Origin of the sequence: Streptomyces sp. NRRL F-5122 (assembly GCF_001507435.1) — a bacterium.
Lineage (GTDB): Bacteria > Actinomycetota > Actinomycetes > Streptomycetales > Streptomycetaceae > Streptomyces > Streptomyces lannensis.
Map to the genome: position 1 here is coordinate 114,444 of NZ_LMWH01000266.1, position 57,071 is coordinate 171,514.

Sequence of the window (57,071 nt, forward strand, 5' to 3'; positions counted from 1 at the left end):
CTCTTCTGCCGGTGCTTCCTGGGCGGGGACGCGGTGCCGGGGGTCCTCGGCGGGCGGCTCCGGTGTCCGGCCGGGCGCTTCGAGGGCGTCGGGCAGCACCACGGTGAATTCCGCGCCCCCGCCGTGAGCTTCACTCACCCGAGCGCTGCCTCCATGGCGTTCGGCGAGACGGCGCACCAGGGAGAGGCCGATACCGCGTTTGCCGTGGGACGGCGGCTGTTTGGTGGACCATCCGTCCGTGAAGATCAACTCCCGGCGTTCGGCGGGGATTCCGGGTCCCGTGTCCCGGACCCGGAGGACCGCCGTTCGCTCCTCCGCGCGCAGTTCGACCTCCACGCGCGCGTGCCGGGTGCCGGCCACGGCGTCAAGAGCGTTGTCGACCAGGTTGCCGACGATCGTGACCAGTCCTCTCGGATCGATCAGCCGGTCCGGCAGCAGCGTCCGGTCCGCGATCCACAGTGCCACGCCGCGCTCCGCGGCGACCGTGGCCTTGCCCACCAGCAAGGCGGCGAGCAGCGGATCGTGGATCTTCTCGGTGACCTGTTCCGCGGTGGTCCTGTGGTCGCCCACCACCTCGTCGACGAACTCCACCGCGTCGTCGTACATCTCCAGTTCGAGCAGCCCCAGGAGCGTGTGCATCCGATTGGCGTGCTCGTGGTCCTGCGCACGAAGGGCGTCGATCAGACCGCGGGTGGAGTCCAGCTCCCGGCCCAGCTGTTCGAGCTCGGTGCGGTCGCGCAGGGTGGCGACGGCACCCCCGTCGTCGGTGGGCATACGGTTGGCGACGAGGACGCGGTGACCGCGCACGGTGAGCAGATCGGTGCCGGCGACACGACCGGCGAGGACGTCCGTCGTACGGCCCTCGCCGAGCGCCTCGTCGAGGGACTGCCCGACGACCTCGTCACCGATGCCCAGCAGCCGTTGCGCCTCGTCGTTCACGAGCCGTACCCGGCCGGTCCGGTCCAGGGCGACCACGCCCTCCCTGATGCCGTGCAGCATCGCCTCGCGCTCCGCGAGCAGCGCCGAGATGTCGGAGAAGGCGAGGTCGCGGGTCTGCCGCTGAACCCTGCGCGCGATCAGATACGCGGCGAGGGCGCCGATGGCGAGGGCCGCACCCGCGTAGGCGAACAGTCCGGGGATGGCGTGGAGCAGCCTGGCCCGCACGCTGTTGTACTCGATGCCCACGGAGACCGCGCCGATGATCCTGCCCTGTGCGTCGCGCAGCGGCACCTTGCCGCGGGCCGAGCGCCCCAGGGTGCCGCTGTCGATCTGCATGACCTCCTCGCCGGCCAGGGCCTGTCTCGGGTCGGTGGACACGACCCGGCCGATCTGCGTGATGTCCGGGTGCGACCAGCGCACCCCCCTCATGTTCATCACCACGACGTACTCGGCCCTGCTCGCCTTGCGGATGTGCTCCGCCTCCGCCTGCACAGGTCCTTGCGGGGACGGCAGCGTCGACTGCAGGTCACGGGCGATCTGCGGCTGGACCGCGGTGGTCTGCGCGATCGCCAGGGCCTGGTGCATCGCCTGGTCGTCGAGCAACTGGCCGAGCGGGGCCAGGAACAGTCCGGTGGCGAGCACGGCGACGCCCGCGGCGATCGCGACCTGCGTCAGCAGGAGCTGCGAGAACATACGCCGCGGAAGGCCGAGGCGCAGTCGTCGTGCAGGGGGAGAGGGGGTCATGCGTAGACGGTACGGGTGCGCAGGCGCGTTGCCTCCGCAGATGTGGCACGGATCTCCCGAGGCGCGTGCGTGAGGGCTGTGAGAGCCGACCGTTGCCGTGGAGGGCGGGAGTTCAGCAGTGCGCGGGGTCGCCGACCACCGTGGTGAGCACCTCGCGTACCGACACGACGTCCATCCGAGCCGGTGAGCCGAGCGGGCTGCCGCAGCTGTCGGGGCGTGGGGGCAGCGACGCCCCCTGCGCGACCAGGACGCGCCACAGCCGGCCGTCGGTGTGGGCGACGGTGACCTCCCAGCGGGGCGCGGTCCCGTCCGTTCGGACGACGGTCAGCGCGTCCGCCGCGTACTCGTGGGCCGCAGTGCGGACGGCGAGTTCCGCCGCCTGCGCGGGTCGTCCCCAGGCGGAGCTGCCACGGCATCCCTCCACCACGACCCGTCCGTCACGCACTCCTTGGAGGATCTCCTTGACGTGCGGGGCCTGGGCACGTCCGTACGCGTATCCGAACGGAAGTACGAGCAGCGTGGGTGAGAAGCGATGGCCACCCAGATGAGTGACCTCCCAGACCCCCTCGACTCCGGAGCTGGTCAGCTCGGTCGCCAATGGGCGGCCGAGGAGGGCGCAGCAACGGTCCCGCTTGCCGTTGGTGCAGACGAACGCGAGCGGATCGCCTGTATGGGGTTCGGCCCGGAAGACCGAGTCGAAGGTGCTGGAGTCCCCGCGGCCCAGCGCGGCGAAGTCCAGGTCGAGCAGCCGCTCCGGCTCGGAGGTCGTGGCGGTCTGCAGCCACACGTTGCCCGGAAGGGTGTGGGCGGCATAGATCTGTCGTGCGGCGGGCGTGCCGCAGTCGGCGTGCCGGCCGGGGCGGCGGATGAGTGCGATCCGCACACCTGTGCCATCCGCGGCCGCCTCGAGGGCGCGGCCGAGCTCGGGATCCAGGTGGCTCGATGTGAGCGCTTTGGGACCCCAGGGGCCGGGCTGTTCCAGGAGCAGCCATGTCCTCGCGGTCGCCGCGGTCCCTGCGAGAGGCTCGTCGAGGTCCCGTGATGCGGTCGTGCACGTACTCACAGAGGTGAGCCTAACCTGACTTCGACGGCGACGACTTCCAGCCCCGCGAACAGGGGCGCATTCGGGGCGCATCGGGGGTGCGCCGCAGGCGCGCGAAGCGCACAGGGGGGCGGGCCGGATGCGACCGCGCACCGGCTCCCCGGTGCGCGGTCGCGGTCGTGGGCGCGCTCCGTTCACCGGGGGAGCGGCTGTGGCGGTCGCGCCCCCGCATAGCGCCCGCTCGGGCGCATGCGCAGCGGTCGTTCTTCGTACTCCTCCAGAGTGTGGGCGATCCAGCCCGCCGTGCGGGCCACGGCGAAGACCGTCTCCGCCGCCGTGGCCTCCATGCCGGAGGCGACCGTGAGGACGGCCAGGGCCAGGTCGACATTGGCGTGCAGAGGAGCGTGGCGGGCCGTGGTGGAGACGATGTCACGCGCGGCCGCCAGGGCCGGTGCCGCGGCAGGCAGCTCCTCCAGGACGCAGAACAGCGCACGCGCGCGGGGGTCCTCGCCCGGATACAGCCGATGCCCGAGCCCGGGGATCCTGCGCCCCGCACGGAGTTCGTCGGCGACCACGGGGGCCGCGGTGCCCCGGTCCAGGACGTCGAGGAGCATCCGGTGCGCCAGGCCGCCGGCCGCACCGTGCAGGGGGCCCTCCAGGACACCGAGGCCCGCGGAGACGGCGGCGTACGCGTGCGCCCGGGCGGACGCGGCGACGCGGACCGCGAGGGTGGAGGCGGCCAGGTCGTGGTCGGCGAGGAGCCCGAGTGCGGTGTCCAGCGCGCCTACTGACGTCTCGTCGGGGTCGCGTCCGGTGAGCCGTCCCCACAGGCGCCGCGCCAGCGGGCCCTCGTCGCGGTGGTCGGGCCGCAGTGGCGGGAGGGCGGCGACCAGCGTGGGGATGAGGGCGCGGGCGGCGCCGAGGACTGCCTGCGGTGACAGATCGAAGCGCAGCGGGTCCGCGGTGGCCGCGGCGATCGCCGCCACCCTCAGCCGGTCGGTGGGGCCGGTGTGCTCGGGCAGCGCGGCCACCGCTCGGCGTGCGACGGTGACGGCGGCCTCCGGGGCGGTGAAGGTGATTCCGGGCCGCAGCCGCCCGGTCCACAGCCACTCGGCGATCTCCTCGTAGGAGTGCCGGTCGGCCAGCTCGGTGGCGTCGACGCCGCGGTAGAAGTACCGGTCCTTCTCGATGAGGGTGATGGACGTGCGGACCGAGAGTTCGCCGGCGGCGGGTGAACCTCCGGCCGGCTCACGCCTGTTGCGCCGCGCGAGCGCCGCCACCTCCTCGGTGTCGAAGGTGCTGCCCCGGCCGCCGGGCTCCCGCCTGCTGCTGAGCTGGCCACGGCTCACATAGGCGTACACGGTCTCCGGTTTCACCCCGAGGAGTTCGGCCGCCTCCCTGGTGGTGATCCGAGTTCCGTCGTGCCCGCGAGCCGTGTCCTGATCCCTCATGACTGTCACCGTACCCATGGATCGCACATTGATTCAATCAATATTGACAGAGATGAATCAAGTATGGACAGTCGAGTCAATTCCAAGGGAGGACACATGTCGATCAGCAGGGCCGCATCCACCCCCGTAGAGGTGCCGCGCGGGCTCGCGGGTGTCGTGGTCACGGACACCGAACTGGGTGACGTCCGAGGGCTCGAGGGCTTCTATCACTACCGGGAGTACTCGGCCGTCGAACTCGCGCTGACCCGCGGCTTCGAGGACGTCTGGCACCTGATGGTCCACGGCGCGCTGCCGGACCCGGCGCAGCGGTCCGCGTTCGCCGCCAGGACCGCCGCCCTGCGCCGCCTTCCCGACGACGTCCGGGCTGCGCTTCCCGCGGTGGCGGCCGCGAGCGGCCGGTCCGGCCCGCTGTCGGGTCTGCGCACGGCGCTCTCCCTGCTCGGCGCCTCCAAGGGGTTCCGGCCGGTGTACGACATCGATGCGGACCGGCGCCGCGAGGACACTCTGGCGGCGGCGGCAGTCGTGCCCACGCTGCTGACGGCGCTGTACCGGCTGGGCCGGGGGCTGCGGCCGGTCGAACCGCGGGAGGACCTGCCGTACGCGGCCAACTACCTCTACATGCTCACCGGTTCGGAGCCCGACGAGGCGCATGCGCGTGCGATCGAGCAGTACTTGATCTCAACCATTGACCATGGATTCAATGCGTCAACATTTACGGCGAGGGTGATCACCTCGACGGGCGCGGATGTCGCGGCAGCCCTGGTCGGGGCAGTCGGCGCGCTGTCCGGACCGCTCCACGGTGGAGCGCCGAGCCGGGCCCTCGACACCCTCGATGCGATCGGCACGCCCGATCGCATCGACGCCTGGATCCGTGCGCGTGTCCTTGCCGGCGAGCGCATCATGGGCTTCGGCCACCCGGTCTACCGCACGGAGGACCCGCGCTCGAGGATGCTGCGGGGTATCGCGCAGCGGTTCGGCGGTGGGCTGGTGGACTTCGCGATCGAGGTCGAGCGCCGTGTGGAGGCGATCCTGGCCGAACTGAAGCCCGGCCGCCAACTGCACACGAACGTGGAGTTCTACGCCGGGGTCGTCATGGAACTCTGCGGTGTCCCGCGTGAGATGTTCACACCGACCTTCGCGACGGCCCGAGTGGTCGGCTGGAGCGCCAACATCCTGGAACAGGCGCAGGACCCGAAAATCATCCGCCCGGCGGCCCGGTATGTGGGCCCGGTGCCACCGGTCGCCGTGCCGGCGGTGGCGTGAGACATACGGAAGGTCCGGCACCGATCTGGTGTCGGACCCCGTCGATACTGTGCGAGCGGTGTCCGGGGTGGCGGGGTTCGGCTCGTCGTCCGGAGGTGGTCCTCAACCGGGGTTGCCAAGAGGGTGTACCTCGACGGGGGGCTCGGCAGCGGGTAGCCGACCCCGTGGTGTCGCTAGTGGTCGGGAATGTCCGCCTTCGCCCTGACGAGCGTTTCTCTGCTGACGATCACGATGCGCTCGTAGTCGGCACGGGCGGCGTCGGGGGGCAATTCGCCTTCGAGCGTCGCGGTGGCCTCGGTTCCGATTACGGCAAAGCTTCCATCGCTGAGTTCGAAGATATCTGGACAAGTTTCACCGGTCATGCTCCCGCGCTCGCGTGGAGAAGCGCCGATGCGACGCACAATTCTCAAGGCTGTCCCCGCTGAAGGGTAGGCGATATGGCGGGGAAAGGCTAGTTGGATGTTGCCAATGATGCGTACGCGACTGAAAGACGTGTCGACTTATGATAGACCGTAAGATATGTCAGGAGTGACCTCGGTTTGTGGAAGTGCCCTCATTCGGGCGGGAGTTCACCTACGACCCACCACTGGTCGCTGTCGGCTTCGTCGAGGTCGCGTATGAGAGCGTCAACCATTTGGCCGATACGCCCTTCTTCGGAGTCGCCCTTCAGGCTTGCCCGGTGATGGCGGGTCGCCTCCCAGTATTCGCGGAATATGGTGTTCCTGACGAGTACGCGGAGATGGCCGTGCAGTTCCTCCAAATTTGCGACACCTGTGCGGTAACCGAACAGGGCGTTGGAGTAGAGCGCATTGGCGTAGAGATATTGTCGCCGCTGTGTGGGTGAGTCGACTTCAACGGTGCTCAGTACCGCTGCCAGGTCAGGGTCCTCCAACGCTTTGCCCAGAAGGCGCAACTGGAGGCGCTGATAGTCGGCCAGTCGTGCTCGGAGGCTCTCGACCTCCCTCTCCGCGGCGTGTCGACGGAGCCAATCCCGTCGCTGGCGCTGCATGGCCAGTGTCGTGAGTACCGCCGCCCCGAACGCGAGTCCCGCCGCGGTGGCGGCGGCAGGCCCCCATGTCCCGTGCCTCTGTGTGGTCATGCCAACCCCCGAATCAGGCGACCGTCCGCCGGTCGTCGGATGCGGGTCTGCTGGAGGGGACCGGCGAGCGATGGGCGGCGCGCTTGCCGTCTCCCAGGGTGCCGAGCGGCTCTGATCGGCGGGGAGGCGGAGAGGAGGCGCACGGAGGGAAGTGCGGGTCGCGTTTCCCGGCGCCATGCCAAACGTGTGCCCCGCGAGCGCCGCTAACAATCGTTCACTTCGCAGGGTTTCCCCTCGCTCGTATCCTGATTCGGCATTCAGTCCGCGTACGAGTGCGGCCCCCCTTCCGGTGCGAGCCGGTCCATGAGCCGTCCTCGTGCACCGCCGGTACGCGATCCGGCGCACCTGTCGGTGGAAGAAGGGGCGTACGTTGAGCCAGCCGTCGAGTCCGCAGCAGATCCCGGTCGTCGTCCTCGCCGGATTCCTGGGTTCGGGCAAGACCACGCTGCTCAACCACCTCCTCCACCACAGCGGAGGCAGCCGCATCGGCGCCGTCGTCAACGACTTCGGGGACATCGAGATCGATGCCATGGCCGTCGCGGGAGCGCTCGGCGACTCCACGGTCTCGCTCGGCAACGGATGCCTCTGCTGCGCCGTGGACACCGGCGAACTCGACATCTACCTCGAGCGTCTGGCCCGGCCGTCCGCCGGCATCGACGTCATCGTCATCGAGGCGAGCGGCCTCGCCGAACCGCAGGAGCTGGTCCGCATGGTGCTGGCCGGCGAGCATCCGCGGGTGGTCTATGGCGGACTCGTGGAGGTCGTCGACGCGGTGGAGTTCGCCGTCACCCGCCAGAAGCATCCCGAGCTGGACCGCCATCTCGCCCTCGCCGATCTTGTCGTCGTCAACAAGACGGATCGTGCCGAGGACAGCGACCAGGTCCTGGGGACCGTGCGGTCCCTCACCGACCGCGCCGCCGTCGTCCCGGCCGCGTACGGGCGCATCGACCCGGAGCTCCTCTTCGACTGCCGGCCGGCCGAGGAGCGGATCGGGCAGCTGTCGTTCGACGACCTCCCCCGGCACGACCACGAGCACGGTGCGGAGAGCCCTCACCACGCCCATCTGCACGCCGGATACGACAGCCTCTCCTTCCGCTCCGACGTGCCCATGCATCCGCGGCGGCTGCTGGAGTTCCTCGACAGCAGGCCGGAGGGCCTCTACAGGATCAAGGGATACGTCGACTTCGGCGCCGCCGACCCGCGCAACCGGTACGCGGTGCATGCCGTGGGGCGGTTCCTGCGATTCCGCCCGGAGGCGTGGGAGGCCGGTGCCGAGCGGCTCACCCAGCTCGTGCTCATCGGTTCCGGCATCAACACCACGGCTCTGCGCAAGGAGCTTCAGGGCTGCACGGACGACGCCCCACACACCGATGAGCACGGCATGTGGGGCGTCCTGCGCTATGTGCGGGACGAGGAGACCGAGGCTCTCGTGGGCCCCGGTGACCTCGAGGGCTGAATCACATCGGTCCCGCCACCGCCGCGATCGTCTTCGCCAGGGACACACCCGAGCCGTCGCGTCGCGGGTCGAGCTCGGGCAGTTCGGCCGGTGTGCCGTTCTTCTGCGCGGCCCGGGCCGGCGTCGGGCCGGCCCAGGCGAAGGACAGGCAGTCCTCGCCCTTCAGGAAGCGCTGGCAGCGCACACCACCCGTGGCGCGGCCCTTGCGCGGGTACTGATCGAACGCCGTCATCTTGGCGGTGGTCTGGACCGAGTCGTCCAGCGTGCCACGCGAACCGGCGACCGTGAAGACGACCGCTTCCGCGGCCGGGTCCACGGCCGTGAAGGAGATCACCTTGGCGCCGTCCGTCAGCTTGATGCCCGCCATACCGCCGGCCGGCCTGCCCTGGGCGCGTACCTGGGAGGCGGGGAAACGCAGCAACTGCGCGTCGTCCGTGATGAAGACCAGGTCCTCCTCGCCCGTGCGCAGTTCGACCGCGCCGACGATGCGATCGCCCTCCTTGAGCGTGATGACCTCCAACTCCTCCTTGTTGGACGGGTAGTCGGGGACCACGCGCTTGACGACTCCCTGTGCCGTGCCGATGGCGAGGCCCTGGGAGGATTCGTCCAGCGTCGTCAGGCAGACCACCGTCTCGTTCGCCTCCAGGGAGACGAACTCCGAGACGGGAGCGCCTCCGGACAGGCTCGGCCGCGCCGCGGTCTCCGGCAGCTGCGGAAGGTCGATCACATTCAGCCGCAGCAGCCGTCCGCCGGACGTCACCGCGCCCACCTCACCGCGGGCCGTCGCCGGGACGGCGGAGACGATCACATCGTGCTTCGCGCGCCTGTCCTCGGTGTCCTCCGCGAACGGGTCGCCGTCCGCCGTGCGGGCCAGCAGGCCCGTCGACGACATCAGCACCCGGCACGGGGCGTCCTCGACCTGGAGCGGGACCGTCGGCGCAGTGGTGCCGGAGGACTCCAGCAGCACCGTGCGCCGCTCGGTGCCGAACTTCTTGGCCACGGTGGCCAGTTCGGCGGAGACCAGCTTGCGCAGCTCGGCGTCCGAGTCCAGGATCCGCGTCAGCTCAGCGATCTCGGCGTTGAGCCGGTCCTTCTCCGCCTCCAGCTCGATGCGGTCGTACTTGGTGAGGCGGCGCAGCGGGGTGTCGAGGATGTACTGCGTCTGGACCTCGCTCAGCGAGAAGCGCCGCATCAGGCGCTCCTTGGCCTGCGCCGAGTTGTCGCTGGACCGGATCAGGCGGATGACCTCGTCGATGTCCACCAGCGCCGTGAGCAGACCCTCGACGAGGTGGAGCCGGTCGCGCCGCTTGCCGCGGCGGAACTCCGAGCGTCGGCGGACGACGTCGAAACGGTGGTCGAGGTAGACCTCGAGCAGCTCCTTGAGGCCCAGGGTGAGCGGCTGACCGTCGACCAGTGCGACGTTGTTGATGCCGAAGGACTCCTCCATCGGCGTCAGCTTGTAGAGCTGCTCCAGGACCGCCTCCGGCACAAAGCCGTTCTTGATCTCGATCACCAGGCGCAGGCCGTGCTCACGGTCGGTGAGGTCCTTGACGTCGGCGATGCCCTGGAGCTTCTTCGAGCCGACCAGGTCCTTGATCTTGGCGATCACCTTCTCCGGGCCGACCGTGAAGGGCAGCTCGGTGACGACCAGGCCCTTGCGGCGGGCGGTCACGGTCTCCACCGACACCGTGGCGCGGATCTTGAAGGTGCCCCGGCCCGTCTCGTAGGCGTCGCGGACGCCGGCGAGGCCGACGATCCGGCCGCCGGTGGGCAGGTCGGGCCCGGGGACGTGCTTCATCAGGGTGTCGAGATCCGCGTTCGGGTGGCGGATGAGGTGGCGGGCGGCCGCGATGACCTCGCCGAGGTTGTGCGGCGGCATGTTCGTGGCCATACCGACCGCGATGCCCGACGCGCCGTTCACCAGGAGGTTCGGGAAGGCGGCCGGCAGGGCCTCGGGCTCCCGCTCCTGGCCGTCGTAGTTGGGTACGAAGTCGACCGTGTCCTCGTCGATCGACTCGGTCATCAGGCCTGTCGCCTCGGCCATGCGGCATTCGGTGTACCGCATGGCGGCCGGCGGGTCGTCGTTCCCGAGCGAGCCGAAGTTGCCGTGGCCGTCGACCAGGGGCACGCGCATCGAGAAGGGCTGGGCCATGCGCACCAGGGCGTCGTAGATCGACGCGTCACCGTGCGGGTGCAGCTTACCCATGACCTCGCCGACGACACGGGCGCACTTCACATAGCCGCGGTCGGGGCGTACGCCCATCTCGTTCATCTGGTAGACGATCCGGCGGTGCACCGGCTTGAGGCCGTCGCGCGCGTCCGGCAGGGCCCGGGAGTAGATCACCGAGTACGCGTACTCCAGGAAGGAGCCCTGCATTTCGTCCACGACGTCGATGTCGAGGATCTTCTCCTCGTACGCGTCTTCGGGCGGCGGGGTCTTCGTGCTGCGGCGGGCCATTGCTGCCGGCTCCTTCACAGTCTGTGCTGGGCATGGACGTGTCTGACGCCGACCATTGTGGACTGCCGCGGTGACAACGCCGACCAGTACCCGTCCCCAAGGCCCTTCGACGCGGGCGAAGGAGGTCCCGGCGACCCCGTCGCGGGGTTCGCGCGGTGCCCGCGCCGCGTGCGTCAACCGCGCGTTCCGTCGTCCACCTCCCGTAATCACGGTCTCGCTCTGGGCGTACGCCGCCCGGGAACTTGTCCACTTGCGTGCGCGCTTGCATACAGTGACAGCACCGGCAGGAAACCGCGGTTTTCCGCGACAGCTTCCGCGAGCGAAGGGACGTACATGCCCATGGGTCACACGGCCACAGCCGAGGCAGGCTCCGGGGGCCTGACAGCGACCGAGCACCGCCTGGCCAACGGGCTGCGCGTGGTGCTCTCCGAGGACCATCTGACCCCGGTCGCGGCGGTGTGCCTCTGGTACGACGTCGGCTCGCGCCACGAGGTCGCGGGCCGGACCGGTCTCGCCCACCTCTTCGAGCACCTGATGTTCCAGGGCTCCGCCCAGGTCAAGGGGAACGGCCACTTCGAGCTGGTGCAGGGCGCCGGCGGGTCGCTGAACGGCACCACCAGCTTCGAGCGCACGAACTACTTCGAGACCATGCCGGCCCATCAGCTGGAGCTCGCCCTCTGGCTCGAGGCCGACCGCATGGGCTCGCTGCTCGCCGCGCTCGACGACGAGTCCATGGAGAACCAGCGGGACGTCGTGAAGAACGAGCGCCGCCAGCGCTACGACAACGTCCCCTACGGCACCGCCTTCGAGCGGCTGACGGCACTCGCCTATCCGGAGGGCCACCCGTACCACCACACGCCGATCGGGTCGATGGCGGACCTGGACGCGGCCACGCTGGAGGACGCGCGCGCCTTCTTCCGCACGTACTACGCGCCCAACAACGCGGTCCTGTCCGTCGTCGGCGACATCGACCCCGAGCAGACGCTCGCCTGGATCGAGAAGTACTTCGGGTCCATCGCGTCCCACGACGGCAAGCCCGAGCCGCGCGACGGGTCGCTGCCCGAGGTCATGGGCCGGGAGCTGCGCGAGGTGATCGAGGAGGAGGTTCCGGCGCGCGCCCTGATGGCCGCCTACCGGCTGCCGGAGGACGGCACGCGGACGTGCGACGCGGCGGACCTGGCCCTCACCGTCCTCGGCGGCGGGGAGTCCTCCCGCCTCTACAACCGGCTGGTACGCCGCGACCGCACCGCCGTCGCGGCCGGGTTCGGCCTGCTGCGGCTGGCCGGGGCGCCGTCCCTGGGCTGGCTGGACGTGAAGACCTCGGGCGACGTCGAGGTGCCGGTCATCGAGGCCGCGATCGACGAGGAGCTCGCCCGGTTCGCCGAGGAGGGACCCACGGCGGAGGAAATGGAGCGCGCCCAGGCCCAGTTGGAGCGCGAGTGGCTGGACCGGCTCGGCACGGTCGCGGGCCGCGCCGACGAACTGTGCCGGTACGCCGTCCTGTTCGGTGACCCGCAGCTCGCCCTGACCGCCGTCCGGCGCGTGCTCGAGATCACGCCCGAGGAGGTGCAGGAGGTCGCCAAGGCCCGGCTGCGCCCCGACAACCGCGCCGTGCTCGTGTACGAGCCGGCCGAGGCCCCGGAGACCGCCGAGACCACCGACGAGAACGAGGAGTCGGCGAAGTGACCGAGCTTGCGACCATGCAGTTCCACCCGCAGCCCCAGGCCGGTGAGGCCAAGCCCTGGGCGTTCCCGGCGCCCGAGCGTGCGACGCTCGACAACGGCCTGACCGTGCTGCGCTGCCACCGCCCCGGCCAGCAGGTGGTCGCCGTCGAGGTACTCCTCGACGCGCCGCTGGACGCCGAGCCCGCCGGTCTCGACGGCGTCGCCACGATCATGGCGCGCGCCTTCTCCGAGGGCACCGACAAGCACTCCGCCGAGGAGTTCGCCGCCGAGCTGGAGCGCTGCGGCGCCACCCTCGACGCGCACGCCGACCACCCCGGCGTCCGGCTCTCCCTCGAGGTGCCGGTCTCCCGCCTGGCCAAGGCACTCGGGCTGCTGGCCGACGCCCTGAGGGCGCCGGCGTTCGCGGACAGCGAGGTGGAGCGCCTGGTGCGCAACCGCCTCGACGAGATCCCGCACGAGATGGCGAACCCGGCCCGCCGCGCCGCCAAGGAGCTCTCCAAGGAGCTGTTCCCGGCGTCCTCGCGCATGTCGCGTCCGCGCCAGGGCACCGAGGAGACGGTCGAGGACATCGACTCCGCCGCGGTCCGCGCCTTCTACGAGCGCCATGTGCGCCCGGCGACGGCCACCGCCGTCGTGGTCGGCGATCTGACCGGCATCGACCTCGACGAGCTCCTCGGCGAGACGCTCGGCGCCTGGACGGGCTCGCCGGCCGCACCCCGCCCCGTCCCCCCGGTGACGGCCGACGACACCGGCCGCGTGATCATCGTGGACCGTCCCGGAGCCGTTCAGACGCAGCTGCTGATCGGCCGCATCGGTGCCGACCGCCACGATCGTGTGTGGCCCGCTCAGGTGCTCGGCACGTACTGCCTCGGCGGCACCCTCACCTCCCGCCTGGACCGGGTCCTGCGCGAGGAGAAGGGCTACACCTACGGAGTGCGCGCGTTCGGGCAGGTGCTGCGGTCCGCGCCGGACGGCACGGGCGCGGCGATGCTCGCCATCAGCGGCTCCGTCGACACGCCGAACACGGGACCGGCGCTGGACGACCTCTGGAAGGTGCTCCGCACGCTCGCCGCCGAGGGTCTGACCGACGCGGAGCGCGATGTCGCGGTGCAGAACCTCGTGGGAGTGGCACCGCTCAAGTTCGAGACCGCGGCCGCAGTCGCGAGCTCGCTCGCCGACCAGGTGGAGCAGCACCTTCCGGACGACTACCAGGCGACGCTGTATCAGGCGCTCGCCGCGACGGGGACGGTGGAGGCCACGGCAGCCGTCGTGAACGCGTTCCCGGTGAACCGGCTCGTGACCGTCCTGGTGGGCGACGCCGCGCAGATCGAGGAACCCGTCAAGGCGCTCGGAATCGGCGAAGTGAGCGTGGTGGCGGCCGAGTAGGCGGACGCCTCGCGCCCGCAGGACCAAAGTCCGTGCGCGCGGGAAGCCGTTGAGGTCGCCTCGCACGTCGGGCGCGGCTTCGGTGGGGGCCCCGGTGATTTCGGTCACCGGGGCCCCGCCTCTTGGGCTTTGTCCGTATTGCCACAGAGACGGACGCTCTGCCCTGTGGGATGCGCTACAAACCCTCTGATCGGTTTGCCGATCGAAACAGGGCCCTCTTAGCGTCATCCGGGCTGTCCGTCAGGCACTGCGCCGCATCCGCGGCACCGGACAGCCATCGCCGAGTCCCCGTACGGCGCGAGCCAGGGGAGCCGGGGACCCACCCTCCTGTGCCGCCTTCGTGGCCGGAGGGGCCCGCTGCCGCCGTCCTTGTGGCCGGAGCGGGCCCGATCCCTGGGGTGAATCGGGCGTGCAGCCCGTAGGAGACCTTCCTGCTCCGAACCCGTCAGCTAACCCGGTAGGCGAGAGGGAAGGAAAGGACCAGCCACACACATGGCGTTCACCTGCGCCACCGGGAAGCACCGCCGTCCGAGCCGCGTGAAGCGCACGACCACGAACGCCGTGGGCGTCGCCGCGCTCACCACCACCGGCGTCATCGGTGCCCTGGCAGCTCCGGCGTTCGCCGCCGGCACCCCTGTCGAGCAGACCGGACTGATCCGGGCCGTCAGCATGGGCGACGAGGTCGCCGCGAAGATCGACGCCCAGGCCGCCGCCCAGAAGCAGGCCGCCGAGCTGAAGAAGGCCGAGGAGGCCGCCCGCAAGCGTGCCGCGGAGAAGGCGGCACAGGAGCGCGCGGCCAAGGTGCGCGCCGCCCGTGAGGCCGAGCGCCGGCGTCTGAACGCCTTCGTGGCGCCGATCTTCCACTCCTACGTCTCCACCGGGTACAAGACCGGCGGCTCCCTGTGGTCCTCCGGTTCGCACACCGGCATCGACTTCCACGCCGCCAGCGGTACGCCCGTGCACGCGGTCGGCTCCGGCACGGTCGTCGAGACGGGCTGGGGCGGTGCATACGGCAACCAGATCGTCATCAGGATGAACGACGGCACCTACACGCAGTACGGCCATCTGTCGTCCATCGGGGTCTCCGCGGGCCAGCGGGTCACTCCCGGCCAGCCGATAGCCCTCTCCGGGGCCACCGGCAACGTCACCGGTCCGCACCTCCACTTCGAGGCCCGTACGTCCCCGGAGTACGGCTCGGACATGGACCCCGTCGCGTATCTGCGCGCTCACGGTGTGAACGTCTGACGATCCGCCTTCGGGATCCGACGGTCCGCCTCCGGGAGGCGCACATGAAACGAGGACGGCCCCGGCTCCGAGTCGGGGCCGTCCTCGTTTCGAACGACTGTCTGTCCAAAAAATATCCATGGATTCCGGCCCGCCGTCGGAAATTGCGAAGCGCTGCAATAGAGTCGGGTGAACACACGTCAGCCGACGACGTTTCGCGGTGATTAAGGCGGAGGTCGGACATGCGTATTCCGGCGCACTCGGTATGCACGGCGATCCGTGACGACATCGTCTCCGGTGTCCACGAGCGCGGCAGCCGGCTCACCGAGGAGCTTCTCGCGCGCCGGTACGGAGTCTCCCGTGTCCCCGTGCGGGAGGCGCTGCGGACGCTGGAGGCCGAGGGCTTCGTCGTCACCCGCAGGCACGCGGGCGCCTGTGTGGCGGAGCCCACCGAGCAGGAGGGCGCGGATCTGCTGGACATGCGGATGCTGCTCGAGCCGCTCGGCGCCGCGAAGGCCGCCCAGCGCCGCTCGGAGGCCCATCTCAAGGTGCTGCGCGGTCTGGTCAGGCTGGGCCAGGAGCGGGCCAGGACGGGCGGCAGCGAGGACCTGCGCTCCCTGGGCGGCTGGTTCCACGAGACGCTCGCACAGGCCTGCGGCAGCCCCGCGCTGACGTCCACGCTCGCCCAGTTGCGGCACAAGATCGCCTGGATGTACACGGTCGAGGCGCCGCTGAGCCCCGTGGAGTCCTGGGCGGAGCACGGCGGCATCGTGGACGCGGTCGCCCGCGGGGACGGCGAGCGGGCGCGGGCCGTCATGGCGGTGCACACCGAGCGTGCGACCGCGGCGCACCGGCTTCGCCTTCCCGGGTCCGTGAGCGGTGTGAGGACCTCGCAACATGCCGTAAACATGTCAGGGCTGCGGCATTAACACGGGCACCGTATACAAAGAGGGATATCGGCCTGAGACTTATTTTCCGCTGCCCTTGTTCCCGCATGCGCGGGAAAACCGGTGCGCACGATTTTCCGTGCCGTGCGGGGTTATTTTCCATGGGCTCCGGAATTCCCGCACGAGCGCGGAGCGGGTCGCCCTCGACGACCGGAAAAGCGCGGAGCCGCGTCCGCCCGCATGGCGGACGCGGCTCCGCCGCGTGGTGGTACCCGAAGGGTCAGACGGTCTCGGGAAGCTCCTCGAGACCCTCCGCGACCAGCTTGGCCAGGCGGTCGAGTGCGGCGTCGGCGCCTTCCGCGTCGGAGGCGAGCACGATCTCCTCGCCGCCCTGGGCGCCGAGGCCGAGGACGGCCAGCATGGACCTGGCGTTGACCGGGTCGCTGCCCGCCTTGGCGATGGTCACGGGGATCCCGGATGCCGTGGCTGCCCGGACGAAGATGGAGGCGGGGCGGGCGTGGAGACCCTCGGCCCAGCCGACGTTGACGCGGCGCTCAGCCATGTGATGCTGCCCTTCAGGTGTTTCAGGTTGTCTAGACCAGTGTTCCACAGGTGAAGCGTGCCCAGGAAGGGGCGGCGGTCCATCCCGCCGGCCCCGGCTCGGTTCCCTCAGCCTGCATCGCGCCCCTGTCCGATGCGAGCCTTACTCTGGGGCGCATGCAGACCGCGTCGGATCGGCACGAGTACCCCGCCCACTGGGAGGCCGACGTGGTGCTGCGCGACGGCGGCACCGCACGCATCAGGCCCATCACCGTCGATGACGCCGAGCGCCTCGTGAGCTTCTACGAGCAGGTCTCGGACGAGTCGAAGTACTACCGCTTCTTCGCGCCGTACCCTCGTCTGTCCGCCAAGGACGTCCACCGCTTCACGCACCACGACTTCGTGGACCGGGTGGGACTCGCCGCGACGATCGGCGGCGAATTCATTGCAACTGTACGTTATGACCGCATTGGCGCCGGCGGGAGGCCCGCGTCCGCGCCCGCGGACGAGGCCGAGGTCGCCTTTCTGGTGCAGGACGCCCACCAGGGGCGTGGCGTGGCGTCGGCCCTCCTGGAGCACATCGCCGCGGTGGCCCGGGAGCGCGGAATCCGCAGGTTCGCCGCCGAGGTGCTGCCGGCCAACAATAAGATGATCAAGGTGTTCACGGACGCCGGGTACCAGCAGAAGCGCAGCTTCGAGGACGGCGTCGTCCGCCTGGAATTCGATCTGGAGCCCACCGACCGGTCGCTCGCGGTGCAGCGTGCACGGGAGCAGCGGGCCGAGGCCCGGTCCGTGCAGCGGCTGCTCGCGCCCGGCTCGGTCGCCGTGATCGGCACCGGCCGCACGCCCGGGGGAGTGGGCCGCGGCGTCCTGGACAACCTCCGGGGCGGCGGGTTCACCGGCCGCCTGTACGCGGTGAACAAGGCGCTGCCCGAGGACCGCAAGGAACTCGACGGGGTGCCCGCCCACCGCTCCGTACGGGACATCGCCGAGCCGGTCGACCTCGCCGTCGTCGCGGTCCCGGCCGAGCACGTCCCGGAGGTCGTCGCCGAGTGCGGCGAGTACGGGGTCCAGGGGCTCGTGGTCATCTCCGCGGGTTACGCCGAGAGCGGCCCCGAGGGCCGCGAGCGGCAGCGGGAGCTGGTGCGGCAGGCGCGCTCGTACGGCATGCGGATCATCGGGCCGAACACCTTCGGGATCATCAACACCTCACCCGGGGTCAGGCTGAACGCCTCCCTCGCACCCGAGATGCCGCGTCCGGGGCGCATAGGCCTGTTCGCGCAGTCCGGCGCCATCGGGATCGCCCTGCTCTCACGGCTGCACCGGCGCGGAGGAGGCGTCACGGGGGTCACCGGCGTGTCGACCTTCGTCTCCTCCGGGAACCGAGCGGACGTGTCCGGCAACGACGTCCTCCAGTACTGGTACGAGGACCCCGACACCGATGTCGCCCTGATGTACCTGGAGAGCATCGGCAACCCGCGCAAGTTCAACCGGCTGGCGCGCCGCACGGCGGCGGCCAAACCACTGGTCGTGGTGCAGGGCGCGCGGCACGGAGGCGCCCCCCAGGGGCACGCCGTACGGGCCACGCGTCTGCCGCACGCCACGGTGTCCGCGCTGCTGCGGCAGGCCGGAGTCATCCGGGTGGACACCATCACGGAACTGGTGGACGCGGGGCTGCTGCTGGCCAGGCAGCCGCTGCCCGCCGGGCCGCGGGTGGCGATCGTCGGCAACTCCGAGTCGCTGGGACTGCTGACCTACGACGCGTGTCTGGCCGAGGGGCTGCGCCCGTTGCCGCCGCTCGACCTGACGACGGCCGCGTCGGCCGAGGACTTCCACCGGGCGCTGGCCGCGGCACTGGCCGACGACGCGTGCGACGCCGTCGTGGTGACCGTGATCCCGGCGGTCGGCGAGTCCTCCCCCGGTGACGCCGCCCTGGCGCAGGCGCTGCGTTCCGCGGCGGCCGCCGCCCCGGCCAAGCCGGTGCTCGTGGTGCACGTGGAGCTGGGCGGGATAGCGGAGGCGCTGTCCGCGGCGACCAGCACGTCACCCCAGGCGCAGCGCGGCGACCTCCCGCGTCCGGCGGATCCGCCCCCCGCCGCGGAACCGGCTCCGGAGGAGGCCCGCCTCATCCCCGCCTTTCCCGCCGCCGAGCGCGCCGTCCGGGCTCTGGCCGAGGCCGTCAAGTACGCGCAGTGGCGGCGCGAGGCCACCGACCCCGGCAAGGTGCCCGAGTACGACGACGTGGACGAGAAGGGCACCGCTGAGCTGATCCATGGGCTGCTCGCCCGTGGGGAGGGGCTGACGCTCGGCACCGACGAGACCTGCGACCTGCTCACGCGGTACGGCGTCCATGTGCGCAGGGCGCTGCCCGCCGCCACGCCCGAGGCCGCCGTGGAGGCCGCCCGGGAGATCGGCTACCCGGTGGCCCTCAAGGCCACCGCCCCGCACCTGCGGCACCGTGCCGATCTGGGCGGTGTTCGTCTCGACCTCGCCGACGAGGAGCAACTGCGGCGGGCCTACACCGAGTTGACCGAACTGTTCGGCCGGCCGCAGGAGCTGCGGCCGGTGGTCCAGGGCATGGCGCCACGTGGCGTCGACACCTTCGTACAGGCCGTCATCGACCCGGCGGCCGGTGCCGTGCTCTCCTTCGGGCTCGCCGGGGCCGCCTCGCAGCTCCTCGGCGACACCGCGCACCGGCTGATCCCGGTCACGGACCGCGACGCCGCCTCCCAGGTGCGCTCGATCCGGACGGCCCCGCTGCTGTTCGGCTGGCGCGGTTCCGCCCCGGTGGACACACCCGCCCTCGAGGAGCTGATGCTGCGTGTGTCGAGGCTGGTCGACGACCACCCGGAGGTCGTCGCCGTCACCCTGGAACCGGTCGTGGTCGCCCCGCACGGTCTGAGCGTGCTCGGTGCGACCGTGCGGCTCGCGCCGCCGCCCGCCCGCGACGATCTCGGCCCGAGGACGCTGCCCGTGTACTGAGCGGCGCCGAGCGTGCCTCGCAGTCAGTGCGCCCCCGTAGGATGGACATCATGGCCAAGACCAGTACGACGACCCAGGGGCTGCGGGCGGCGATCGAGCGCAGCGGCTACTACCCGGCTCTCGTTGCCGAGGCGGTGGAAGCGGCCGTGGGCGGCGAGCCCATCCGGTCGTACCTGGTCCATCAGGAGACCACGTTCGACGCGAACGAGGTGCGCCGCCATGTGACCGTGCTGGTCCTCACCGGCAACCGCTTCATCGTCAGCCACACCGACGAACAGGCCGCCGACGACACCTCCCCGACGCCGTACGCGACGACGTCCACGGAATCGGTGAAGCTCGGCCGGATCTCGTCGGTCGTCGTCAGCCGCGTGGTCGCCAATCCGGAGTCGTACGCGCCCGGTTCGCTTCCGCGCGAGGTCGTCCTGACGATCGGGTGGGGCGCCGTCTCCCGCATCGACCTGGAACCCGCGGCCTGCGGTGACCCCAACTGCGAGGCGGACCACGGCTACACCGGCAACTCGACCGCCGACGACCTCAGCCTGCGCGTCAGCGAGACCGGGGACGGCCCGGAGACGGTGCGCCAGGCGCTCGCCTTCGCGCAGTCCCTCTCCGAGGCGACCGCGGACCTCGCCGGCTGATGGCACTGACCACCTGGGACGACCACCCGGAACCGCTCGCCGCCGGCTCCGCGCCGCTCCCCGAGTACGGCACCGGCTCACTGTCCGACCTCCTGCCCACCTTGGCCGCGGGTATGGGGGTCCCGGGTCAGGCCGCCGCCATACCGGAGCTGACCGCAGCCGACCGCAACTGCGTGTTCCTGGTCGACGGTCTCGGGTGGGAGCAACTGCTGGCGCACCCCGACGACGCGCCCTTCCTCACCTCGCTCCTGGCGTCCTCGCGCGGTGGCACCGGCCGGCCGATCACGGCGGGCTACCCGGCGACCACCGCGACCTCGCTCGCCTCGGTCGGAACGGGGCTGCCGCCCGGCGCGCACGGTCTGCCCGGCTACACCGCGCGCAACCCGGACACCGGGGAGCTGATGAACCAGCTCCGCTGGCAGCCCTGGACCTCGCCGCGACTCTGGCAGCCCTACCCCACCGTCTTCCAGCTTGCCCACGAGGCGGGCGTGCACACCGCCCAGGTCTCCTCCCCGGCCTTCGAGAACACCCCGCTGACCAAGGTCGCGCTCAGCGGCGGAAAGTTCCTCGGACGGCTGACGGGTGAGGACCGCATGGACCTCGCGGCCGAACAACTCGCGGCGGGCGACCGGGCGTTGGTCTACACGTACTACGCGGAACTCGACGGCGCCGGACACCGCTTCGGCGTCGACTCGGACGCCTGGCGGGGCCAGCTCATGTACGTCGACCGGCTGGTCCAGCGGCTCGCCGAACAGCTGCCGCCGCGCACCGCTCTGTACGTCACCGCCGACCACGGCATGCTCGACATCCCCTTCGACGAGCGGCACCGCATCGACTTCGACGAGGACTGGGAACTGCGCGCCGGAGTCGCCCTGCTGGGCGGCGAGGGCCGTGCCCGCCATGTGTACGCCGTGCCGGGCGCCGAGAACGACGTGGTGACCTGCTGGCGCGAGGTGCTCGGCGAGCAGTTCTGGGTGGCCTCGCGGGACGAGGCGATCGCGGCGGGCTGGTTCGGTCCGCACATCGACGAACGGGTGTACCCGCGCATCGGCGACGTGGTCGCGGCGGCCCATGACGACGTCCTCATCATCGCGTCCGAGCGGGAGCCGAAGGAGTCGGCGATGGTCGGCAACCACGGCTCGATGACGCCCGTGGAACAGCTGGTGCCCTTGCTCCAAGTACGTACCTGAGTCGCGGCGCCCGTCCCGGCGCCCGGTACGCTCCCCAAGATCCGCACGTCCTGACCCGAAAGGTCCTCATCCCCTCATGCCCGAGCTGGTGTTCTTCTCCGGAACGATGGACTGCGGGAAGTCGACGCTGGCTCTCCAGATCGAGCACAACCGCTCGACGCGCGGGCTGCAGGGCATCATCTTCACACGCGACGACCGGGCGGGCGAGGGAAAGCTCTCCTCACGGCTCGGTCTGGTCAGGGACGCGGTGGAGGTGGCGGACGGGCAGGACCTGTACGTGTACGTCGTGGACCATCTCTCGCAGGGCGGTCGCGCCGACTATGTGATCGCGGACGAGGCGCAGTTCCTCGCGCCGGTGCAGATCGACCAACTCGCCCGTGTGGTCGACGATCTGGGGCTGGACGTCTACGCCTTCGGCATCACGACCGACTTCCGCAGCAAGCTCTTCCCCGGGTCGCAGCGCCTCGTGGAGCTGGCGGACCGGGTCGAGGTCCTCCAGGTGGAGGCCCTGTGCTGGTGCGGCGCCCGGGCCACCCACAACGCCCGTACGGTCGGCGGGGAGATGGTGGTCGAGGGCGCCCAGGTGGTCGTGGGGGATGTGAACCATTCCGCGGACGAGATCGGCTACGAGGTGCTGTGCCGTCGTCACCACCGCCGCCGAATGACGGCCGCCTCCGCCCGCGCGGCGGCGCTGTCCCCGGACGTCCTGCCCGTGGCGTCCACCTGACGCCCCACCGGTTCACCCGGTGGTTCAGCCGAGCGGGCTGACCACGGAGAACGTCGCGCCCTCGGGGTCCGCCACCGTGATCATGCGGCCCAAGGCCGTGTTGCACTGTGCCCGCACGACATGGCCGCCCAGTTCGACGACCCGGTCGGCGGTCTTGTCCGCGTCGCTGACCTGGAAATACGTCATCCAATGCGCTCCCCGGTCCCGGGGCAGATCAAGCCCGACGCCATGGATGCCGGCGACGGGACGGCCCTCGGTGTGGAGGGTGACGTAATCGAAGTCGGGCGAGACGACCGGTTCCTCGGTATAACCGAAGACCGTCCGGTAGAACGTGGCGACACTCGCCGTGTCGTAGGTGATCAGCTCGTTCCAGACCGGGGTGCCGGGTACGCCCGTCAGACCCGTGCCGAGGTGGTCGGCCGCCTGCCAGATGCCGAAGACCGCGCCCATCGGGTCGCAGGCGATCGCCAGCCGGCCGGCCTCGGCCGCGTCCAACGGGCCGACGCCCACGGTCCCCCCGCAGCTGCGCACCTGCTCGGCCGTCGCGTCCACGTCGTCCGATCCGAGATACGGGGTCCAGGCGATCGGCAGATGCCGGTCCAGGGGCAACTGGCCGATACCGGCCACCTCGTAGCCGTTCAGCAGCGCCCGGACGTAGGGGCCCAGCGGCTGGGGTCCGGGCTGGAACTCCCAGCCGAAGAGCGCGCGGTAGAACTCCTGGGTCGCGGTCATCCCGTGCACCATCAGACTCACCCAGCACGGCGTGCCGGGTGCGTGCCTCTCGTGTGTCGTGCCGGTCAGGCCCGCCGACCCCCGTGCCTCGGTCATGGTCACTCTCTCCTCGGCCCCTTGTGGCGGCCGTTCGGCCTCCGCCTGCGCGCTGTTGCGCCGCGTACCCGCATCGGCACGATCCGTGCCGATGTCCACACCGCCGGTCGCACCCCGCCCTCCGGCCGCTCGTGTCGCGGCGCCGTACGGTCGGAGGATGCCCGGAGTAAGGTTTCTCGTCCGTTTCGGCGCGATTGCCGTGTGTTGACCATCAGCTGTACAGCATGTACCCGCTCCCGTACACCGGGTGAACGGACCTGTCCGGCGGAGCAGGGTAACCGGACCTCGGCGACTCGGCCACCCCGTGCGCGAGGATGGGGCCATGAAAGCCATCATCTCCGCATCCGAACTCGCGAGCGACTTGGCGGCGTCCCGGCCGCCGACGCTCTTGGACGTCCGTTGGCAGCTGACCGCTGCGGCGGCGGCCGGTGCTTCTCCCTTCGACGGGCGTGCCGCCCACGCGGCGGGGCACATTCCGGGCGCCGTGTTCGTGGATCTGGACGCCGATCTCGCAGGCCCGCCCGGGCCCGCCGGCCGGCATCCGCTGCCCACCCTGGAGCATTTCGGAGCGGCGATGCGGGCCGCGGGCGTGGCCTCGGACGTGCCGGTCGTGGTGTACGACGGCGGTCAGGGATGGGCCGCCGCGCGCGCATGGTGGATGCTGCGCTGGACGGGGCACCCGGACGTCCGCGTGCTCGACGGCGGACTGGCCGCGTGGGAGGGGCCGCTTGCCACCGGCGCCGAGGAGCCCGTCCCCGGCGACTTCCGGCCCGTACCGGGCGGGCTCCCGCTGCTGGACGCCGACGGCGCCGCCGCGGTCGCCCGGACCGGGCTGCTCCTGGACGCCCGGGCCGGCGAACGCTACCGGGGCGAGGTGGAGCCGATCGACCGGGTGGGCGGCCACATCCCCGGCGCCGTGTCGGCGCCGACGACGGAGAACGTGACCGAGGGCGGCCGCTTCCTGCCCGCCGTCGAACTCGCCCGGCGCTTCGAGTCGCTGGGTGTCACGGAGGGCACCGAGGTCGGTGTCTACTGCGGATCGGGTGTCTCCGCCGCACACGAGGTGCTGGCGCTCACGATCGCGGGAATCGGGGCCGCGCTCTACGCGGGGTCGTGGTCGGAGTGGTCGGCGGACGACAGCCGTCCGATCGCGGTGGGCGCAGACCCCCAGTGAACACAAGGGCGGGGTCCACGCCCTCGCGTGGACCCCGCCGCTCGTCCGACTCTCTGCTACTCCTGCTTCTTGCGCCGTGTTCCGAACACGATCTCGTCCCAGCTCGGGACCGCGGCTCTGCGGCCCGGGCGGACACCGTCCGCCTCCGCCTGCCGGTCCGTCGCGCCGACCAGACGGTCACGGTGGCTGCCGACCGTGCGCGGCATGAGGACGTCCGCGTACGCCGAACCGGCCGAGGCCGCGGGAGCGGGTGGCTCCTCCGCAGCGGGCTCCTGGGCGGGTTCCTCCTGCGGTTCCACCGGACGCTCGGGCACCACCAGGTCGCCGCGGAAGCTCGGCACCGCTTCGAGGAGGCTGGTGAGCGAGTCCCGTTCCCCGGTGCTCTCCTCCGCGGGCTCCGAGGACTGCGCCGGAAGCACGGGGCGCTCCGCCTGGCGTTCGAGGGCGCGATCCATCCGGCCCTCACGCGGCAGCCGCGCGATCCTCGGTACGAAGGGATGACTCGGCTCGGACGCCGCGAGATCGTCGGACTCGCCGATCAGCGAACGTGCCTCGTCGTCGACGGCCTGGACGAGCCGCCGGGGCGGGTCGTACGTCCAACTCGCGGAGTGCGTCTCACCCGCCACGCGGTAGACGAGGAGAACCTCCCAGGTGCCGTCGTCGCGGCGCCAGGAGTCCCACTGAACGGTGTCCTTCTGGGCGCCGCGGAGCAGCAACCGCTCCTGGACCGCCTCGCCGAGTTGAGGACCGGCGTTCTCGCCGGGCCGGCGCACGGGCGTCTTGCGGGCCCGCTCGGCCATGAAGGCGCGCTCGGCGAGAACGGGTCCCTCGAAGCGGCGGACGCGGTCGACGGGGATCCCGGCGAGCTGCGCCACCTCTTCGGCGGACGCACCGGCACGTATGCGCGCCTGGATGTCTCGGGGGCGGAGATGGCTCTCCACCTCGATCTCGATCTGGCCGAGGCGGGGACGGTCGCCGCGCACGGCGGCGCGGAGCCGTTCGTCGATCGGAAGCGTGTACTCCGTACTGTCCGCAGCCTTCAGCACCAGCCGTGTGCCGTCATTGGAGACGGCCACGACACGCAGTTCGGGCATGGGGACCTCCCGGGTGGTGCCTGCCGACGTCACGTGCGTCGCTGCTTCCGCTAGTCGAGTGTGGCCTGCCCGGGTGCAGCCTGCCACAACCTTGCCGAGTTGCCCGGCGTGTCGGGCACGGGCCCTGGATCGCCGTTATGGCACGGTTACCTATTCGCAACGCTAAGTGACCAACTCCGTCACCCTGTGCAACTAGCCCCCTCCAAACGGTCCAGCTAGGCCCTGGACACCCTGGCGGGAGACCGGACCCAGGGCTCGCAACAGTACTCCATTCGGGCCACGGAAGTGGATCGGCACGCCGCCCAACTTCTGGCAAGGGGTGCGAGTTGGTCGCCCGTTGTGCCGTTTTCGTGCACATCAAACGTGGCGCACCTCACCCAATTGCCAGAATCGGAGCGAATTGTTTCGGACGCGCGTCCCTCATTTCATGCGGTCGGGTGACGGATGCAGGTGCGGATACGGGCGGAGGAGGGGGCGTGGGCGGAAGGTGAAGGAAGCGGCCGGATATGAGCGGTCCTCAGCCGGCCGCCCCGTGTCCTGCTAGGCCCCGAGCGTCCGGCGCAGGTAGTCGTTCCCGAAACGGCGGTCCGGGTCGAGGCGGTCCCGCAGAGCGGTGAACTCCCCGAAGCGCGGATAGGCCTCCGCGAAGTAGTCCGCGTCCCGGGTGTGCACCTTGCCCCAGTGCGGGCGGCCGCCGTGGGCCGTGAATATCCGCTCGGCGGCGGTGAAGTAGGCCTGATACGACGTACCCCGGAACATGTGTACGGCGATGTACGCGCTGTCCCGTCCGGAAGCGGTGGAGAGCGTGATGTCGTCGGCCGGTGCGGTGCGGACCTCGACCGGGAAGCTCACCCGAAGGGTTGAACGGTCGACCATGGCCTTGAGTTCACGCAGCGTCTCCGTCAGGGCCTCCCTGGGGACGGCGTACTCCATCTCCACGAACCGCACCCGGCGCGGCGAGGTGAACACCCTGTAGGCGATGTCGGTGTACGTACGGGCCGACAGGGCGCGACTGGAGACGCCGGCGATCGTCGGGACAGCGGCGGGAACGGCACGGCCGACCCAATTGGCCACCTGGAAGACGCCGTTGGAGAGGAACTCGTCCTCGAACCAGCCGCTCAGCTGCCCGACCGGCTTCGGGGGACCGGCGCTTCGGTTGTTGCGCTTGGTGTTGGTGCTGCCCGTGTGCGGGAACCAGTAGAACTCGAAGTGCTCGTTCTCCGTCCACAGTTCGTCGAACTCGGCGAGGACCCTGTCCAGGGGCATCGGCTCCTCGCGGGCGGTGAGCAGGAAGAGCGGCTCCACCGCGAAGGTGATCGCCGTGATGATCCCAAGCGCACCGAGGCCGACGCGTGCGGCCGCGAAGACGTCCACGTTCTCCTTCTCGGAACAGGTCAGCACCGAGCCGTCCGCGGTGACCAGTTCGAGTCCCCTGACCTGGGCGGCGATGGAGGCCGAGTCGCGACCGGTGCCGTGGGTACCGGTGCTGGTGGCGCCGGAGACGGTCTGCTCCATGATGTCGCCCATGTTCGTGAGGGACAGTCCCTCACGCGCGAGGGCGACGTTGAGCCTCTTGAGCGGGGTTCCCGCCTCGACGGTGACGGTGCCCGCCTCGCGGTCGATCCGGCGGATGCCCGTCAGCAGTTGAGGGCGGATCAGCACGCCGTCGGTCGCCGCGGTCGACGTGAAGGAGTGCCCGGTGCCGACCGCCTTCACCCTCAGGCCGTCCTCGGCCGCCTTGCGCACCGCGGCGGAGAGCTCCTCCACCGAGGCGGGGGCGACCTCTCGTACGGGGTGGGCGGTGACGTTCCCCGCCCAGTTACGCCACGTGCCGCTCTTCCCGCTCACTGTGGTGCTCATGGGACCCTCCCCGCTGCGGAGCCGGCCTGCCGAGCCGGCGGTACCCGAGGAAACCGACCGCGACCGCGACGGCCCCGGACAGCGCCGGAACCTCGTACCCGGCCTCCGCGCCGGCGGCATCGATCACCTTGCCGGCCACGGACGAGCCGATCGCGACGCCGACCGCGAGCCCGGTGGACACCCAGGTCATTCCCTCGGTCAAGTGCGCGCGTGGTACGTGCCGCTCGATGAGGGCCATCGTCGTGATCATCGTGGGTGCGATGGACAGGCCCGCAACGAACAGCGCCACGGCCAGAGACGGCAAGTTTCCGACCAGTTGGAGGGGGATCATACTCACGGCCATCGCGCATATGCCCAGTAGCCATCTGCGTTCCGGCGCACCCGTGAAGCGCAGCAGCCCGAAGACCAGGCCGGCGGCGCAGGAACCCGCCGCGTACAGCGCCAGGACGACGCTCGCGGCCGCCTTGTGACCGAGTTCGTCGGCGAAGGCGACGGTGACCACGTCGACCGCGCCGAAGATCGCCCCGGTCGCCGTGAACGTGGCCACGAGAACCTGGAGTCCGGGGGAACGCAGCGCCGTCCCGCCGGTGTTCCGCTCCCCGGGGTGGCGTGCGGGTTCGGTGGAGCGCTGCGCGGTCAGCCAGAAGACGCCGGCGGCCAGGAAGCAGGCGGCGAGCAGGGGGCCGGCCTCCGGGAACCAGCTCGTGGACAGCCCGATCGAGATGATGGGCCCGAAGATGAAGCAGACCTCGTCGACCACCGACTCGAAGGAGTAGGCGGTGTGCAACTGCGGGGTGCCCCCGTAAAGGGCCGCCCAGCGGGCCCTGATCATGGCGCCGAGGCTCGGCACCGCGCCGATGCCGGCGGCGCACACGAACAGCGTCCAGTCCGGCCAGGTGAAGTGGGCGGCCAGCAGCAGACCGGCCGCGGCCAGCAGCGCGACGAGCGTCGCCGGGCGCAGCACCCGGCGCTGCCCGTGCCGGTCCACCAGGCGCGAGATCTGCGGCCCGATCGCGGCCGCGGACAGCGCGAGGGTGGCGGAGAGGGCGCCCGCGAGCCCGTAGCGCCCGGTGAGCTGCGAGATCATCGTCACCACGCCGATGCCCATCATCGACAGCGGCATCCGGCCCAGGAAGCCGGCGGCGGAGAAGCCCTTGGAGCCTGGGGCGGCGAACAGGGCGCGGTAGGGGCTGGGCACGGGGTCTCCGAAGCGTTCGGTAAGGCGCGAAATGCGAGCATGTGCCTTACGAGTTAGGCAACCCTAACGTATGCCGGGCAGAGGGCGCGCACCAGTGTTCGGGCAGGCTCGGGTGGAGGCCGACGGCACGCGGCCGGGTGGCGGGGGTGTCGTCCGGGGCGGGTGGCAGGATCGTAGACATGCCCGATGCACTGGATGCCAGCCCGTACGACGCCCTCTTGCTCCTCTCGTTCGGAGGCCCGGAGGGGCCGGACGACGTGGTCCCGTTCCTGGAGAACGTGACGAGGGGCCGGGGCATCCCCAGGGAGCGCCTGAAGGAGGTGGGGCAGCACTACTTCCTGTTCGGCGGGGTCAGCCCCATCAACGGCCAGAACCGCGCCCTCCTCGACGCCCTGCGCAAGGACTTCGCCGAGCACGGTCTGGGTCTGCCGGTCTACTGGGGCAACCGCAACTGGGCACCCTATGTGACGGACACCCTGCGCGAGATGGTCGCGGACGGGCACCGCCGCATCCTCGTCCTCGCCACCAGTGCCTACGCCTCCTACTCGGGCTGCCGTCAGTACCGCGAGGACCTCGCGGGCGCGCTGGCCGCCCTGGAGGAGGACGGCCGCCCGCTGCCGAGGATCGACAAGCTGCGGCACTACTTCAACCACCCCGGATTCCTGGAGCCCATGATCGAGGGTGTGCTGAAGTCCCTGGCCGACCTCCCCGAGGACGTCAGGGCCGGCGCGCACATCGCCTTCACCACCCACTCCATCCCGGACTCGGCGGCGGACACCTCGGGCCCCGTCGAGGGGCACGGAGAAGGCGGCGCGTACGTGCGGCAGCACCTGGACGTGGCACGGCTGATCGCGGACGCCGTGCGCGAGCGGACCGGGATCGAGCGTCCCTGGCGGCTCGTCTACCAGTCGCGCTCGGGCGCCCCGCACATCCCGTGGCTGGAGCCGGACATCTGCGACCACCTGGAGGAACTGCACGGTTCCGGTGTCCCGGCGGTCGTGATGGCGCCTATCGGGTTCGTCTCGGACCACATGGAGGTGCTGTACGACCTCGACACGGAGGCGAAGGCCAAGGCGGAGGAACTGGGGCTGCCGGTGCGCCGCTCGGCCACCGTCGGTGCCGACCCGCGCTTCGCCGCCGCCATCCGCGACCTGATCGTCGAGCGGGCCGCGACCGAGCGGGGGCAGCAGGTGACGCCCTGCGCGCTCGGCGCCCTCGGCCCGAGCCACAACGTCTGTCCGGTGGGGTGCTGCCCCGCCCGTGCCCCGCGTCCCGCCGCCGCGGGCGCCGACAGTCCGTACGCGTGAGGAGCGCCGTGACCGAGCAGCCCCGGTCGTCCGACCGGCTGAAGAACGAACTTCTGGAGATCGCGCTGGAGGCCGCCACCCGGGCGGGCTCCTTCCTGCGCGACGCGCGGCCCGAGGACCTCGGAGTGGCCGCCACCAAGTCCAGTGCCATCGATGTGGTCACCGAGATGGACATCGCTGCCGAGAAGCTGATCACCGGGCTGATCTCCGACCGCCGGCCGGACGACGGCCTGCTCGGCGAGGAGGGGGCGAGCGTCGAGGGCAGCAGTGGTGTCGAATGGGTCATCGACCCCATCGACGGCACGGTCAACTATCTGTACGGGCTGCCCAGTTGGGCCATCTCCATCGCTGCCCGCATGGACGGGGAGACGCTCGTCGGGGTGGTCCACGCGCCGATGCGCGGGGAGATCTTCCGGGCGGTCCTGGGGGAGGGAGCATTCGTGAATGACCGCGCCGCGCGTGTGCGACCCGCCTCGGAGCTGGGTCTCGCCCTGGTCAGCACCGGCTTCGGGTATCTCGCCGAGCGCAAGGCCCAGCAGGCCGAGGTGGCCCGGCTGCTGATCCCCGAGGTGCGGGACATCCGCCGGGGCGGCTCCGCGGCGATCGACCTGTGCGATGTGGCGGCCGGCCGTCTGGACGCGTACTACGAGCGGGGGCTGAATCCCTGGGACTACGCCGCGGGCGACCTGATCGCCCGTGAGGCGGGCGCACTGACCGGCGGGCGCCCCGGAGAGCCGCTCTCCCCTGCGCTCACGGTCGCGGCGACTCCGGGCCTCTTCGCACAGCTCCAGGCCAGGCTGGACGAGCTGGGGGCCTGGCACGACTGAGGCCGCGACGCGCCGATTGGACGGGCTGCGGAAAAAACTCCGCGATGCCACCCGATCGGACGGGGCGGGCTGGGCCGTACGGGGTACGCGGCGCCGGCGCGCCGATCATGGACCGCCCGCGGCGGCAGGACGGCGGTAGGACGGCCGACCGGGTGAGCGCGGCCCGGAACGGCCCGAAGGCCTCGGCCGCACGGGTGAGGCGTGTGCGCCGTCCAGGACCGGCGGTACAGCCTTCCAGGGCCCCGGACAAGGGACGGCCGGGCGTGCCCGCCTCGCGCAGAACACGGAGCGGGCCCCGGCCTGGATCTGCCCGGGGCCCGCTCCGCGCGAGCTGATCAGACGCGTGTCGCGCCGACTTCCACACCGTGCTCGGCGGCAAGGCGGTGCAGGTCGTCGAGCTCCGACTGTTCGACCTCCGCGAGGAAGTCGTCGCCGGTTTCGCGGGCCCGCGTCAGGTCGGACTCGGTAGCCCGTATGCGCTGCAGAAGTCCTGCGGTGAATGCGTCCATGCTGCGCCCCCTCGTCGTGGGTCGTGGGTGGGTGGCACGGGGGTGTGCCCTTCGGAAGGGGCGATCACGTCTTCTGGGTGCCCAGCGCTGCCCTGGCTGGGCGGCGACGGTGCCGGACACCCACGCCCGCTCTACGGGAAGTCGAGCAGCCGACCACATGGTGGTGTGCCACATGCAGAGCGTGATCGCGGGGTGTAAAGCCGTCCTCCCCCCGCTCCCTTCCGTGGAAACCTCAACCCTCCGAGAAAATTTCTCATTCCCGGACCCCTCGGACGGGCTTCCCGCGTTCGCCCGGCCGTCTTACAGCCGGTTTACGGCCGAAAAGGGCAGGATGGAGCCCTCATCCATGACAGACCCGTCCGTGGGCTGCCCGCAGCAGGGCTACGCGGGTGGACACAGGAAGGACCAGCGACGTGCGCGTACTCGTCGTCGAGGACGAGCAGCTGCTCGCCGATGCGGTGGCCACCGGACTGCGCCGGGAGGCCATGGCCGTCGACGTCGTGTACGACGGCGCGGCGGCCCTGGAGCGCATCGGCGTGAACGACTACGACGTCGTCGTCCTCGACCGGGACCTGCCGGTCGTGCACGGCGACGACGTGTGCCGCAAGATCGTCGAACTCGGCATGCCGACCCGGGTGCTGATGCTCACCGCCTCGGGTGACGTCAGCGACCGCGTGGAGGGCCTGGAGATCGGCGCCGACGACTACCTGCCGAAGCCGTTCGCGTTCAGCGAGCTCATCGCGCGCGTGCGCGCCCTCGGCAGGCGTACGAGCGTGCCGCTGCCGCCCGTGCTGGAGCGTGCCGGGATCAAGCTCGACCCCAACCGCCGCGAGGTGTTCCGCGACGGCAAGGAGGTCCAGCTGGCGCCCAAGGAGTTCGCGGTCCTCGAGGTGCTGATGCGCAGCGAGGGCGCCGTCGTCTCGGCCGAGCAGCTCCTGGAGAAGGCCTGGGACGAGAACACCGACCCCTTCACCAACGTCGTGCGTGTGACGGTCATGACCCTGCGCCGCAAGCTCGGTGAGCCGGCGGTCATCGTCACCGTGCCCGGCTCGGGATACCGGATCTGATGACTGTGGCCACCACACCCGCGCCGCCCACGGCGCCGCCCAGGCCCACCTGGGACCCCCGCAGGCCGGAACCCCCGTTCCCCTGGCTGCGCCCGACCATCCGCATAAGGCTCACCCTGCTGTACGGCGGCATGTTCCTGATCGCCGGCATCCTGCTGCTGTCGATCATCTATCTGTTCGCCGCACACGCACTCAACGTGGGCAGCGATCTGCCGTTCAAGATCCTTTCGGGCCAGGTCGCCAGCGACACCTGCAACTTCCCGTCGTCCCCGACGGCGAACGAACTCAACAACGCGATGAACGCCTGCGTGAACGAACAGCGCCAGCACGCGCTGGACAATCTGCTCAGCCGCTCGCTGCTGGCCCTGCTCGGCCTCGCCGTGATCGCCTTCGCCTTCGGGTACGCGATGGCGGGCCGTGTCCTGTCGCCGCTCGGCCGGATCACCCGGACCGCCCGCGCGGTGGCCGGATCCGACCTGTCCCGCCGGATCGAGCTGGACGGCCCGGACGACGAGCTCAAGGAGCTGGCCGACACCTTCGACGACATGCTCGAGCGGCTGCAGCGGGCGTTCACGGCCCAGCAGCGGTTCGTCGGCAACGCCTCGCACGAGCTGCGCACCCCGCTCGCGATCAACCGCACACTCCTGGAGGTGCACCTGTCCGATCCGGGGGCCCCCGTGGAGCTCCAGCAGCTCGGCAGGACCCTGCTGGCGACCAACGAGCGCAGCGAGCAGCTCGTGGAGGGGCTGCTGCTGCTCGCCCGCAGCGACAACCAGATCGTCGAGCGCAAGCCCGTCGACCTGGCGGAGGTGGCCGCGCAGGCCGTGGACCAGGTGCATGCCGAGGCGGAGGCCAAGGGCGTCGAGCTCCGCGGTGACCGCGCCCCGGCGGTCGTCCAGGGCAACGGGGTCCTGCTGGAGCGGATCGCGCTGAACCTCGTGCAGAACGCGGTCCGTTACAACATCCCCAAGGACGGCTGGGTCGATGTGACGACCCAGCTCCAGCACGGTCAGGCGGTCCTGGTGGTCGCCAACACCGGACCGATGGTCCCGGCCTACGAGATCGACAACCTCTTCGAGCCCTTCACACGGCTGCGTACGGAGCGAACGGGCAGCGACAAGGGTGTGGGCCTCGGCCTGTCCATCGCGAGGTCCGTGGCGCGCGCCCACGGCGGTCACATCACCGCGCAGCCCCGGGAGGGGGGTGGCCTCGTGATGCGCGTCGTCCTGCCCGTCTGAGGCGCGTCGGCCACGCCCGGTCCCGTGTTCGCTTTGCGCGGAATTTTCAAGCCCAGCATGTGGGCCGACCATGTGTGATCGATCACAACGCCACCTTTCCGGCCATCTACTCTCCGTGATCCGACGGAGGCCTATAAAGCCGGAAAATCCGGGTTTTCCCGGGCCTTGATCACGGGAAGTACACGGGGAGATGCCTTTGATGTGCGGCATGCGGACCGTGTACGGTCCCGTTCGCCATCCAAGCCGATCACTCTTGAGGAGTTCGGTTGGGTGTCGATTGAGTAACAGACCTTGATGTGAGGCAAAATCTCCGCCTCGAGGCGGGCACAAGTCCGGCCTCTCACGCGTTACGTGCGCTGGAGACACCCGCAGACACCCAGAGGGGGAGAGCGAAATGGCAACCGATTACGACACCCCACGCAAGACCGACGACGATGTCGACTCCGACAGCCTTGAGGAGCTGAAGGCCAGGAGGAACGACAAGTCCGCCTCCGCGGTGGACGTCGACGAGTTCGAGGCCGCCGAAGGCCTGGAACTCCCGGGCGCCGACCTCTCGAACGAGGAGTTGGCCGTCCGTGTACTGCCGAAGCAGCAGGACGAGTTCACCTGCATGAGCTGCTTCCTGGTCCACCACCGCAGCCAGCTGGCCCGGGAGAAGAACGGTCAGCCGATCTGTCGCGACTGCGACTGAGGCGGGGTCGGCCGTGACTGGCTCGACCCCTCCCCGGAAGCGCCGCTTCCTGCACAGGGGAGCGGACCCGGAGCCTCTTGAAGGCTCCAATGGCGTGCGTGACGACGAGCGGGGCGCTTCCGATCCGGGAGCAGCCTCGCTCGAGCCGGTGAACAGCCCGGCTGTGCCCGAGGTGCCGGCCCGACCCCCGGCACCCGTCGCACGGCGGCGGGCGACGGCCGTCCGGGACGGAATCCGGGAAGGCGTCCGCAAGGGCGGCAGCCAGGCCAAGGCGGGACTGGGCTACCTCGCCGACCGGATCATCGAGATCGGCCCGCGAATCCCCGTACGGGACCTCAAGACGCTCCGCGGGCAGTTCCCCGGCCTCGGGCCCGAGGAACTCGCCGACAAGCTCGTCTCGGGCGCCGCCAGGGCGACGGCCACGGTCGGGGCCGGGATCGGAGCCGCCGCGATGCTGCCCGTCCCGCCCGCCATGCCGACCGAGCTGGCCACGGAGATCACCGGCGTCGCGGCGATCGAACTGAAACTGATCGCCGAACTGCACGAGGTGTACGGGGTGCGGCCGCCCGGGAACCTCAGCCAGCGCAGTACCTCGTATCTGAGGTCCTGGTCGGGGGAACGCGGCATCGAGGTGAGCAAGCCGTCGACCGTGGACGCCGCCCTCGGCGGGCGGATGAAGCGGGAACTGCGGCAGCAGATCATGAAGCGGATGGTGCGGAACCTGCCGAACCTGATGCCCTTCATGGTGGGTGCCGCGGTGGGCGCCGTCATGAACCGGCGGGACACCAGGCGGCTGGCGGAGCGGATCCGCAAGGATCTGCGCAAGGCGCAGGTGCCCTGGGAGGCCCTGCCGGAGCTGCCGCCGCTGGAGAAGCCGAAACACCCCCTGCAGATCGAGGACTGACGTCCCCTTCCGGCGCGGCCGGCAGACCGGGTCGCGCCGTCGCTACACCTGCGCCCGCGCCGCCGCGATCGCCGCCGCCAGCCTCTCCGGCTCCCTGGACGACAGGTACAGGTAGGGCGTCGGGTCCTCGGGGTCCACGACCTCGACCTTCAGGGCCCTCGGAATGTAAGCGCGCAGCAGCATGAAGGCACGTGTGTTCGCCTTGTACGTGCGCCACGCGCGGGCTTCCTCCGCGTCCAGGACCTCCGAGTCGCCGAGCGCCGACAGCGGGATCTTCGCCTCGCCCGCGATCAGCGAGTCGCCCACCACCCGGATACGCACGGAGCCGTACGAGCTCGCCACGACCGCCGAGGCCGCCGTGCCACCGACCAGCCCGCCGAGCAGCGGGAGCGTGCCGAACGGCACCAGGACGAGGGCCAGGGCGAAGCCGACCAGGAGGCACATCAGCCACCAGGACCGGGGCGCGGTGAGGCGTTCTTCGTACGGCGACGCGGAGAGCTGCATGGAATCAAGCTTGGCACGGTGTCGGGAACGCATTCACGCGCGGGTAAGGTCTGCGCGTGTGAGTGGTACTTCCGAAGCTCTGACACCGCCGACCGACGCCGTGGCGCCCATACGGCACCCCGACGCCCCCGCCCCCGGGGAACTGCTCGGCGCGCACTACGACCAGTGCTTCGGATGCGGGGGAGCCCAGCCCCACGGCCTGCACCTCGAGGCGCGGGCCGGTGAGGGCGTCTCCCTCACCGCCGAGTTCACCGTGCGGTCCGCCCACCAGGGTGCGCCCGGACTCGCCCACGGAGGGGTGCTCGCGACCGCCCTCGACGAGACCCTCGGCTCGCTGAACTGGCTGCTGCGCACGATCGCGGTGACCGGCCGACTGGAGACCGACTTCGTGCGGCCCGTGCCGGTGGGCACCGTGCTGCATCTGGAGGCCGAGGTGACGGCGGTGGCCGGACGGAAGATCTACTCGAGGGCGACCGGTCGGATAGGAGGGCCCGAGGGGCCCGTCGCCGTCCGTGCCGGCGCCGTGTTCATCGAGGTGAAGGTCGACCATTTCGTCGACAACGGCCGCCCGCAGGAGATCCGGGCGGCCATGGAGGACCCGGACCAGGTCCGGCGCGCGCGAGCCTTCGAGGTGAATCCGTGAGCAGCGAACCCCGTCGCGAACTCGCCGTGCTCATCCGCCGCGTCGACCCCGACGTACCGCTCCCGGCGTATGCGCATCCCGGGGACGCGGGAGCCGATCTGCGCACCACCGAGAGCCGCGAGCTGAAGCCCGGGGAGCGGGCCGTGCTGCCCACGGGCGTGTCTGTGGCGCTCCCGGAGGGGTACGCGGCCTTCGTGCATCCACGGTCCGGTCTCGCCGCCCGCTGCGGTGTCGCCCTGGTGAATGCCCCAGGGACGGTTGATGCCGGGTACCGTGGAGAGATCAAGGTGATCGTGGTGAATCTCGATCCGCGCGAGTCCGTGCGGTTCGAGCGCTTCGACCGGATTGCCCAACTGGTCGTCCAACAGGTGGAGAGGGTCCGTTTCCAGGAGGTCGCGGAGCTTCCCGACTCGGCGCGTGCCGAGGGGGGCTTCGGGTCCACCGGCGGTCATGCCGCCGTGGGCGGCACAACGGGTGGGAATCGATACGCTTCGGTCGTATCCGACCGGGAAGGACAGTGACGTGTTCGGACGTCGCAACAAGAAGGGTGCCGCCGAGGACGCGGCCGGCGAGGCCGAGCAGGTCGTCGACGGTGTCGACACTGAGGCGGACGTAGAGGTCGAGCGTGAGCGCGTGAGGCTCGAGCCGGAGCCCCGGCCCGACGGCCCCTGGGACAGGTCCGAGGTCCGTGAGCCCGGCGAGGGCCGGGTGGACCTGGGCGGGCTGTTCGTGCCCGGGGTCGAGGGCATGGAGCTGAGGGTCGAGGTCGCGGGCGACGCGATCGTCGCCGCGACCGTCGTGCTGAGGGACAGCGCCATCCAGTTGCAGGCCTTCGCCGCGCCCAAGCGCGAGGGCATCTGGGGCGAGGTCCGCGAGGAGATCGCCAGCGGCATCACCCAGCAGGGCGGCATCGTCGACGAGGTCGAGGGTTCGCTGGGCTGGGAGCTGCGGGCGCAGGTACCGGTGCAGCTGCCGGACGGCACGGGCGGGTTCCAGGTCGTGCGGTTCGTCGGCGTGGACGGCCCCCGCTGGTTCCTGCGCGGCGTGATCTCCGGCCAGGGTGCCGTTCAGCCGCAGGCGGCGGGGCTGCTCGAGCAGATCTTCCGGGACACCGTCGTGCTTCGTGGTGAAGGCCCGATGGCGCCGCGCGATCCGATCGTCCTCAAGCTGCCCAACGACGCGCAGATGGTGCCCGAGGGCGTGCAGACGGAGGAGGCGGGATCCCGCTTCTCCGGTGGTATGGGCCAGTTGCAGCGAGGACCTGAGATCACCGAGGTCCGCTGACCGGCCCGCTGACACAACCGACAAAGGCCGTGCCCGGCAGGGGCGCGGCCTTTTTGTGTGCCGCGTGCGCGGACCCTTGACGCGCAGTTGGTCTGTACCTATGTTCTCCGGCCATCGCGAGCGTTCAAAGAGGCGCTCATCGTTCATATATAAGAACGGATGGCTGTCGCATGGCTGCTGCACCCCCACGTCATCGCCGCAGATCACGGGCCTTACTGTTCATCTCGCTGGTCGCCGCACTGGTGACCGGACTTCTCCTCCAGCCCCAGGCGCGCCGCGCGGAGGCCGCCCCCACGACCTTCGCCCATCCCGGAGTCACCGTCTCCAGGGCCCAGCTGGACTTCGCCCGCAGCAAGGTCGACGCCGGCGCCCAGCCCTGGAAGGGCGCCTTCGACCAGATGATGGCGAGCAAGTACGCGGATCTGAACCGCACCCCCAAACCCCGCGCCACCGTCGAGTGCGGCTCGTACTCGAATCCGAACTACGGCTGCACCGACGAGCGCGAGGACGCGATCGCCGCGTACACCGACGCCCTCGCCTGGTACATCACGCGCGACGACCGGTACGCGAAGAAGTCCATCCAGCTGATGGACGCCTGGTCGGCCGTCATCAAGGAGCACACCAACAGCAACGCGCCCCTGCAGACCGGCTGGGCGGGCTCCTCGTGGCCCAAGGCCGCGGAGATCATCAAGTACACCTACACCGGCGGCTGGGCGAACTCCGGGCGCTTCGCCACCATGCTCCGCGACGTCTACCTGCCGAAGGTGATCGGCGGCTCCAACTCCAACGGGAACTGGGAGCTGTCCATGATGGAGGCCGCGGTCGGCATATCGGTCTTCCTCGAGGACAGGACGTCGTACGACAAGGCGATGGCGAAGTTCCGCACCCGGACGGCCGCGTACGTCTACCTCGCCTCCGACGGCGATCTGCCGAAGACCGTGCCCAGCCAGAACCTCGACACCAGAGACAAGATCGTCAACTACTGGCAGGGGCAGTCGACCTTCGTCACCGGGCTCACCCAGGAGACCTGTCGTGACCTCACGCACACCGGGTACGGCATCTCCGCCATCTCGCACGTGGCCGAGACCAGCCGCATCCAGGGGCAGGACCTGTACGGCACCGACGTCGGCGAGCGGCTGCGGCAGGCACTCGGGTTCCAGTCCAAGTACCAGCTGGGCACGGCCGTACCCGGTTGGCTGTGCGGCGGCTCGCTCACCCTCGGTCTCGGCCCGGTCACCGAGGTGGGATACAACGCCCTGCACAACCGCCTGGGCATCGCGATGACGAACACCCAGGCGCTGACCGAGCAGAACCGGCCGGCGGGCAGCAACAACCTCTTCGTCGCCTGGGAGACCCTGACGCACGGGGACAACCCCAGCTGACCTGCGTACGGCGGCCGAGGGCTCGCTGTGCCGAACCCCGGCCGCCGTACCCCGCACAGGAGCCCCGCGCCGGTGTATCAGGGTTGCGTCAAAGAGGCCCTGCGTGACGCATCATGCCCCTTTTGCCGTGATTATTGGCCGTAAGGTCGACGCAGCGTACGCAGCGTGCGTAGCTGCGACGGGAAGACAATGGGGCCATGGGACGCGGCAAACTTCGGATCTACCTCGGTGCGGCACCGGGCGTGGGCAAGACCTACGCGATGCTCTCCGAGGCACACCGGCGCGTCGAACGCGGCACCGACTGTGTCGTGGCCTTCGTCGAGCACCACGCCCGCCCGCGCACCGAGGTGATGCTGCACGGCCTGGAGCAGATCCCGCGCAAGGAACTCGTGCACCGCGGCTCGGTCTTCACCGAGATGGACGTGGACGCCGTCCTGCGCCGCGCCCCCGCCGTCGCCCTCGTGGACGAACTCGCCCACACCAATGTGCCCGGTTCCCGCAACGCCAAGCGCTGGCAGGACGTCGAGGAACTGCTGGCCGCGGGGATCGACGTCGTCTCGACCGTCAACATCCAGCACCTGGAGTCCCTCGGCGACGTCGTCGAGGCCATCACGGGCATACGCCAGCGCGAGACCGTCCCCGACGAGGTGGTCCGCCGCGCCGACCAGATCGAGCTGGTCGACATGTCGCCCCAGGCGCTGCGCAGACGGATGGCGCACGGCAACATCTACAAGTCCGACAAGGTCGACGCGGCCCTGTCCAACTACTTCCGGCCCGGAAACCTGACCGCCCTGCGGGAGCTGGCCCTGCTGTGGGTGGCGGACCGGGTCGACGAGTACCTGACCGCGTACCGCAGCGAACACCGGGTGTCCAAGATCTGGGGCTCGCGCGAGCGCATCGTCGTGGGCCTGACGGGCGGCCCCGAGGGGCGCACGCTGATCCGCCGGGCCGCGCGCCTCGCGGAGAAGGGCGCCGGCGGCGAGGTGCTGGCCGTCTACATCTCCCGCACCGACGGGCTCACCTCGGCCTCGCCGAAGGAGCTCGCCGTCCAGCGCACCCTCGTCGAGGACCTGGGCGGCACCTTCCACCACGTGGTGGGCGAGGACATACCCGCGGCGCTGCTGGACTTCGCCCGCGGCGTGAACGCGACCCAGATCGTGCTCGGCTCCTCGCGCCGAAAGACCTGGCAGTACATCTTCGGACCCGGCGTCGGTACGACGGTCGCCCGCGAGTCCGGCCCCGACCTGGACGTGCACATCGTCACGCACGAGGAGGTCGCCAAGGGGCGCGGGCTCCCGGTCGCCCGGGGCGCCCGCCTCGGCCGCTCACGCATCGTGGCGGGCTGGCTGGTCGGCGTCCTCGGCCCGGTCATCCTGGCGCTGCTGCTGAACACCGTCGATCTCGGTCTCGCCAACGACATGCTGCTGTTCCTGGCGCTGACCGTGGCCGCGGCCCTGCTCGGCGGGCTCCTTCCCGCCCTGGCCTCCGCGGCCTTCGGCTCCCTGCTGCTGAACTACTACTACACGCCACCGCTGCACCGGCTGACCGTCGCCGACCCGAGGAACATCGTCGCGATCGTGATCTTCGTCGCGGTCGCGGTGTCGGTGGCCTCGGTGGTGGATCTCGCGGCGCGGCGCACTCATCAGGCCGCCCGTCTGCGCGCCGAGTCGGAGATCCTCTCCTTCCTCTCGGGCAGCGTGCTGCGCGGCGAGACCAGCGTGGACGAGCTCCTCGAACGGGTGCGTGAGACGTTCGGCATGGACGCCGCGGCGCTGCTGGAACGGTCGAGCGAGGTCGATCCCTGGACCTGCGCGGGCAGCGTGGGCCCGGGTGCGGCGGCCGAGCGGCCCGAGGACGCTGACGTGGAGGTTCCGATCGGCGACCACATCGCGCTGGCGCTGTCCGGGCGGGTTCTGCCCGCCTCCGACCGCCGGGTGCTGGCCGCCTTCGCCGCGCAGACCGTCGTGGCCCTGGACCGCCGACGCCTGCAGCAGGAGGCCGAGCAGGCCCGGACCCTGGCCGAGGGCAACCGCATCCGCACCGCGCTGCTGGCGGCCGTCAGCCACGATCTGCGCACCCCGCTGGCCGGTATCAAGGCGTCGGTGACCTCGCTGCGCTCCGAGGACGTCGAGTGGTCCGAGGAGGACCGCGCCGAGCTGCTGGCGTCGATCGAGGAGGGGGCCGACCGGCTGGACCACCTGGTGGGCAATCTGCTGGACATGTCGCGTCTGCAGACCGGGACCGTCACCCCGCTGATCCGGGCGGTCGACCTGGACGAGGTGGTGCCCATGGCGCTCGGCGGCGTACCGGAGGACAGCGTGGAGCTGGACATCCCGGAGACGCTGCCGATGGTCGACGTGGACGCCGGGCTGCTGGAGCGCACGGTCGCCAACCTCGTCGAGAACGCCGTGAAGTACAGCCCGCTCACCACGCCGGTACTGGTCGCGGCGAGTGCCCTCGCCGACCGTGTGGAGGTCCGCATCGTCGACCGCGGGCCGGGAGTGCCCGACGAGGCGAAGGACCGGATCTTCGAGCCCTTCCAGCGCTACGGCGACGCCCCGCGCGGCGCCGGTGTGGGTCTCGGCCTGGCCGTCGCGCGTGGCTTCGCCGAAGCCATGGGTGGCACTCTGAACGCCGAGGACACCCCCGGCGGCGGGCTCACGATGGTCCTCACTCTCCGGGCCGTGGCAAGCTTCCACGGCCCCGCACGACTGGCCGAAGCAGAAAGGCAAACCACATGACCCGGGTGCTCGTGGTCGACGACGAGCCGCAGATCGTGCGCGCCCTCGTGATCAATCTGAAGGCGCGCAAGTACGAGGTCGACGCGGCTCCCGACGGCACGACCGCGCTCCAGCTCGCGGCCGCCCGTCACCCCGACGTCGTCGTCCTGGACCTCGGTCTGCCGGACATGGACGGCGTCGAGGTGATCAAGGGTCTGCGCGGCTGGACCCGGGTACCGATCCTGGTGCTCTCCGCCCGTCACTCGTCGGACGAGAAGGTGGAGGCGCTGGACGCGGGCGCCGACGACTACGTCACCAAGCCCTTCGGCATGGACGAGCTGCTGGCCCGGCTGCGCGCCGCCGTGCGCAGGGCCGAGCCGAACGGGGGCGGCGAGGACGACGTGATCGTGGAGACCGAGGGCTTCACCGTCGACCTGGCCGCGAAGAAGGTCAACCGGGCGGGCAAGGACGTACGCCTCACCCCCACGGAGTGGCATCTGCTCGAGGTGCTCGTGCGCAACACGGGCCGTCTGGTCAGCCAGAAGCAGCTCCTGCAGGAAGTGTGGGGGCCCTCGTACGGGACGGAGACGAACTACCTTCGGGTGTACATGGCCCAGCTGCGGCGGAAGCTGGAGCTGGACCCTTCGCATCCGAAGCACTTCATCACTGAGCCCGGGATGGGGTACCGGTTCGAGAAGTGAGCCGGGCGGCGGGCGGAGCCGCGAGTGGGTCGGCGTCGACGCACCCCGGTACGCTTGCGATATGAGTGCTGTTTCTCGCTCCGAAAGGCCGGTCGGCCGCCTCCGGCGCATGCTCGACCGGCTCTCCTCGTCACAGGAGGACCTGGAGTCCGAGGAGCTGCGGGAGGACTCCGAGACCGCAGGCTGTACCCGGATCGGCGACTGCCACGACCGGCAGATCGTCACGGTTACTGGTACCTTGCGCACGGTCACGTTGCGTCCGCGGGCCGGTGTCCCGGCGCTGGAGGCCGAGCTGTTCGACGGTTCGGCCGCCCTGGACGTGGTGTGGCTCGGCAGGCGCTCCATCGTCGGCATCGAACCGGGACGCAAGCTGATCGCGTCGGGCCGGATCTCCATGAGCCGGGGCCGCAGAGTGCTGTTCAATCCGAAGTACGAACTCAGACCTCTCGGACGGGAGTAGCCGGTGACGTCACTCGAGAAGCCGACCGAAGACGCCCAGCAGGATTCGCGGGCGGTGACCGAGGCCGCGCTCTTCGAGGCGTTCGGCGGGGTCCGCGGCATGGTCGAGACCGTGGTGCCCGGCCTGTTCTTCGTCACCATCTTCACGATCAACAAGGACCTGCATCTCTCGGCGCTCGCGGCGCTGGCGGTGTCCTTGGTGCTGGTCGTGGTGCGCCTCGCCATGAGGGACACCGTCAAGCACGCCTTCAGCGGTGTGTTCGGAGTGGCCTTCGGCGTGGTCTTCGCGATGATGACCGGCAACGCGAAGGACTTCTATCTGCCCGGCATGCTCTACACGCTGGGCCTGGCGCTGGCGTACATCATCACCACGCTCGCCGGGGTCCCGCTGATCGGCCTGATCCTCGGTCCGGTGTTCAAGGAGAACCTCTCCTGGCGCACCCGCAACCCGGGCCGCAAGAAGGCGTACGCGAAGGCCAGTTGGGCCTGGGGTCTGATCCTGCTCGCCAAGTGCGCGATCCTCTTCCCGCTCTACTGGTGGGCCGACACCGCGCAGCTCGGCTGGGTGCTGATCGCCCTGAAGATCCCGCCGTTCCTGCTGGCCGTCTGGCTGACCTGGGTCTTCCTGGCGAAGGCGCCCGCGCCCATCGACGTCTTCGCCGAGATGGAGGCCGAGGAGGCCGCCGCCAAGGAGCGTGAGACGGCGGGCAGGCACCGCCGCGAGTCCTAGGGCCTGTCGTTCGGATCATGTCGGCGTCGCGCGAATGGCGCGGTCTCTCCCGGCCGACCTGATCCAAACCGACGCACCCTACTCACGCTCGCGGCCGGGCGAAAAGGCCCCCGCGGCACAACAAGACGCAACGACAGGGGCGCCCCGGAAGCATCCGGGGCGCCCCTGTCGTGTGCCACGACTAGCCGGCGGCGTCCTCCTTGCGCACCGACAGCAGCTCCTCCAGCTGCTCCTCACGGGCCTGGGCCGCCACGAACAGCAGCTCGTCACCCGCTTCCAGGGAGTCCTCCTGGCTCGGGGTCAGCACCCGCGTGCCGCGGATGATCGTCACCAGGGACGTGTCCTCCGGCCACTGCACATCGCCCACCTGGGTGCCGGCCAGGGCCGACTCCGGGGGCAGGGTCAGCTCGACCAGGTTCGCGTCACCGTGACTGAAGCGGAGCAGCCGGACCAGGTCGCCGACGCTCACCGCCTCCTCGACCAGGGCCGACATAAGACGCGGGGTGGAGACGGCGACGTCCACCCCCCAGGCCTCGTTGAAGAGCCATTCGTTCTTGGGGTTGTTCACCCGGGCGACGACACGCGGAACGCCGTACTCGGTCTTCGCCAGCAGGGACACGACCAGGTTCACCTTGTCGTCGCCCGTCGCGGCGATCACCACGTTGCAGCGCTGGAGCGCCGCCTCGTCCAGGGACGTGATCTCGCAGGCGTCGGCCAGCAGCCACTCCGCCTGGGGGACGCGCTCGACCGAGATCGCGGTCGGCGCCTTGTCGATCAGCAGAACCTCGTGCCCGTTCTCCAGCAGCTCGCCCGCGATCGAGCGGCCCACGGCGCCGGCACCGGCAATGGCGACCCTCATCAGTGACCGCCCTCTCCTTCAGGCCCCTCGGCGAACGCCGTCTCGACCTTCTCGACGTCGTCCGTCCGCATCATCACGTGCACCAGGTCGCCCTCCTGCAGCACCGTCTGCGAGGTGGGCAGCATCGCCTCGCCGAGCCTGGTCAGGAACGCCACCCGGACGCCCGTCTCCTCCTGCAGTCGGCTGATCTTGTGACCGACCCACTTCGGTGAGGCGTGCACCTCGGCGAGCTGGACGCCCCCGGTTGGGTCGCGCCACAGCGGCTCGGCGCCCGAAGGCAGCAGCCGGCGCAGCATCTGGTCGGCCGTCCAGCGGACCGTGGCGACGGTCGGGATGCCGAGCCGCTGGTAGACCTCGGCACGGCGGGGGTCGTAGATACGGGCTGCGACGTTCTCGATACCGAACATCTCGCGGGCGACGCGGGCCGCGATGATGTTCGAGTTGTCACCGCTGGAGACGGCGGCGAAGGCGCCGGCCTCCTCGATGCCCGCCTCGCGCAGGGTGTCCTGATCGAAGCCGACTCCGGTGACACGACGGCCGCCGAACCCGGAGCCGAGTCGTCGGAAGGCGGTGGGGTCCTGGTCGATCACAGCGACCGTGTGCCCCTGTTGCTCCAGGGTCTGGGCGAGAGCGGAGCCCACTCTTCCGCAGCCCATGATGACGATGTGCACGACCGTCCTTCCGATGTCAATGGTCATGGCTCAGCCGAAACGCCAAGGACAGGGTCTCAGACCGCCGCCCAAGCTACACACGCACGGTCCGCGGGGGGCACCCCTGTGCAGGCGTGCCGGGCCCTTCGTGCGTCGGCGGCCGCCGATGTCGATCTTCGGACGGGACCCGGCTCCGGTTGCACTCGTGACGCCGATCCATGTCGGGGGTGGAGCGCGTCCGGTTCGAGCCTTTACGATCCTCTCTTGTGTCCAAACTGACCGACGTGCCCAAACGCATCCTCATCGGGCGCGCCCTGCGCAGTGACCGACTCGGGGAGACGCTCCTGCCCAAGCGCATCGCCCTCCCCGTCTTCGCGTCCGACCCGCTCTCCTCCGTGGCCTACGCGCCGGGCGAGGTGCTGCTGGTCCTGTCCATCGCGGGCGTGTCGGCCTACCACTTCAGCCCCTGGATCGCGGTCGCGGTCGTGGTGCTGATGTTCACGGTGGTCGCCTCCTACCGGCAGAACGTCCACGCCTACCCGAGCGGCGGCGGCGACTACGAGGTGGCGACGACCAACCTCGGGCCCAAGGCCGGTCTCACCGTCGCCAGCGCCCTGCTCGTCGACTACGTCCTCACGGTCGCCGTCTCGATCGCCTCGGGCATCGAGAACCTGGGCTCGGCGGTCCCGTTCGTGGTCGAGCACAAGGTGCTCTGCGCGGTCGCCGTCGTGGTGTTGCTCACGTTGATGAACCTGCGCGGGGTCAAGGAGTCGGGCAAGCTCTTCGCCATCCCGACGTACGTCTTCGTCGCGGGCGTCTTCATCATGATCGTCTGGGGCGCGTTCCGGGGCCTCGTCCTCGGCGACACGATGCGGGCGCCCACGGCGGCGTTCCACATCAAGGCCGAGCACCAGGGGATAGCCGGCTTCGCCCTGGTCTTCCTGCTGCTGCGCGCCTTCTCCTCCGGCTGTGCCGCGCTCACCGGCGTCGAGGCGATCTCCAACGGCGTTCCGGCCTTCCGCAGGCCCAAGTCGAGGAACGCGGCGACCACCCTCGCGATGATGGGCCTGCTCGCGGTCACGATGTTCTGCGGGATCATCGCCCTCGCCATGGCCACCAAGGTCCGGATGGCCGAGAAGCCGGCCACCGACCTGCTCCACAACGGCACAGCGGTGGGCTCCGGCTACGTTCAGAACCCGGTGATCTCACAGGTCGCCGAGGCCGTCTTCGGCAAGGGCAGCTTCCTGTTCATCGTGCTGGCGGCGGCCACCGCACTGGTGCTGTTCCTCGCCGCCAACACCGCCTACAACGGATTCCCGCTGCTCGGCTCGATCCTCGCCCAGGACCGCTATCTGCCGCGCCAGCTGCACACCCGTGGCGACCGCCTCGCCTTCTCCAACGGCATCGTGCTGCTCGCGGGTGCGGCGGCCCTGCTGATCTTCATCTACGGCGCCGACTCGACCCGGCTCATCCAGCTGTACATCGTCGGTGTGTTCGTGTCGTTCACGCTCAGCCAGACCGGCATGGTCAAGCACTGGAACCGGCACCTGGCCACCGAGACCGACCAGGCCAAGCGCCGTCACATGGTCCGCTCGCGCGCCATCAACGCCTTCGGCGCCTTCTTCACCGGCCTGGTCCTGGTCGTCGTCCTGGTCACCAAGTTCACGCACGGCGCCTGGGTCGCCCTGCTGGGCATGTGCATCTTCTACGCGACGATGACCGCGATCCGTAAGCACTATGACCGTGTGGCCGAGGAGCTCACCGCCCCCGAGGGCCCGAGCGACGACAGCGTCCGCCCGTCGCGCGTCCACTCGGTGGTCCTCATCTCCAAGATCCACCGCCCCACGCTGCGCGCCCTCGCCTACGCCAAGCTGATGCGCTCCGACAGCCTGGAGGCGCTCAGCGTCAACGTGGATCCCGCGGAGACGAAGGCGCTGAAGGACGAGTGGGAGCGGCGTGGCATCGACGTACCGCTGAAGATCCTCGACTCCCCGTACCGCGAGATCACCCGCCCGGTGATCGAGTACGTGAAGAACCTGCGCCGCGAGTCGCCGCGGGACGCCGTGTCCGTGATCATCCCGGAGTACGTGGTGGGCCGCTGGTACGAGCATCTGCTGCACAACCAGAGCGCGCTGAGGCTGAAGGGCCGGCTGCTGTTCTCGCCCGGTGTCATGGTGACCTCGGTGCCCTACCAGCTGCAGTCCTCGGAAGCCGCCAAGCTCCGGGCCCGCAGGCGCCAGGACTGGAGCGCTCCGGGCGCCGTGCGCCGCGGTCCCGCGCACGAGCGGGCCAGGGAGTCATCGGCTTCGCAGGGCTGAGGCCCTGCCGCGCTGTGGTGAACGGCCGGACGACACCCACGTAGACTGGTGGGCTGTTGTCCGGCTGCGCCGGTCTCGTAGCCGTTCCCCCTCTCGTATCTGGAGTCGACCCGCCATGCAGGCAGAACCGAAGAAATCGCTGGTGGGGGAGGAGTACGAGGTCGAGATCGGCCCCGTCGCCCACGGCGGTCACTGCATCGCCCGCACGGACGAGGGCCAGGTCCTCTTCGTCCGGCACACGCTGCCCGGTGAGCGGGTCGTGGCCCGGGTCACCGAGGGCGAGGAGGGCGCCCGCTTCCTGCGTGCGGACGCGGTGCGGGTGCTCGAGGCGTCGAAGGACCGCGTCGACGCGCCCTGCCCCTACTCAGGACCCGGCCGGTGCGGCGGCTGCGACTGGCAGCACGCCAAGCCGGGCGCACAGCGCCGTCTGAAGGGCGAGGTGATCGCCGAGCAGCTGCGACGGCTCGCGGACCTCACCCCCGAGGAGGCGGGCTGGGACGGCACGGTGGTGCCCGCCGAGGGCGACAAGCTGCCCGCGGGCGAGGTGCCGGCCTGGCGTACCCGGGTGCAGTACGCCGTGGACGCCTCGGGCAGGGCGGGCCTGCGCCGGCATCGCTCGCACGAGGTGGAGCCGATCGACCACTGCATGATCGCCGCTCCGGGCGTCAGTGAGCTGGGTGTGGAGAAGCGGGACTGGACGGGCATGGACTCGGTCGAGGCGATCGCCGCGACCGGCTCGCAGGACCGCCAGGTGATCCTGACCCCGAAGCCGGGCGCGCGGCTGCCGCTCGTGGAACTGGACCGGCCGGTGTCGGTGCTGCGGGTCGACGAGAAGTCCGGCGGGGTGCACCGTGTCCACGGCCGGCCCTTCGTCCGGGAACGGGCCGACGGCCGCACGCACCGCGTGGGCGGCGGCGGGTTCTGGCAGGTCCACCCGAAGGCGGCGGACACGCTGGTGACGGCGGTGATGCAGGGGCTGCTGCCGCGCAAGGGCGAGATGGCGCTCGATCTGTACTGCGGCGTGGGCCTGTTCGCGGGCGCGCTCGCCGACCGGATCGGGGAGAAGGGCGCGGTGCTGGGCATCGAGTCCGGCAAGCGCGCGGTGGAGGACGCGCGGCACAACCTCGCCGACTTCCCGCGCGTGCGCATCGAGCAGGGCAAGGTCGAATCGGTCCTGCCGCGCACCGGGATCACCGAGGTCGACCTGATCGTCCTGGACCCGCCGCGCACGGGCGCGGGCCGCGGCACGGTGGAGCACCTCTCCGGCCTGGGCGCCCGCCGCATCGCCTACGTGGCCTGCGATCCGGCCGCGCTGGCCCGCGATCTGGCGTACTTCCGTGAGGGCGGGTACCAGGTGCGGACGCTGAGGGCGTTCGATCTTTTCCCGATGACGCACCATGTGGAGTGCGTGGCGATTCTGGAGCCCGCCGGCAAGGGTGCCTGACCTGCGGTCCTGTCCGTCCGCGTGATGGCCGTCGTACGTGTGACGGGCGACGGCGCGACACCGGACGGCATGGCCCCGGCGCCCGTCGTCCCGCCGACCGACAAGATGCCCGGACCGTGCGAAACTTGGCCTCTGGTTTCGAACAGGGGGCAGTCGTGCTGCTGCTGGATCTCGACACCGTGGCACGCCACGAACGCGTTGACGCCTTCCAGTACGCGCTGGACCTCTCCGTACCGAACGACGTCGAGCACGAGGACCCGGACGCGGAGCTCCACGCGCGGTTCGACATGTGGCGCGTGGGAGCGGTCGACCTCGTCGAGGTGCACAGCACCGGGTTCCAGGTGCGGCGCACGGAGAAGCACCTGCGCAGACTGCGGGAACGGCCCGTGGTGTCCGTCTCGTTGCAGACGGGCGGCACCGGGCGTGTGGAGTTCGGCGGACGGCAGCAGTTCCTCGGTCCGGACGACATCTACGTTCAGCACGAGGTCTGCGCCCGGACCTACGGCTGGTCGGGGTCCGGAGCCTCACAGGCCGTGCTGATCGACGCCGAACGGCTGGGGCTCCCGGTCGAGTCGGTGGTGGAGGCGGCCTTCCGGCTGCGGGCCAGCCCGATGTACGACCTGGTGCTCGGGCATCTGCGCGGGCTGTGGCGCGATCCGGCCCTCGTGGAGGCCGATCCCGGTGCCTCGGCGCTGTCGGACGCGACCGTCGGCCTCGTCCGGGCGCTGCTCGTCTCCGCCGCCCACGACCCGGGTGATCCGCCGGTCGGAGCCGCCATGGACGACACCCTCCTCACCCGCATCCTGGCCTATCTGCGCAGGCACTTGACCGAGCCCGACCTCACCCCGGAGCGCGTCGCCGCGGAGCACGCGATATCGCGGCGCCATCTGTACGCCGTGCTCGGCCGGGCGGGCATCAGCCTCGAGCAGTGGCTGATCGAGGAGCGGCTGGGGAGGGCCCGCGCCCTGCTGGCGTCCCCGTCGTACCGCGGCCTCACCGTGGCCGCGGTCGCGGCCCGGTGCGGCTTCGGCAGCGCAAGTCACTTCACCCGCCGTTTCCGGACGGCCTACGGGCTCACCCCACGCGAATGGCGGCGGCACGCGGAGAACGAGGCGGTGGCGAAGGCATCGCTCGTGCTCTCCGGGGCGGCCGGCCCCCTGGCGTTCGTGCCCGCCGTGTCCTCTGCGGACGCCGCTGTCCTCGTCCCGGGAACCGCCGGCGACGTTCCGCCGCCCGAGTCGGACCGCGGGTAGACACCGGCACGGCGCGGCCCCCACGGGGACGGGCCGCGTGCCACGGCGACCGCCGGGCGTCCCCGCGGGGCCCGCGCTCCGGCCCGCTGCATCCGGGCTCTTGACCTGCGGTGTCGAGCCCTTGTCCCAGCATGCAGGAACCCGCCGGTCCATGGCCCGTCCCGGGCGACGCGACCCAGGATGGTGGGGGTGGGCCGACGCCGTCGGCGGACGCGAGGGGGAGGGGCCGATGGGGTACGCGAGGTGGCCTCGTCCCGGACCGGTCGTCCCGGTGGCCGCGATGCCGCAGCGGACGGAGAACCGGGCCGGACCTCATGGCGTCCGCACCCCGACCGTGGGTCCGCTGAGCGGCGCATCCGCCCCGACACCTCCTGAGACAAGGACTCTCCCATGACAACCGCGGAAGAACTCGAACGCATCGCACGCATCAACGCCGGTGGCCGCACCCCCGTCGTCTTCGTGCACGGACTCTGGCTGCTCCCCAGCAGTTGGGACCGGTGGACCACGGTCTTCGACGAGGCGGGTTACGCCTCGCTCACCCCGGGCTGGCCGGACGACCCGGACACCGTCGCCGAGGCCCATGCCCATCCCGAGGTGTTCGCGGGCAAGAGTGTCGGCCAGGTGGCCGACCACTTCGCGGACGTCATCGGACGGCTCGAGCGCAAGCCCGTTGTGATAGGCCACTCCTTCGGCGGGCTGATCACGCAGATGATCGCCGGCCGTGGGCTGGCCGCGGTGTCCGTGGCCATCGACCCCGCCCCCTTCCAGGGTGTCCTGCCCCTGCCGTTCTCGTCGCTGCGCGCCGCGAGCGCGGTGCTGGGCAACCCGGCGAACTACCACCGGGCCGTGCCGCTCACCTACGAGCAGTTCCGCTACGCCTTCGCCAACGCGGTGAGCGAGGAGGAGGCCAGGGAGCTGTACGAGCGGTTCGCCGTGCCGGCGCCGGGCGAGCCCCTGTTCCAGGCGGCGGTCGCCAACATCAATCCCTGGAGCGAGGTCAAGGTCGACACCCAGTCACCGGAGCGCGGTCCGCTGCTGATCGTCTCCGGCGAGAAGGACCACACGGTCCCCTGGGCCATCGCCAACGCCTCGTACAAGAAGCAGGAGCGCAACGAGCACGCGGTGACCGAGATCCACGAGATGCCCGGGCGCGGGCACGCCCTGACCATCGACAACGGGTGGCGTGAAGTGGCCGATACGGTACTGGCCTTCGTGTCGCGCTTCGCCAAGTGACCCGTCCGGGCCCTCCGCAGGGCCCGGGTGCCGGGGACCGGGCCCCTGCCCGTCCCCGGCACGCGCGTGTTCCGCCGTGCGGAGGGCTCGGGCGAGTGGCCGTCCGGGACGTGACCCCGAGCAACCGGGAGGTTCTTCACGGGCGGTCGGCGACCGTGCGGGAGGACCGCCTCGGCTGCTCGCCGACCCGCTGGTCCGCCGGACCGGACGCCGCGATCCGGCCGATCCGGTGCCGCCGGGTGGTGAGCGGGCGCGGGTCCGCGGGCGGACCCGCGGCGCGCAACTCCCGTCTGCGCTCGCGGGGAGTGGAAGGTGTGCAGCGCGTGCCCCGGAACCTCACCGGTCCGCGCGCGCGGTCGTGGCACCGCCGTGCGCCGTGGGCGAGACCCGCTCGGGCGCGGGAGACCCCTGTTTTCGGCGCCCGGCATCGCGAAGGCGGCCGGAAGCGTTCCGGGCCCGGCCCCGCCGGAGGCCGAATTCTGATCTGTACGTGCGCAGTTCTGGCCCTTGTGTGCTCTCTCGGGGCGCGGCCCGCTCCGCAGCCTCGTCCGCGCCGCCCCGGCGACTAATCTCCCCACGTGTCACCGTGGGAAGGACGACCATGACCACCACGACCTGGCGGACGGCGACCGTCCCGCTGGAGGACCGCGCCGAGGCACTGCGCCAGACCATCCGGCGACAGGTCGTACCGGTCGATCTCGTGCTGCCGCGCGAGCCCGAGTGCGTGTACGCGGATGTGACGATCACGGACATCGGTGCCCTCCAGGTGAGTTCCGTGCGGGCGAATCCCGCGACCGTGCACCGCACCGCCAAACTGGCCCGGGCCGACGACGAGCCCGTGGTCTTCATCAGCCTCCAGGTGTCCGGGGAGAGCACCGTCGTCCAGGACGGGCGCAGCGCCGTGCTGCGGCCGGGCGACATCGCCTTCTACGACACAAGACGGCCGTACACGCTGCTGTTCGACCGCGGTGTGGACATGCACTTCTTCCGCGTCCCGGTGCGCGACATCGCCCTGTCCGACGAGGTCATCGGCCAGGCGGTCGCACGCAGACTGGGACCCGACGGCACGGTCAGCGGGATGGCGACGGGCTATCTGACCCGACTGGCGGAGCGTCGCGAGCAGTTCGACGCGACCGCCGCGCATCTGCTCGCAGCGCCGAGCATGGAACTGATCCGGGCGGTGCTGGCGGCCCAGTCGGACCGGCCGTGGCTCATGGCCCGGGCCCTGCACGAGGCACTCGCCGTACGCATCCTCGAGCACATGCGGGCGCATGTGGCGAACCCGGATCTGTCACCGGCGAGCGTCGCCCGTGCGCACCACATATCGGTCCGCCACCTCTATGCGATCCTGGCGCGCAGCGGCATCGGGTTCGGTGACTGGGTACGCGCCGAACGGCTCGACGCCTGCCGCCGTGAACTCTCACGGGTGCCGCCGACCACGGAGACGATCGCCGCACTGGCCCCCCGGTGGGGCTTCAAGTCCCCGTCGCACTTCAGCCGTGCGTTCAAGGCGGCCTACGGAATGTCGCCGCAGGCGTGGCGCGAGTTGAGGCACCTGTCCTGACGGCTGCCGCCCACCGGCCGTCGTCCGCGAGACCGCCGTGGTGCGGGACGCGCCGGGCTCCGTGAGCCGAGCAGCTTCGACATGCAGGACGTCGAACGGCGTTACGGGTTCCCGCGGATCGCCGGCCGCTCACAGGTCCCGGACGTCAATGGCCCACGGGTGCCTGGCCGTTCCGGGTCGGCCGAGGAGCTGTCAGGCCTTCACGTTCCCGAAGCCGCCGGCTTCCCAGGAGCGGACGGGACACCGGTGCCGAACGGCCGCACCGACTCCCTGTACGCTGCCGCGACGACACCCCTGGTTTCCGGTCAGTTTTCCGATCACTCGCCATCGCATGCGGTCACCTGTGATGATGTGGATCAGGGGAGTGACCGGTGAGGTCATGAGATCCGGGGGGATCGATGAGCACTACGACGACGTCCGCGCTGATACGGCTGAAGTCCGCGCAGAAGAGCGCGAAGGGTGTGTCGCTGTATTCGCGGTTCGTGAACCGGCCCGCGGGCCGGTATCTGGCCGCCGGAGCCTACCGGCTCGGGCTGACACCGAATCATGTCACCGCGATCAGCGCGGCGTTCAGCTTCGCGGCCGTTCTGGTGGCGGCGGTCGCCGGGCCCACCTGGGCCGTGGGCCTCGTGGTGTGGCTGGGGCTCGCGGTGGGGTTCGCCTTCGACTCCGCCGACGGGCAGCTCGCCCGGCTGCGCGGCGGCGGCAGCGCGGTGGGTGAGTGGCTCGACCATGTGGTCGACTGCGCCAAGATCACCGCGTTGCACACCGCCGTGCTGATCTCCTTCTACCGGCACCCCGGTCACTTCGGGACCGAGGCCGACGGCTGGCTGCTGGTGCCGCTCGGCTTCCAACTCGCCGCCGTCGTCACGTTCTTCGGCGGGTTGCTCACCGAGCAGCTCAAGCCCAAGGCGGCCCCGGGCGACCGCGCCGAGCCCTCCACGGCACGCGCGGTGGCCCTGCTGCCGGTCGACCACGGGGTGTTCTGCCTGGTGTTCCTGCTGCTCGGTGGCGGCGGCGCCTTCCGCTGGGCCTACACCGTCCTCGCCGTCGCCGCCGCGCTCTTCCTCGTCGCCTTCCTCACCAAGTGGTTCCGGGAGCTGTCCGCAGTTCATCGGTGAACCGCGTCCCGTCGAGGGCGTCGATGGCGCGTCGCAACTGGGTGCTCGACGTGTGCACGGTGTACGGGAAGTAGACGACGTCCACGCCGACCGTGGCGAAGTCCCGCTCCAGCCGCTCCCCCTTCGGCGTGTCCCGCCAGTCGTCGCCCTTGAACAGCACGTCGAAGCGGACCTGCTTCCACGTCTCCAGCTTGTCCGGCACGGTCTCGACGAACGCGGCGTCCACGTACCGGATGCTGCGTACGATCTCCAGCCGTTCGACCAGCGGGATCATCGGCCGTCTGCCCTTGGCCCGTTCGGCCATCTCGTCCGAGACCACGCCTGCCACCAGGTAGTCGCACTGGGCGCGTGCGTGGCGCAGGATGTTCAAGTGCCCGATGTGGAAAAGATCGTAGGCGCCCGGCGCGTAGCCCACGCGATACGGCTTGCTCGATGGCACAGATGCCCCCCTTGTTCGATGGTGTCCCCCAGTGCGCACCCCTTTGCGGGGGATGCACAGACTTTGACGATAGCGTTCATGCTCGGTGCAGGAAGGGTGAACAATTAGGGTGCGCCCTGGTTCACTTCTGTCAGGGTGTGGGACCGGGGGGTCCTGGTAAGGCGTGGACGCACAGGGGAGGCCGCAGAGGCGGCCGGGGGGAAAGGTTTCGGCTGGTGACAGAGGCCCACAACGAGCGTCGTGAACGGGACGGGCGCGTGGCTGCGCACACACCGGGCTCCGTGCCGCGGCAGCGCACCACCCAGCCGGACGTCGCCGCCGGCGGGTCGGGCGGGTCCGCCCCGTCCGGACGCCGATTGCTCGTGGTGTCCACCAACTACGCGCCCGAGCACACCGGTATCGGCCCCTACGCCACCGGCGTCGCCGAGCACTGGGCGAGCCGCGGGCACGACACCCATGTGCTGGCCGGGCTTCCCCACTATCCGTCCTGGCGCCTGGATCCCGCCTACCGCGGGGTGTGGCGGGCCACCGAGCAGCGGGCCGGGGTCACCGTGCACCGTCGCCGGCACACCGTTCCGGCGCGCCAGAGCGCCCTGCGCAGAGCCCTGTTCGAGGGGTCGATACTCGCCCACGGTCTTGTCGCCCCGCCCCGCACCGGTCGACTCGACGCCGTGCTCGCCCAACTGCCCAGTCTCGCGGGCGGGGTGCTCGGCGCCCGTATCGCCGCCCGGCATCACGCCCCGTACGTGCCGGTCGTGCAGGACCTCATGGGCGCCGCGGCCGCGCAGTCCGGCATCCAGGGGGGCGGTCGCGCCGCGGAGCTGGCCGAGCGCGCGGAGTCCTGGGTGCTGCGGCGAGCCACCCTCGTCGGCGTCATCCATGAGACGTTCGTCGAACGGGTGCGGGCCATGGGCGTGGACCCGGGACGCATCCGTCTGGTCCCCAACTGGTCGCACATACAGGCCCCTTCGGCCCTTCGCGCGCAGACCCGGGAGCGCCTCGGCTGGCGACCGGAGCAGACCGTGGTCCTGCACTCCGGAAACATGGGCCTGAAGCAGGGGCTCGACGTGCTGGTGGAGGCGGCCCGCCGGGATCCCGCCACCCGCGTCGTGCTGATGGGCGACGGCAATCAGCGCGAGCACCTTGTGAGCCGCGCCGAAGGGCTGCCCAACCTGGAGTTCCTGCCTTCGGTGGACGACGCGGACTTCCCCGACGTGCTGGCCGCGGCCGATGTGCTCGCCGTGACCCAGCGTGCCTCGGTCCTCGACATGAGCGTCCCGTCCAAGCTCACCTCCTATTTCGCGGCGGGCCGCCCGGTGGTCGCCTCCGTCGCCGCCGAGGGCGGAACGGCCCGCGAGGTGCTGCGCTCCGGAGCCGGTCTGCTGGTGGAACCGGAGAATCCCGATCAGTTCCTGTCAGCGGTGCGTAGACTCGCCGAAGATCCGGTGACGGCAGACGAGTTGGGCGCGGCGGGACCGCGCCATGTGGCTGCCCATCTGTCACGGGAGGCGGGTCTTGCGCGGATCGACGCGTTGATCGACGAGGTGTTGGGGGGTCTTGCCCGGTGAGCGACACACACGTTCCCCTCCGGGGCGAGGACGAGCCGGAGCAGTTGCGTGAGCAGTTCCGGCAGCTGCTGCGCTACCGCTGGCTGATCGGCGGCGGCGTCGGTGTCGGGCTGTTGGCCGGTGCCTGGCTCGGCATCACCGGCGCCGACAGCTACGCCGCCACCACCGACATCGTGCTGCGCGCTCCCACCAGCGACCCGTTTGCGCCGACCCTCTCCAGCGACAAGGCGCTCAACATGGGGTCCGAGCGGCAGACGGCGCTCAGCCGCAAGGTCGCCGAGGAGGCCGCGAAGCGGCTCGGCCTCGCCGCGGACGAGGTCGACCGGCTCCAGCACGGACTCCAGGTCACCAACCCGCCGCAGACCCTCGTGCTGCACTTCTCGTACACCGGTTCCGACCCGAAGGAGGCGGCGCGCCGCGCCAACGCCCTCACCCAGTCCTATATCGACCTGCGCAAGGAGCAGTGGGAGTCCGTCCAGGGGTCGATGCTCAAGAGCCTGCAGAACCAGCTCAATCCCGTCGCCAAGCAGAACGACGAACTCTCCAAGCGGCTCAAGCAGTTGCCCGACGGCTCCGCCGCGGACTCCGCCTATGCCGTGCAGGCCAACCTGCTCAGCCGCATCACCGAACTGAGCAGCAAGATCACCAGTCTGAAGATGCTCGACATGACGCCCGGCAGCGTGATCCGCAACGCCACCGCGCCCACCTCGCCCGACGGCCCCGGCCTGCCGCTCTCGCTGGGACTCGGCGGCCTCGTCGGCGTCGGTCTCGGTCTGCTCGGCGCCTGGATGCGCCTGGTCTTCGACCCCGCGCCGCGCTCGGCCGGTGACGTGGCCCGCGCGGTGCACGGTCCCGTCCTCGGCGCGCTGCCGCGCGGCTCGGCCGGTGCCCTGGTGGTCGGCCGCACCGACTCCCGGGCGGCCGAGGAGTACCGTTCGATCGCCTTCCGGCTCGCCTACGACGAGAGGTTCGCCGACCGGCGCCGGCTGCTCGTCGTCGCCCCCCGCGGCTCCATGGAGTCCAGCGTGGGGGTTGCGGCCAACCTCGCCGCGTCCTTCGCGGAGACCGGCAAGAACGTGCTGCTCGTGGAGGCCGACCTGCGCACTCCGTCCCTCTCCGAACGCCTCGATGTGTCCGCCGCCTCCCGGCCCCGCTGGAGCAGCACCGTCGAGCCCGCCGAGGGCGAGTGGCCCGGTCCCGGAAAACTCCTGGTCGACGCGGGGGAGTCCGGGGCCTTCGGCCTCGTTCCCGGCGAGCGGGTGCGCAACGTCCCTCGCGCGCTGACCTCCGCGCGGACGACCCGGCTGATCGCCGAGGCCGACGACCCCGATGCCACCGTCGTGGTTGTCGCCCCGCCCGTCCTCGCCTATGCCGACGCCCTCGCGCTCGTCGACCGCGTGGACGGGGTGCTCATCGTCTGCGACCCGCGCACCGTGCACCGGGCCGACCTCGTCCGCATCCGGGAGCTGATCGTCGGTGCCGGCGGGACCGTGCTCGGCGCGGTGACGCACACCGATTCGCACAGGCGCGAGGCGGCCGCCCGCCGCAACTCCCGGCGCCGTGCGGCCAAGAGCCCGGCGGTCCGGCCGGCGGCCCGGCCCGGCACCCGCCTCGAGACCGAGCGGCACATCGACGGTGACGGCAGCGACACGATCGCTCTGCGCACCGTCCGCTCGGGGGACCGGTGACCGCCGCGGGGGACCAGCCGCCGGCCCCGGGCCCGTCGCGGGAACCGCGGCGTTCGACGGCCGCGTTCGCCTCGGTGCTCGACCAGGCGGCGTCCAGCCTCAC

The 57,071-nt window shown here is 70.8% G+C and carries 50 protein-coding genes and 1 riboswitch (2 of these 51 cut by a window edge); of the genes, 34 read left to right on the forward strand and 16 right to left on the reverse strand.

Features of this window, described 5'->3' with window-relative positions:
• From ADL25_RS36050 to ADL25_RS36060, 3 genes are all read right to left on the reverse strand, one after another.
• Positions 1–1,683, reverse strand: the 5' portion of a protein-coding gene (locus ADL25_RS36050) for a sensor histidine kinase (protein WP_059132120.1). It extends 51 nt beyond the left edge of the window; 1,683 of the gene's 1,734 nt are visible here — the first part of the coding sequence; it begins with the start codon at positions 1,681–1,683; its stop codon lies off the left edge, out of view.
• Between the two features lie 112 nt (positions 1,684–1,795).
• Positions 1,796–2,746 (reverse strand): sucrase ferredoxin, encoded by a 951-nt coding sequence (locus ADL25_RS36055; protein WP_059132121.1) that lies wholly within the window; start codon positions 2,744–2,746, stop codon positions 1,796–1,798.
• A 173-nt stretch (positions 2,747–2,919) separates the two neighbouring features.
• Positions 2,920–4,176 (reverse strand): citrate synthase, encoded by a 1,257-nt coding sequence (locus ADL25_RS36060; protein WP_059132257.1) that lies wholly within the window; start codon positions 4,174–4,176, stop codon positions 2,920–2,922.
• A gap of 96 nt (positions 4,177–4,272) precedes the next feature.
• Between ADL25_RS36060 and ADL25_RS36065 the strand changes: the two genes are divergently transcribed.
• Positions 4,273–5,439: a citrate synthase gene (locus tag ADL25_RS36065; protein WP_059132122.1), complete on the forward strand. Its 1,167-nt coding sequence runs from the start codon at positions 4,273–4,275 to the stop codon at positions 5,437–5,439.
• Positions 5,440–5,612: 173 nt separating this feature from the next.
• Here ADL25_RS36065 and ADL25_RS36070 read toward each other — a convergent pair whose 3' ends face one another.
• Entirely contained in the window at positions 5,613–5,849 is a 237-nt protein-coding gene (locus ADL25_RS36070; protein ID WP_079050806.1) for a hypothetical protein, read from the reverse strand.
• A gap of 143 nt (positions 5,850–5,992) precedes the next feature.
• A complete protein-coding gene (locus ADL25_RS36075) occupies positions 5,993–6,538 on the reverse strand; it encodes a DUF6082 family protein (protein WP_059132124.1) in 546 nt (181 codons plus the stop codon).
• 370 nt (positions 6,539–6,908) lie between these two features.
• On the opposite strand from ADL25_RS36075, the gene ADL25_RS36080 reads away from it, so the two are divergent.
• Positions 6,909–7,994 carry a CobW family GTP-binding protein gene (locus tag ADL25_RS36080; protein WP_059132258.1) on the forward strand — a complete coding sequence of 362 codons (1,086 nt, stop codon included), beginning with the start codon at positions 6,909–6,911 and terminating at the stop codon, positions 7,992–7,994.
• Position 7,995: 1 nt separating this feature from the next.
• Here the strand turns inward: ADL25_RS36080 and ADL25_RS36085 are convergent, their stop codons facing one another.
• A complete protein-coding gene (locus tag ADL25_RS36085; protein ID WP_059132125.1) occupies positions 7,996–10,452 on the reverse strand; it encodes a DNA gyrase/topoisomerase IV subunit A in 2,457 nt (818 codons plus the stop codon).
• 333 nt (positions 10,453–10,785) lie between these two features.
• Between ADL25_RS36085 and ADL25_RS36090 the strand changes: the two genes are divergently transcribed.
• From ADL25_RS36090 to ADL25_RS36105, 4 genes are all read left to right on the forward strand, one after another.
• Positions 10,786–12,138, forward strand: coding sequence for a M16 family metallopeptidase (locus ADL25_RS36090; RefSeq protein ID WP_059132126.1), 1,353 nt, complete (start codon positions 10,786–10,788; stop codon positions 12,136–12,138).
• Positions 12,135–13,523, forward strand: coding sequence for a M16 family metallopeptidase (locus ADL25_RS36095; protein ID WP_059132127.1), 1,389 nt, complete (start codon positions 12,135–12,137; stop codon positions 13,521–13,523). The genes ADL25_RS36090 and ADL25_RS36095 overlap by 4 nt, the downstream gene beginning before the upstream one ends.
• A gap of 268 nt (positions 13,524–13,791) precedes the next feature.
• A riboswitch (cyclic di-AMP (ydaO/yuaA leader) is annotated at positions 13,792–14,002 on the forward strand.
• Between the two features lie 13 nt (positions 14,003–14,015).
• Entirely contained in the window at positions 14,016–14,768 is a 753-nt protein-coding gene (locus ADL25_RS36100; protein WP_059132128.1) for a M23 family metallopeptidase, read from the forward strand.
• A 221-nt stretch (positions 14,769–14,989) separates the two neighbouring features.
• Complete coding sequence (locus ADL25_RS36105; protein ID WP_059132129.1) at positions 14,990–15,676, forward strand: GntR family transcriptional regulator; 687 nt, start codon at positions 14,990–14,992, stop codon at positions 15,674–15,676.
• A 238-nt stretch (positions 15,677–15,914) separates the two neighbouring features.
• On the opposite strand, the gene ADL25_RS36110 is transcribed toward ADL25_RS36105, so the two are convergent.
• Positions 15,915–16,196 carry an HPr family phosphocarrier protein gene (locus ADL25_RS36110; protein WP_059132130.1) on the reverse strand — a complete coding sequence of 94 codons (282 nt, stop codon included), beginning with the start codon at positions 16,194–16,196 and terminating at the stop codon, positions 15,915–15,917.
• A gap of 155 nt (positions 16,197–16,351) precedes the next feature.
• Here ADL25_RS36110 and ADL25_RS36115 point away from each other — a divergent pair, with 155 nt between their 5' ends.
• From ADL25_RS36115 to ADL25_RS36130, 4 genes are all read left to right on the forward strand, one after another.
• Complete coding sequence (locus tag ADL25_RS36115; protein ID WP_059132131.1) at positions 16,352–19,156, forward strand: bifunctional GNAT family N-acetyltransferase/acetate--CoA ligase family protein; 2,805 nt, start codon at positions 16,352–16,354, stop codon at positions 19,154–19,156.
• Positions 19,157–19,197: 41 nt separating this feature from the next.
• Positions 19,198–19,794 (forward strand): DUF5998 family protein, encoded by a 597-nt coding sequence (locus ADL25_RS36120; protein ID WP_059132132.1) that lies wholly within the window; start codon positions 19,198–19,200, stop codon positions 19,792–19,794.
• The gene (locus ADL25_RS36125; protein ID WP_059132133.1) at positions 19,794–20,984 is read left to right on the forward strand and encodes an alkaline phosphatase family protein; all 1,191 of its coding nucleotides are present in this window, start codon (positions 19,794–19,796) and stop codon (positions 20,982–20,984) included. The genes ADL25_RS36120 and ADL25_RS36125 overlap by 1 nt, the downstream gene beginning before the upstream one ends.
• Positions 20,985–21,060: 76 nt before the next feature.
• Complete coding sequence (locus tag ADL25_RS36130; RefSeq protein ID WP_059132134.1) at positions 21,061–21,711, forward strand: thymidine kinase; 651 nt, start codon at positions 21,061–21,063, stop codon at positions 21,709–21,711.
• A gap of 24 nt (positions 21,712–21,735) precedes the next feature.
• On the opposite strand, the gene ADL25_RS36135 is transcribed toward ADL25_RS36130, so the two are convergent.
• Complete coding sequence (locus ADL25_RS36135; protein ID WP_059132135.1) at positions 21,736–22,539, reverse strand: VOC family protein; 804 nt, start codon at positions 22,537–22,539, stop codon at positions 21,736–21,738.
• 322 nt (positions 22,540–22,861) lie between these two features.
• Between ADL25_RS36135 and ADL25_RS36140 the strand changes: the two genes are divergently transcribed.
• The gene (locus tag ADL25_RS36140; protein WP_059132136.1) at positions 22,862–23,713 is read left to right on the forward strand and encodes a sulfurtransferase; all 852 of its coding nucleotides are present in this window, start codon (positions 22,862–22,864) and stop codon (positions 23,711–23,713) included.
• 56 nt (positions 23,714–23,769) lie between these two features.
• On the opposite strand, the gene sepH is transcribed toward ADL25_RS36140, so the two are convergent.
• The 3 genes from sepH to ADL25_RS36155 form a co-directional block, all read right to left on the reverse strand.
• On the reverse strand, positions 23,770–24,807 hold the full coding sequence (sepH, locus tag ADL25_RS36145) for a septation protein SepH (RefSeq protein WP_059132259.1): 1,038 nt from the start codon (positions 24,805–24,807) through the stop codon (positions 23,770–23,772).
• Positions 24,808–25,347: 540 nt separating this feature from the next.
• The gene (locus ADL25_RS36150; protein WP_059132137.1) at positions 25,348–26,667 is read right to left on the reverse strand and encodes a D-arabinono-1,4-lactone oxidase; all 1,320 of its coding nucleotides are present in this window, start codon (positions 26,665–26,667) and stop codon (positions 25,348–25,350) included.
• Positions 26,627–27,865, reverse strand: coding sequence for an MFS transporter (locus ADL25_RS36155; RefSeq protein WP_059132138.1), 1,239 nt, complete (start codon positions 27,863–27,865; stop codon positions 26,627–26,629). Before ADL25_RS36155 ends, ADL25_RS36150 begins: the two co-directional genes overlap by 41 nt.
• Before the next feature lie 179 nt (positions 27,866–28,044).
• Between ADL25_RS36155 and ADL25_RS36160 the strand changes: the two genes are divergently transcribed.
• The gene (locus tag ADL25_RS36160; protein WP_059132139.1) at positions 28,045–29,172 is read left to right on the forward strand and encodes a ferrochelatase; all 1,128 of its coding nucleotides are present in this window, start codon (positions 28,045–28,047) and stop codon (positions 29,170–29,172) included.
• 8 nt (positions 29,173–29,180) lie between these two features.
• Positions 29,181–29,999 (forward strand): inositol monophosphatase family protein, encoded by an 819-nt coding sequence (locus ADL25_RS36165; RefSeq protein ID WP_059132140.1) that lies wholly within the window; start codon positions 29,181–29,183, stop codon positions 29,997–29,999.
• A 335-nt stretch (positions 30,000–30,334) separates the two neighbouring features.
• On the opposite strand, the gene ADL25_RS50015 is transcribed toward ADL25_RS36165, so the two are convergent.
• On the reverse strand, positions 30,335–30,508 hold the full coding sequence (locus ADL25_RS50015) for a hypothetical protein (RefSeq protein WP_181923169.1): 174 nt from the start codon (positions 30,506–30,508) through the stop codon (positions 30,335–30,337).
• A gap of 413 nt (positions 30,509–30,921) precedes the next feature.
• On the opposite strand from ADL25_RS50015, the gene ADL25_RS36170 reads away from it, so the two are divergent.
• The 4 genes from ADL25_RS36170 to ADL25_RS36185 all read left to right on the forward strand — a co-directional run bounded on the left by ADL25_RS36170 (position 30,922) and on the right by ADL25_RS36185 (position 34,408).
• Entirely contained in the window at positions 30,922–31,575 is a 654-nt protein-coding gene (locus ADL25_RS36170) for a response regulator transcription factor (RefSeq protein ID WP_059132141.1), read from the forward strand.
• A gap of 5 nt (positions 31,576–31,580) precedes the next feature.
• The gene (locus tag ADL25_RS36175) at positions 31,581–32,813 is read left to right on the forward strand and encodes a sensor histidine kinase (RefSeq protein WP_059132260.1); all 1,233 of its coding nucleotides are present in this window, start codon (positions 31,581–31,583) and stop codon (positions 32,811–32,813) included.
• Between the two features lie 394 nt (positions 32,814–33,207).
• Positions 33,208–33,504 (forward strand): DUF4193 domain-containing protein, encoded by a 297-nt coding sequence (locus ADL25_RS36180; RefSeq protein WP_003993510.1) that lies wholly within the window; start codon positions 33,208–33,210, stop codon positions 33,502–33,504.
• Positions 33,505–33,517: 13 nt separating this feature from the next.
• Positions 33,518–34,408, forward strand: a complete 891-nt coding sequence (locus ADL25_RS36185) for a hypothetical protein (RefSeq protein ID WP_107116797.1) — start codon at positions 33,518–33,520, stop codon at positions 34,406–34,408.
• Between the two features lie 42 nt (positions 34,409–34,450).
• Here the strand turns inward: ADL25_RS36185 and ADL25_RS36190 are convergent, their stop codons facing one another.
• Positions 34,451–34,912 carry a DUF3093 domain-containing protein gene (locus ADL25_RS36190; RefSeq protein WP_059132142.1) on the reverse strand — a complete coding sequence of 154 codons (462 nt, stop codon included), beginning with the start codon at positions 34,910–34,912 and terminating at the stop codon, positions 34,451–34,453.
• Positions 34,913–34,970: 58 nt separating this feature from the next.
• Here ADL25_RS36190 and ADL25_RS36195 point away from each other — a divergent pair, with 58 nt between their 5' ends.
• From ADL25_RS36195 to ADL25_RS36230, 8 genes are all read left to right on the forward strand, one after another.
• Positions 34,971–35,555, forward strand: coding sequence for a PaaI family thioesterase (locus tag ADL25_RS36195; protein WP_059132143.1), 585 nt, complete (start codon positions 34,971–34,973; stop codon positions 35,553–35,555).
• Positions 35,552–36,076, forward strand: a complete 525-nt coding sequence (gene dut, locus ADL25_RS36200; protein ID WP_059132144.1) for a dUTP diphosphatase — start codon at positions 35,552–35,554, stop codon at positions 36,074–36,076. The genes ADL25_RS36195 and dut overlap by 4 nt, the downstream gene beginning before the upstream one ends.
• 1 nt (position 36,077) lies before the next feature.
• On the forward strand, positions 36,078–36,839 hold the full coding sequence (locus tag ADL25_RS36205; protein WP_059132145.1) for a DUF3710 domain-containing protein: 762 nt from the start codon (positions 36,078–36,080) through the stop codon (positions 36,837–36,839).
• Between the two features lie 170 nt (positions 36,840–37,009).
• Positions 37,010–38,221, forward strand: a complete 1,212-nt coding sequence (locus tag ADL25_RS36210) for an alginate lyase family protein (protein WP_059132146.1) — start codon at positions 37,010–37,012, stop codon at positions 38,219–38,221.
• A gap of 197 nt (positions 38,222–38,418) precedes the next feature.
• Entirely contained in the window at positions 38,419–40,962 is a 2,544-nt protein-coding gene (locus tag ADL25_RS36215) for an ATP-binding protein (RefSeq protein WP_059132147.1), read from the forward strand.
• The gene (locus ADL25_RS36220; RefSeq protein ID WP_059132148.1) at positions 40,959–41,642 is read left to right on the forward strand and encodes a response regulator; all 684 of its coding nucleotides are present in this window, start codon (positions 40,959–40,961) and stop codon (positions 41,640–41,642) included. The genes ADL25_RS36215 and ADL25_RS36220 overlap by 4 nt, the downstream gene beginning before the upstream one ends.
• Positions 41,643–41,703: 61 nt before the next feature.
• Positions 41,704–42,102 (forward strand): OB-fold nucleic acid binding domain-containing protein, encoded by a 399-nt coding sequence (locus ADL25_RS36225; RefSeq protein WP_079050807.1) that lies wholly within the window; start codon positions 41,704–41,706, stop codon positions 42,100–42,102.
• A 3-nt stretch (positions 42,103–42,105) separates the two neighbouring features.
• Entirely contained in the window at positions 42,106–42,831 is a 726-nt protein-coding gene (locus tag ADL25_RS36230) for a DUF3159 domain-containing protein (RefSeq protein WP_059132150.1), read from the forward strand.
• A 181-nt stretch (positions 42,832–43,012) separates the two neighbouring features.
• On the opposite strand, the gene ADL25_RS36235 is transcribed toward ADL25_RS36230, so the two are convergent.
• Entirely contained in the window at positions 43,013–43,690 is a 678-nt protein-coding gene (locus ADL25_RS36235) for a potassium channel family protein (protein ID WP_059132151.1), read from the reverse strand.
• Positions 43,690–44,361: a potassium channel family protein gene (locus ADL25_RS36240; RefSeq protein ID WP_059132262.1), complete on the reverse strand. Its 672-nt coding sequence runs from the start codon at positions 44,359–44,361 to the stop codon at positions 43,690–43,692. The genes ADL25_RS36235 and ADL25_RS36240 overlap by 1 nt, the downstream gene beginning before the upstream one ends.
• Before the next feature lie 245 nt (positions 44,362–44,606).
• Here ADL25_RS36240 and ADL25_RS36245 point away from each other — a divergent pair, with 245 nt between their 5' ends.
• The 6 genes from ADL25_RS36245 to ADL25_RS36270 all read left to right on the forward strand — a co-directional run bounded on the left by ADL25_RS36245 (position 44,607) and on the right by ADL25_RS36270 (position 53,273).
• Positions 44,607–46,658 carry an APC family permease gene (locus ADL25_RS36245; protein ID WP_059132152.1) on the forward strand — a complete coding sequence of 684 codons (2,052 nt, stop codon included), beginning with the start codon at positions 44,607–44,609 and terminating at the stop codon, positions 46,656–46,658.
• A 115-nt stretch (positions 46,659–46,773) separates the two neighbouring features.
• The gene (locus tag ADL25_RS36250; protein ID WP_059132153.1) at positions 46,774–48,102 is read left to right on the forward strand and encodes a class I SAM-dependent RNA methyltransferase; all 1,329 of its coding nucleotides are present in this window, start codon (positions 46,774–46,776) and stop codon (positions 48,100–48,102) included.
• 125 nt (positions 48,103–48,227) lie between these two features.
• The gene (locus ADL25_RS36255; RefSeq protein ID WP_234381179.1) at positions 48,228–49,355 is read left to right on the forward strand and encodes a helix-turn-helix domain-containing protein; all 1,128 of its coding nucleotides are present in this window, start codon (positions 48,228–48,230) and stop codon (positions 49,353–49,355) included.
• 390 nt (positions 49,356–49,745) lie between these two features.
• Complete coding sequence (locus ADL25_RS36260; RefSeq protein ID WP_059132154.1) at positions 49,746–50,588, forward strand: alpha/beta hydrolase; 843 nt, start codon at positions 49,746–49,748, stop codon at positions 50,586–50,588.
• Positions 50,589–51,189: 601 nt separating this feature from the next.
• On the forward strand, positions 51,190–52,152 hold the full coding sequence (locus tag ADL25_RS36265; RefSeq protein WP_059132155.1) for a helix-turn-helix domain-containing protein: 963 nt from the start codon (positions 51,190–51,192) through the stop codon (positions 52,150–52,152).
• Positions 52,153–52,550: 398 nt separating this feature from the next.
• Positions 52,551–53,273: a CDP-alcohol phosphatidyltransferase family protein gene (locus tag ADL25_RS36270; RefSeq protein WP_059132156.1), complete on the forward strand. Its 723-nt coding sequence runs from the start codon at positions 52,551–52,553 to the stop codon at positions 53,271–53,273.
• Here the strand turns inward: ADL25_RS36270 and ADL25_RS36275 are convergent.
• Positions 53,233–53,712, reverse strand: coding sequence for an adenylyltransferase/cytidyltransferase family protein (locus ADL25_RS36275; protein WP_059132157.1), 480 nt, complete (start codon positions 53,710–53,712; stop codon positions 53,233–53,235). The two genes, ADL25_RS36270 and ADL25_RS36275, sit on opposite strands and share 41 nt — an antisense overlap.
• Before the next feature lie 362 nt (positions 53,713–54,074).
• On the opposite strand from ADL25_RS36275, the gene ADL25_RS36280 reads away from it, so the two are divergent.
• The 3 genes in view from ADL25_RS36280 to ADL25_RS36290 are tightly spaced (each overlapping or abutting the next) and all read left to right on the forward strand, a layout consistent with a single transcriptional unit that may run on beyond the window.
• Positions 54,075–55,280, forward strand: coding sequence for a glycosyltransferase family 4 protein (locus ADL25_RS36280; protein ID WP_059132263.1), 1,206 nt, complete (start codon positions 54,075–54,077; stop codon positions 55,278–55,280).
• Positions 55,277–56,968 (forward strand): lipopolysaccharide biosynthesis protein, encoded by a 1,692-nt coding sequence (locus ADL25_RS36285; protein WP_059132158.1) that lies wholly within the window; start codon positions 55,277–55,279, stop codon positions 56,966–56,968. The genes ADL25_RS36280 and ADL25_RS36285 overlap by 4 nt, the downstream gene beginning before the upstream one ends.
• Positions 56,965–57,071, forward strand: the beginning of a protein-coding gene (locus ADL25_RS36290; protein WP_234381180.1) for a hypothetical protein. The gene runs 1,198 nt beyond the window's last position; only the first 107 of its 1,305 coding nucleotides appear in the window; it begins with the start codon at positions 56,965–56,967; its stop codon lies off the right edge, out of view. The genes ADL25_RS36285 and ADL25_RS36290 overlap by 4 nt, the downstream gene beginning before the upstream one ends.

Bases quoted from the DNA above. Each gene is read 5' to 3' on its own strand.
- ADL25_RS36180 (WP_003993510.1), top strand. From the start codon at position 33,208: ATGGCAACCGATTACGACACCCCACGCAAGACCGACGACGATGTCGAC.
- ADL25_RS36250 (WP_059132153.1), top strand. From the start codon at position 46,774: ATGCAGGCAGAACCGAAGAAATCGCTGGTGGGGGAGGAGTACGAGGTC.
- ADL25_RS36090 (WP_059132126.1), top strand. From the start codon at position 10,786: ATGCCCATGGGTCACACGGCCACAGCCGAGGCAGGCTCCGGGGGCCTG.
- ADL25_RS36270 (WP_059132156.1), top strand. From the start codon at position 52,551: ATGAGCACTACGACGACGTCCGCGCTGATACGGCTGAAGTCCGCGCAG.
- ADL25_RS36140 (WP_059132136.1), top strand. From the start codon at position 22,862: ATGAAAGCCATCATCTCCGCATCCGAACTCGCGAGCGACTTGGCGGCG.
- ADL25_RS50015 (WP_181923169.1), bottom strand. From the start codon at position 30,508: ATGGACGCATTCACCGCAGGACTTCTGCAGCGCATACGGGCTACCGAG.
- ADL25_RS36190 (WP_059132142.1), bottom strand. From the start codon at position 34,912: ATGCAGCTCTCCGCGTCGCCGTACGAAGAACGCCTCACCGCGCCCCGG.
- ADL25_RS36060 (WP_059132257.1), bottom strand. From the start codon at position 4,176: ATGAGGGATCAGGACACGGCTCGCGGGCACGACGGAACTCGGATCACC.
- ADL25_RS36115 (WP_059132131.1), top strand. From the start codon at position 16,352: ATGCAGACCGCGTCGGATCGGCACGAGTACCCCGCCCACTGGGAGGCC.
- ADL25_RS36125 (WP_059132133.1), top strand. From the start codon at position 19,794: ATGGCACTGACCACCTGGGACGACCACCCGGAACCGCTCGCCGCCGGC.
- ADL25_RS36160 (WP_059132139.1), top strand. From the start codon at position 28,045: ATGCCCGATGCACTGGATGCCAGCCCGTACGACGCCCTCTTGCTCCTC.
- ADL25_RS36225 (WP_079050807.1), top strand. From the start codon at position 41,704: ATGAGTGCTGTTTCTCGCTCCGAAAGGCCGGTCGGCCGCCTCCGGCGC.
- ADL25_RS36150 (WP_059132137.1), bottom strand. From the start codon at position 26,667: ATGAGCACCACAGTGAGCGGGAAGAGCGGCACGTGGCGTAACTGGGCG.
- ADL25_RS36130 (WP_059132134.1), top strand. From the start codon at position 21,061: ATGCCCGAGCTGGTGTTCTTCTCCGGAACGATGGACTGCGGGAAGTCG.
- ADL25_RS36260 (WP_059132154.1), top strand. From the start codon at position 49,746: ATGACAACCGCGGAAGAACTCGAACGCATCGCACGCATCAACGCCGGT.
- ADL25_RS36100 (WP_059132128.1), top strand. From the start codon at position 14,016: ATGGCGTTCACCTGCGCCACCGGGAAGCACCGCCGTCCGAGCCGCGTG.
- ADL25_RS36085 (WP_059132125.1), bottom strand. From the start codon at position 10,452: ATGGCCCGCCGCAGCACGAAGACCCCGCCGCCCGAAGACGCGTACGAG.
- ADL25_RS36075 (WP_059132124.1), bottom strand. From the start codon at position 6,538: ATGACCACACAGAGGCACGGGACATGGGGGCCTGCCGCCGCCACCGCG.
- ADL25_RS36065 (WP_059132122.1), top strand. From the start codon at position 4,273: ATGTCGATCAGCAGGGCCGCATCCACCCCCGTAGAGGTGCCGCGCGGG.
- ADL25_RS36120 (WP_059132132.1), top strand. From the start codon at position 19,198: ATGGACATCATGGCCAAGACCAGTACGACGACCCAGGGGCTGCGGGCG.
- ADL25_RS36210 (WP_059132146.1), top strand. From the start codon at position 37,010: ATGGCTGCTGCACCCCCACGTCATCGCCGCAGATCACGGGCCTTACTG.
- ADL25_RS36215 (WP_059132147.1), top strand. From the start codon at position 38,419: ATGGGACGCGGCAAACTTCGGATCTACCTCGGTGCGGCACCGGGCGTG.
- ADL25_RS36235 (WP_059132151.1), bottom strand. From the start codon at position 43,690: ATGAGGGTCGCCATTGCCGGTGCCGGCGCCGTGGGCCGCTCGATCGCG.
- sepH (WP_059132259.1), bottom strand. From the start codon at position 24,807: ATGCCCGAACTGCGTGTCGTGGCCGTCTCCAATGACGGCACACGGCTG.
- ADL25_RS36135 (WP_059132135.1), bottom strand. From the start codon at position 22,539: ATGACCGAGGCACGGGGGTCGGCGGGCCTGACCGGCACGACACACGAG.
- ADL25_RS36110 (WP_059132130.1), bottom strand. From the start codon at position 16,196: ATGGCTGAGCGCCGCGTCAACGTCGGCTGGGCCGAGGGTCTCCACGCC.
- ADL25_RS36265 (WP_059132155.1), top strand. From the start codon at position 51,190: ATGACCACCACGACCTGGCGGACGGCGACCGTCCCGCTGGAGGACCGC.
- ADL25_RS36220 (WP_059132148.1), top strand. From the start codon at position 40,959: ATGACCCGGGTGCTCGTGGTCGACGACGAGCCGCAGATCGTGCGCGCC.
- ADL25_RS36105 (WP_059132129.1), top strand. From the start codon at position 14,990: ATGCGTATTCCGGCGCACTCGGTATGCACGGCGATCCGTGACGACATC.